Origin of the sequence: Actinomadura sp. KC216, from assembly GCF_004348535.1 — a bacterium.
Classification (GTDB): domain Bacteria; phylum Actinomycetota; class Actinomycetes; order Streptosporangiales; family Streptosporangiaceae; genus Spirillospora.
Genome location: NZ_SMJX01000004.1, coordinates 1 through 56,959, shown reverse-complemented (window position 1 = coordinate 56,959; position 56,959 = coordinate 1). Strand labels below are relative to the sequence as shown.

The window sequence follows — 56,959 nt, the reverse complement described above, 5'->3', positions numbered from 1 at the left end:
GCGGGCGCGGGGGCGTCGCTCGGCTGGGACGGGCCCGTGGCGTTCCAGTAGTTGGCGAACCGTTCGCAGACCCACTGCCGGTTCGGGGTGAAGCTCTTGTACTTGAACGGGCCGGTGCCGACCGGGTTGCGCGGGTCGAAGTCCACGGGGACGATCTTGAACGGGCTGGCGAGGGTGCTCTGGAAGGTGGCGGCGGGCCGCAGCAGCTTCAGCCGCAGCGTCCGGCCGTCGAGCTTCTTGATCTCGTTCAGGTCGACGAGCGGCTTGAACTTCCCGACGATCACCGACCCGGGCAGCGTGATGGCGCGCTTGAACGTGAAGATCACGTCGTCGGCGTCGAGGGTCTTGCCGTTGTGGAACTCGATGCCCTGCTTGATGCGGATCGTCCACTCGTCGCCCTTGGCGTTGGGCTCGATCAGCTCGGCCATCTGCAGGTGGTACTGCATCTCGTTGCTGTAGTCGGCGAGCTGGTCGTAGAGGACGCGGGCCATGAAGCTGACCGGGACGCTGTTGAGCAGCATCGGGTCCAGCGTGTCGGAGCCCTTGGCGCCGCCGGTCGCGACGGTGAGCCGGCCGCCGCGGCGGGGCTTGCCCGCGGCCTGCTTCTCCTGCTCGCCGCCGCAGGCCGCGAGCGCCGCGCCGCCGACGGTGGTCAGCCCGAGCGCGGCCGCCGTGCCCAGGAATCCGCGTCTGCTGAGACCTGATGGGGGTTGCGTGGTCATGTCCGGTCCTCCTGCGACCGTTGTTCCGCTGGGACGCCGCCCGCCGCCGCCTCGAGTTCGGGGGACCCGAATTCGGGGGTGGCCGCGATGAGCTGCTTGGTGAACGGGTCATCGGGGTGGTCGAGCACGTCGTCCACCTGTCCGGTCTCGACGAGCCGTCCGGCGCGCATGGCGATGACGCGGTCCGCGATGGTCCTGACCAGCGCGAGGTTGTGCGTCACGAACAGCAGCGCCAGGCCCTCCTCGTCCTGCAGCGTGCGCAGGAGCCGGACGATGGACGCCTGCACGGAGACGTCGAGGGCGGAGGTGATCTCGTCGCAGATCAGCACGTCGGGGCGGCACACCAGGGCCCGCGCGATCGCGACCCGCTGCCGTTCCCCGCCGGAGAGCTCGCCGGGGTAGGACGACGCCACGCTCGGCGACAGCGAGACGCGTTCCAGCGCCTCGGCGACCGTGGTCGCGGCCTTCGCCGACGGCATCGAGAACAGGACCTTCAGCGGCTCGCGGAGGGTCTCGCCGATCGAGCGGCGCGGGTTGAGCGAGTTGTAAGGGCTCTGGAAGATGTACTGCACGGCGCGCCGCTGCTCGAGCGGACGGTCCCGTGCCCGGGTCGCCATCGCGGCGTCCCGGAACGTGATGCCGCCGCTGTGCCGGCGGTGCAGGCCGATGATGCTGCGCGCCAGGGTCGTCTTGCCGCAGCCGGACTCGCCGACGAGGGCGAGGCATTCCCCGCTGGCCAGTTCCAGGGACACGTCGTGGAGGATCTGGCGGCGGCCGTGGAACGCGTCCAGGTGCGACACCCGCAGGAGCACGTCGTCCTGGCCGCCGGTGCGGGCGGCGGCCTGGCGAGGGGCCTCGCGGGACGGGCCGGACGCGAGGTGCTCGGCGCGGATGCAGAGGACGTCGTGCCCGCCGCCGACCTCGACCGGTTCCGGGACGGTCGTCGCGCACTCCGGCAGCGCCTCCGCGCATCGGGGGTGGAACATGCAGCCGGTCGGGCGCCGTCCCGGCGGCGGGGTGTCGCCGGGGATCGCGGCGAGTTCCCGCCGCTCCGAGACCACCGGCACGGCGGCGAGCAGCGCGCGGGTGTAGGGGTGCACCGGACGGTCGAATATCTGCGCGCTCGAACCGGCCTCGACGACCCGTCCGGCGTACATGACCATGATCCGGTGGGCCAGCTCGGCGACGACCGCCATGTCGTGGGTGACGTACAGCGCCGCAACCTGGTGCTCGGCGCACAGCTCGCGCACCGTCTGCAGGACGCGCGCCTGGGTCGTGACGTCGAGGCCGGTGGTGGGCTCGTCCAGCACGATCACGCGGGGACGGAGCAGGAAGGCGAGCGCGAGGGTGACTCGCTGCTGCTGCCCGCCCGAGAGCTGGTGGGGGAAGCGGTCGAGGAACGCGTCGTCGGAGTCGAGCCCGACCTCGCGCAGGGTCGTCCTGATCCGCTCGTCCCGCTCCTTGGCGGGCATGTCCGGGCGGTGGAACTCGAACAGCTCGGTCAGCTGGCGGCGGAGCCGGAGCGCCGGGTTCAGCGCCATCGACGGGTCCTGCGGCACGTACGCGACGGTGCTGCCGCGCAGCGCGGTGAGCTTGCCGGGGGCGAGGCTCGCGACGTCCTGGCCGTCGATCAGCATGCTGCCGCCGGCGATGCGCGCGCCGCGCCGGGCGTCGCCGAGCAGCGCCAGCCCGACCGTGGTCTTGCCCGACCCGGACTCGCCGACCAGGCCGAGCACCTCGCCCGCCGCGATCGTGAAGTCCACGCAGTCGACGACGTCGACGCCGCCGCGTCCGGCCAGGTCGATGCGCAGGCCCTTGACCGTCACCGCCGCCGTCATGACTTCACTTCCTGTGCCGGGACTTCCGGGGTCGGGACTTCCGGGGTCGGGACGTCCGGTGACGAGACGTCCTGGGACGAGACGCGGGCCACCGTCCAGGAGAAGCCCTCGGTGATCAGGTTGGTGCCGAAGGTGAACACCGCGATGCACAGCACCGGCAGCACCACGCCCCACGGCTGGAGCGCCAGGCCCTGGTAGTTCTCCTTGATCATCAGGCCCCAGTCGGCGGCGGGCGGTTGCAGGCCGACGCCGAGGAAGCTCATCGCGGTGACGATCCCGATCGACCAGGTGAGCCGGAGGCCGAACTCGACCATCAGCGGGGTCATCACGTTCGGCAGGATCTCCCGGCGCACGATCCGCAGGCGGGGCGCGCCGAGCGTCTCCGCCGACTCGACGAACTCGCTGGACACCACCTCCCTCGACGCGCCGTACGCCACCCTCGCGACCTGCGGCACCCACGCGACGGCCACGATCAGCGGCAACAGCGCCGTGCTGGCCCTCGCCATCGCCACCAGGAGCAGGATGAGGACGAGGGGCGGGAACGCGCGGAGGACGTCCATCGCGCGCATGAGGATCTCGTCCAGGACGCCGCCGCTGTAGGCGGCGGTCATGCCGATCGCGGCGCCGGCGGCGACTCCGGCGAGCGTCCCGGCGAACGCGATCCAGACGATGCTCCGCCCACCGGCGAGGACCCGGGACAGGACGTCCTCGCCGAGGTAGTCGGTGCCGAGCAGCGCGGTGGACGACGGGGCCGCGTAGGGCGCGCCGACGATGTCGTCGTGCGCGTGCGGCGCGAGGAACGGGCCGGCGAAGGTGACCAGGAGCACGAGCCCGGTCAGGACCAGCCCGACGCGGATGCGGGGTTCGCGCAGGCAGCGGCGCAGCAGTGCGGTGTTCATGCGCCCGCCGTCCGCAGCCGGGGTGTGACGTACACGGTCAGGACGTCTCCGAGGAGGTTGAAGAGCACGTAGCAGGCGGCGAACAGCAGGCAGATCAGCTGGATCACCGGGACGTCGCGGTTGTTCACCGCGTCCACCAGGGCGCTGCCGAGGCCCGGATAGTTGAACACCTGCTCGATGACGAGGATCCCGCCGGTCAGGTAGGCGAGCGCGAGGGCGGTTCCCTGGATCGCCGGGACGAGCGCGTTCGGCAGGACGTGGCGCCGCAGCACGACGCGTTCCGGGACGCCCTTGAGCCGCGCGGTCCGCACGTACTCCGACTCGTACGCGTCGATCACCGAGCCGCGGACGAGCCGGGCCAGATACGGCAGCACGCCCAGCACCAGAGCGACCACCGGGAGCACGAGCTGCTCGATGTTGCCGAACGGGCTCTCTCCCGGCGCGAGCAGCACCGTGCCCGGCAGCAGGTGGAACACCGACGTCGCGAACAGGATCACCAGCAGCAGCGCGATGATGAACTCGGGCAGCGCGGTGAGCCCGAGGGTGACCACGAGCATCGCGCGGTCGGCGAGGCGGTCGCGCCAGCGTCCGGTCAGCGCGCCGACCAGCACCGACAGCGGCACCACGATCGCCGCCGAGATCACCACCAGCACGGCGGAGTTCAGTACCCGGTCGCCGACCAGCGTGCTGACCTGCTCCTTGGTGACCAGCGACTGGCCGGGATCACCGCTGAGGATGCCGCCCAGCCAGGAGAAGTACTGCTGCACCACCGGCTTGTCGAGCCCGAGTTCGGCGCGGAGCGCGGCGACCCGGTCGGGTGTCGCCTCGCGGCCGAGCGCCGCGCGGGCCGCGTCGCCGGGCAGCACCTGCGTCGCGAAGAACACCAGGATCGACACCAGGAGCACGACCGCCGCGCCGAGCAGCAGCCGCCGCACGAGCCACAGCCAGCGGGCATGGGGGGAACGTTCGGCCAACGTCATCACCTCGCCGTCCCCGGCAGAATGCGGCGACGGTGTTGTTGATGTCAACAGGTGGGTTATGGAAAGAGCATCGTGTTTGGTGGCGACGCCGACGATACTGTTGACAACCACAACAGAACGCTCGCATACTCGGAGCGCTCCGGGACCGTCCGACGGGAGCGGTCCGACGGGGAACGCGGGAACTCGAATCGAAGAGCCGGGGCGGTGGGGCGTGGAGTCCGTTACTGACAGGGTCGTGCAGGGTGGTCCCAGGCTCTCCGTCGGGGCGCCGAACGATCCGGAACTGCTGGTGCCGTTCGCGCGGCGCGCGGAGGAGCTGGGGTTCGACGCGATCTGGACGCAGGACACCCTCAGCACCGCGAACTTCTCGCTCGACGGCCTGCACGTGCTGTCCTACCTGGCCGCGGTCACCGAGCGGCTCCGCCTCGGCATCGGCGTGCTGTACTCGGGGCGCCGAAACCCGGCCGTCCAAGCGCGGGAGCTGGCCACCATCGACCAGCTGTCCGGCGGGCGGCTCATCGTCGGGGTCGGCGTCGGCAACGCCTACCACCGGGAGACGCTCGCCGCGCTGGGGATCCCGACCGACCGGCCCGTCCGGCGGCTGGTCGAGGGCATCGGCGTGATGCGGGCGCTGTGGAGCGGCACCGAGGCCGGCTACGACGGTGAGCTGTACTCGTTCTCCGGCATCCGGGCGCAGCCGGACCCGGTGCAGCGTCCCGGCCCGCCGATCTGGATCGGGGCGCGCGCCGAGCCCGCCCTGCGGCGCGCCGTGCGCATCGCCGACGGCTGGACGGGCGCCGCGCCCGCCGCGATGGACGACTTCCTCCGGCAGCTCGAGTTCGTCAAGCGGGAGCTGGCCGACCAGGGACGCGACCCGGCCGGGTTCACCATCTCCAGGAGCCTCTACATCGCGGTCGAGGACACCGAGGAGAAGGCGCGGCAGAAGCTGATCCCCGCGTTCGACCGCGCGTTCGGCGGGAACCCGGTCTACGACGCCGCCGGGATGGCCGACCGGGTCGCCGTGTTCGGCCCGCCGGAGCACTGCGCCGAGCGGCTCGGCGAGCTGTTCGACGCGGGAGTGGACGAGCTGGTCCTCTACCCGATGTACGACCGGATGGACCAGCTTGAGGCGTTCGGCGAGCTGGTGCCCGCGCCGGCCGCCGCGCCGAACCATCCCTCATGACGGACGGGCCCACGCTGCTCGGTTACGTCGATCCGCTCAGCGTCGCGGCGGGCGACGAGGTCCGGCTGATGGTGAGCGCCACGTCCGACTACCAGGTGGAGCTGGTGCGGCTCGTGCACGGCGCGGACGATCCGCGCGGCCCGGGGGTGCGCGAGGAGCACGTCGGCCTACCGTCCGAGACGCGGGCGGGACGCGTCCAGCCACTGCGGTCCGGTTCGTACCTGCGCGCGCCCGCGCATCCGTCGCTCGACATCGACGCCTTCACCGTGACGGCGTGGATCACGCCGACGATGCCCGCCGGTGGGGAGCCGCGCGCCGTCATCGCCCGCCGCGACGCCGCCGGTCGCCGCGGCTGGGCGCTCGGCCTCACCGGCGACGACCGGCTCGCGGCATGGGCGGGCGGCGGCGCCGAGCCGGTCGCCGCCACCGCCACCGCGATCCCGCCCGGCCGCTGGACGTTCGTCGCCGCCTCCTTCGGCCCCCAGGAGGTCACCCTGGTCCAGGTCCCGGTGCCGGAGTGGCCGGTCGGTTCATGGCGGGCGTCGGCGGCGGCGCCCGGCGGGATCGGCGCCGCCGCGACCGGCATTCCCCTCCAGGTCGGCGCCTGGTCGGCGGACGGGACGGCCGCGGGCGCATGCTTCAACGGCCGCATCGACCGTCCGACGATCTTCGCCGGGACGGCGGACGGGGCCGCGCTCGCCACCGCCGCCCCCGAGCGGCTCGGCCTGCCGGTCCTGGCCCGCTGGCGCCCCGGCCAGGACGCGGGGGGCGTGACGGTGCCCGACGCCGGTCCGCACGGGCTGACCGCCGAGGCGGTGAACACGCCGGTCCGCGGCGTCCCCGGCGCCAACTGGACGGGCCGGGAGATCGACTTCCGGCTCGCCCCGGACGAGTACGACGCGATCCACGTCCACGACGACGACCTCACCGACGCGGGCTGGGAACCGCGGGTCACCCTGCGCCTGCCGGACGACCTGCGCAGCGGCGCCTACGCCTTCCGCCTGCGGGCCGGGGACGAGAGCCTGAGCGTCCCGTTCTTCGTCCGGCCGCCGCGCGGCACGACGACGTCGCGGGTGGCGGTGCTGCTCCCCACCTTCACCTACCTCGCCTACGCCAACTCGCACACGAACCTGGAGAAGCTCGGCCCGGACGGTCTCGACTACGCCACGACCGTGCAGCACCAGTGGTCCGCCATCCACAAGGTGTGCAGCCTGTACGACTTCCACCGCGACGGCAGCGGCTGCTACTACGCCTCGCGGCTGCGTCCGCTCACCACCCTGACGCCGGACTACATCAGTTCGTTCGGGCTGTGGAACCTCAGCGCCGACCTGTGCCTGCTCGACTGGCTCGAACACGAGGGCATCGGCTACGACGTGGTCTGCGACGACGATCTGCACGCGGAGGGCGTGGCCGCGCTGGCCGGGTACGACGTCGTCGTCACCGGCTCGCACCCGGAGTACTACACGGCGCAGATGCTCGACGCGCACGAGGCGTACCTGGCGGGCGGCGGGCGGGTGATGTACCTGGGCGGCAACGGCTTCTACTGGGTGACCGGGGTGTCGCCGCTGCAGCCGCACATCATCGAGATCCGCCGCGGCCACACCGGGACCAGGGGCTGGGAGGTCCCGCCCGGCGAGACCCATCTGAGCACGACCGGCGAGGCGGGCGGGCTGTGGCGGCACCGGGGCCGCGCGCCGCAGCGGCACGTCGGGGTCGGGTTCGCCGCGCAGGGCGGACGCGGCAAGGGCCGTCCCTACCGTCCCGCGCCACGCGCCTCCGGCGACGAGCGCGGCGCGTTCGCGCTCTCCGGGGTGGACGGCCTCATCGAGGCGGACGCGCTGGTCAGCGGTGGCGCCGCCGGGATGGAGGTCGACCGGGTGGACGCCGCTCTCGGCTCCCCGCCGCACACCGTCGTCCTGGCCACGGCCGACGGGTTCAGCGACGCCTACCAGCTCGCGGTCGAAGACGTGTTCCAGTCGAACTCGCGGCTGGGCGGGACCGTCGAGCCGCGCGTCCGCGCCGATCTGGCGTTCTTCGAGTACCCGAACGGCGGCGCGGTGTTCAGCACCGGCTCGATCGCCTGGTGCACGGCACTGGGCGTCGACGGATATGCCAACCCCGTCGCCAAGGTGACGGGCAACGTCCTGCACCGCTTCCTAGACCCAGCACCATTTGAACCGCGAGACACCAGCCGGGGAGAGCGATGACGAGCGATCGACCGAGCACGGCGCCGCCGGGAATCGACCCTGACCGGCTCGCCGCTCTGCTGGACGCCGAACGCGCCAGGTGGATCGAGGCGCGGCCACGGGCGGCGGCGCTGCGCGAGCGGGCGCGCCGGTCCCAGCTGCACGGCACCCCGCAGCACTGGATCAGCCAGTTCCCGCCTCCCGTACCTCTAGTGGTGGACCGGGCGGTGGGCGCGCGCCTGTACGACACCGACGGCCACGAGTACGCCGACTTCGGGTTGGCCGCGACGGCCGCGCTCTGGGGCCACGACCATCCCGCCGTCGTCGCGGCCATACGGGACCAGCTCGACAAGGGAAGCGTCACCCTCTGGTCGGGCGAGGACCACGTCGCCGTGACCGAAGAGCTGGCGCGCCGCTTCGGCCTGCCGTTCTGGCAGTTCACCGTGTCCGCGACGGACGCCAACCGGTTCGCCCTGCTGCTCGCCCGCGTCACCACCGGACGGCAGAAGATCCTCGTCTTCCACCGTGCGTACCACGGCTCGCTGGAGCAGGCCGGGGTCGTCCTGGCGGCGGACGGCGGCGTCGTACCGGAACCCGGCGTCGACCCCAACGGCGTGGACGTCCGCCAGACCACCAAGGTCGTGGAGTTCAACGACCTCGACGCCCTCGAACGCGCCCTCGCCCCGCGCGACGTCGCCGCCGTGCTCGCCGAACCGGTGATGACCAACGGCGGCGCGGTGATCCGGCCGGAGCCGGGTTTCCACGCCGCCCTGCGCGACCTCACCCGGCGCACCGGCACCCTGCTGATCATCGACGAGACGCAGACGATCCCGGCCGGTCCTGGCGGCTGCACCCGGGAGTTCGGCCTGGAGCCCGACCTGATCACGCTGGGCAAGTCGATCGCGGGCGGTATTCCAGCGGGCCTGTACGGGATGTCGGACGAGGTGGCCGCCGCGGCGGAGCGCTACACCGCGCACGGGGACGGCGGTCTCGGCAGCACGATGGCGGGCGGGCCGCTGGCCGTCCGCGCCATGCGCGCGGTGCTCACCGAGGTCATGACCGACAAGAACTACGCCCACATGAGCCGCCTGGCCGAACGCTACGAGCGCGACGTCGCGGCGATCATCGCCGAGCACGGCCTGCCATGGCACGTCGGACGGCTCGGCGGCCGCGTCTCCTACGCCTTTACCCCGTCCCCGCCGCGCAACGCCGGGCAGCTCTACCCGCGCGTCGGTCCCACGGCACGCACCGCGCTGTGGCTGTATCTGGCGAACCGGGGCGTCGTCCTCAACGCCATGAGCGGCGCGGCGCTGATGTCGCCGATGACGGCCGAGTCCGACGTGGAACTGCACGGCGCGCTGTTCGCCGATGCGATCGGCGCGCTCACGGGCCAGAAGGGCCCCTAGCAGTGGACGAAGGCCAACTCGAAAGATTCCGCACGGACATCAACCGTTCGAGAACCCCCGGCGCCTACGAACCGGGTCGCTGGTCGGTGGCCCCCGCGAACCGCGACACCGCGGTGACCGGCGTGATGCCCGAGCGGGTCCGGCTGCGCGACACGTCCATGCGGGCGATCGAGTCGCTGCCCGGCGTCACGGCCACCCGCGAGGCGAAGACCGCGTTCCTGCGGCTCCTCGCCCGCTCGGGTGTGCCGGAGATCGTCCTCGCCGCCCCGGCCCGGTCCGGGCACGAGGCCGTACGGGACGACCTCGCGCTGGTCAGGGAGGAACAACCGGGCTGCGTCGTGTACTGCCCGTTCGTGTCCGCGGCGGACGGCGTCGACCTCGCCCGCGACCTGGGGTTCGACGGCGTGCAGGTGGCCGTGCCCGCGTTCGGCCCGGCGGCGGCGATCTACGGGGGATCCGTCCCCGCGTCCCGGGCGGAGGTCGTCGGCCAGGCGTCCGAGATCGTCGCCCACGCCCGAACACAGGGCCTACGCGTCGCCGTCGCCGCCACAATGGTGTCCTACCTGACAGAAGAGGAACTCACCGAAACCGTAAAAGCCATGGCTGCCGCAGGCGCCGACGAAATCACCCTCTTCGACGGGCCAGGCGCACTCGGCCCGGAGGCATTCGGACACCTCGTCCATGCGGCCGCGTCAACCGCACCGGACCTGGAAATCGGTATCCACCCGCACAACACATTCGGCCTCGGCGTCGCCTGCGCCGTGAGCGCGGCACGCGCCGGAGCGACCGTCGTCGAATCATCGGTGAACGGCTATTGCGGCGGCCCGGGCAACGCCGACCTCGCCGCCACCGCAGCCGCCTTCGAGGCGCTCTACGGCGTGAACACGCGCATCAACCTCGCCACACTGACAGAACTGTCGCGGACGGCCGCGGAACTGACCGGCCGCGAACCGGCGACCAACCAGCCCATCACCGGCCCGGACGCGTTCTGCTGGGGCGGCGGCGACTGGGTCGTCCTCGAATCCGAAGTAGATCCGCTGATGCACAACTGCGTGGAGCCATCCCTGTTCGGCAACGAGCGCCGAATCCCGGTGACACCCCAGAGCGGCCCACGCGTCATCGCGGCCACCCTGCATCGCCTGGGCATCGAAGTAGACCCGCCCCTGCTCCCGTCCATCACGGAGAAATGCCACGCAGAACTAGCCCGGCTAGGACGCCTCCTCACCGACGACGAGATCCGCGCCATAGCGAGAACCGCCCTCACTCACTGACCGACAGCCAGCCGCCCGTCTCGCGATGCCGCCCGAGCCCGACCGCGTCGAACTCGTCGAAGTGCTCGCCCCTGCCGGCACCGAGCCGCCGCAGCGCCTGGGATATCGGACTCCCGGCCTCCGACCACCGCTCCCCCTCGTCCACCCGCACCGGACCAAGGACAATCCCTCCGCCATCCCAGACCTGCGCGACTTGGCTCCCCGTCCCGCCGAAATACTCGGCCTCGACATAGGCCACCGGCCCCGCCACCGAGCACTCCGCAAGCAGGCGCCCGAACCCCGCAGGCGCCTTCCAGAACCCATCAAGTTCGGCCGCTCCGACGACGGTGACCGCGTCGCAGAACGCGTCCGTCATCGGCAAGAGCGAAAGCCCCTGCCCGACAGAAACGATGCGCGCCTCGACCACGCCCGCAGCCACCCGCCGAAGCACAGGCTCCCCGGCGATCACCGCCTGCAAGCAATACATCCCGCCATCCTCCCGAACGCCACCCCGGGATGTCAGCGCAGATCGACGTCGACGTTGTATTCGGCGAGTAGTTGGAGGAGGGAGTCGAGCGTGACCGCTGGTGCTTTCCTGTGGCGGTCGTAACCGGCGACGAGGTGTCGACGAGCCGTTCCCGAGTCGTGCCAGACCAGCCGGAACGGAGGCCGGGGCCCCCCAGGTGCCGCTCAGGCAGTCGGCGAGAGCGTCGAGATTCCAGCCGAAATAGCCGCCGGGACCGTTGATCGCCTCACCGATGGCGCAGTAGAAGCCCTCGATGTCGGTGACGAAACGGCCGCCGAGGCCGAACACGCTTCCCGATGGTCGATCCGGGAGGTCGGAACGACGGTGCACCAATGCGACGCCGCACCACTCGTGCCGCTGCGATGCCGGTCGAGGGGCTCGTGGCCGGTCGTCACCCCTCGACCGTAGCGGCGGTCAGGTGTTGCGGACGAAGTCCGTGACCAGGCGGTTGAACTCGTCGGCGTGCTCGATCATCGCCCAGTGGCCGCAGCGGTTGAGGAGGACCAGGCGGCTGTCGGGGATGGTGGCGAGCAGATAGAGCGAGCTCTCGAACGGGACGACCCGGTCGTCGCGGCCATGGATCAGCAGCGTCGGGACCTTGATGTCCGGCAGCAGTTCGGGCTTGACCCAGATCGGGAGCGGTGCGCCCTTCGGCAGCCCGTCGACGTAGTTGCGCAGGTGTTCGGGACGGGCGAGCGCCGCGTCCGACCGGGCCTTGCACAGGTCCGGGGTGGCGAACCGGGCCTTGTCGAAGCACATGATCTCGACGAGGTGGCGCATGTTCTCGGGGCTCGGGTCCCGGTAGGTCTCGATGAGGATCTTCAGGCCCTCGGACGGGCCGTCGCCCGCGGCGAAGAGGGACGGCAGCCGCCCGACCGGCGGGCCCATGGTGACCAGGTGCGTGATCCGGTCCGGGTGCTCGGTGGCGAGTCGCATCGAGGTCTGCCCGCCCATCGAGTTGCCGACGAACGCGGCCTTCTCGATGCCGAGGGCGTCCAGGAACTGGATCGCGGCCTCGACGTGGTCGAGGCGGTCGACGGTGGTGGCGTCGGAGCCGCCCCAGCCGGGCATGTCCACCGCGTACACGTGGAAGTGCTCGGCGAGCGCCTCGATGTTGCCGGAGAAGTTGCTCCAGCCCGTCGCGCCGGGGCCGCTGCCGTGCAGCAGCACGACCGGGTGCCCCTCGCCCGCCTCGTAGTAGCGGAGCGTCCAGTCCTTGGTCTGGACGGTGCGCGCCGCGTCGGCCTGCGTCAGCGCCATCAGCCCTCCGCCCTTCCCGCCTGGGCGAGCAGTCCGGCGACGACCTCCGGCGGGCGGTGGCCCCAGCTGTGCAGGCGGTCCAGCGTCTTGACCTCCCACGTGTCGTCGTCCACGAGCAGGCCGCCCCAGCCGTACTCGACGCTGAAGCCCGACGGCGTCTGGACGTAGAAGCTGAACATGTGGTCGTTCGGGTGCATGCCGAGGGTCATCTCGAACGGCTGCCCGGCGTCCATGCAGCGGTCGTAGGCCGTGCCGACGTCGCGGACGTCGGTGACCTCGACCATGAAGTGGTGGGTCCGCTTCGGGTGCGGCATGTCCCCGAACGCGACGGAGTGGTGGCGCGGGTTGCAGCGCAGGAAGATCAGGTCGGCGACGACGCCCGGCGCGACCTCCTCGACGATGAGGTCGGAGATCCGGAAGCCGAGCAGCCCCTCGTAGAACTCCAGGTAGGTCTCGCGGGCGACGCCCTTGGAGAGCAGTACCTGGTGGCCCGCCCCTCCGGCGCCGGTGACGAACGCGCCCAGCAGGACGTCCGAGCGGAACGGGCTGTCGGCGTCCGCGAAGCCGGTGACGAGCTCGATGCGGTTGCCCATCGGGTCGGCGGTCACGAGGATGCGGTCGACCTTGCGGGACGCGGCGAGCGCGGCGTCGCCCTCGGCGGCCTCGGCTCCGGCGGACTTCAGCCGCCCGGCGATCTCGTCCAGCGCGGCGTCGCTCTCGACCTCGTAGCCGCTGGCCGCCAGGTCGTCGGCGGGTCCCTGCCGGACGAGCCAGCGGTACGCCTTCCCATCCGTCCGGAGCGCGATGCTGTCGGCGGTCTTGTCCGCGAGCTGCATGCCCATCAGGTCGACACCGAAGCGCTCCCAGTCGCTGAGGCTGCTCACCTCGTACACGACGTACGCCAGTTCCTTGACTCCACTCATCGGGCACTCCTCTCAACGGCCGGGGTGGCGGCCAAGCTTTGGGCGGGCACCGCGCCGACGGCGGACGCGGGCAGGTCGGGGGTGGCGAGGCCGGAGACGTCGGCGGCCGCGACGAACCGGTCGGGGCGCACCGCGATGGCGCGGACCCCGTACCGGGCCAGCCACGGGAGCAGGACCTCGTCAAGGTCGACCAGCTCGTCCGGTCCTTGCGTGTAGGCCGTCTTGGGCCGGATCGCGACGTAGCGGGCGCCGAGCTCGTCCCACTGCGCCTTCTCGGCGGGCGTGAGCAGGGCGGACGGGTCGACATCGGCGCCGAGCAGGACGAAGCCGTCGCCGAGCAGGTCGTCCAGGCGCGCCATCCGGCCCGCCGTGTCGCCTGTGATGGGTTGCGGGACCATGCGGCCGACGATGCTGGCGTCCCCGAGCGGGCCGCGGATCCAGCCCGCGTCGAGGACGGGCGGCGCGATCAGCGGCGGCTCGAACGGCGTGACCGTGCCCTCCGGGACCCGGTTCATCTCCTCGATCTCCGCCGGGGTGGCCTCCTGCTTGATGACCCGGCCGAGCTGGACGGCGAGCTCGGTGTAGAACCCGGCGTTGGGGCGGCGCTCGGCCTCGTAGGTGTCGAGCCAGCGCTCGTCGAGTTCGCCCTTGAGGACGCGGGCGAGCTTCCAGCCCAGGTTGTGGACGTCGCGCATCCCGGTCTGCATCCCGGCCCCGGCCCACGGCGGCATGAGGTGGGCGGCGTCCCCGGCGAGGAAGATCCGGCCCGCGCGCCAGGTGTCGGCCATCCGGGTGTGGTGGCGGTAGAAGGCCCACTGGTGGATCGAGACGTCGTCGGTGGTGACGCCCATGGCGTCGAGCAGCGGCCAGACGGCGTCCTCGGTCGCGAAGTCGGCCTCGGTCTCGTGCGGCTTGAGCGGGATCTCCCAGCGGTGGTTCCCGGCGGAGAGCGCGATGTCGACCACCGGACGCTGCCTGTCGGACCAGAACGTGAGCAGGTCGCGGTCGGGCCACCAGCGCTTGACGCGGCAGTCGATGACGATCCACTGCACGTCGATCGTGTCGCCGAGCAGCCGGCTGCCGATCATGGCACGGGTGGCGCTGCCGCCGCCGTCCGCGCCGATCACGTACCGGACGCGCGCCGTCCGCGTCTCCCCCGTCGCGAGGTCCGCCGCCGTCACCGTGACCCCGGTGGCGTCCTGCTCCAGCCCGGTCACCTCGACGCCGTAGCGGACGCCGATCAGCTCGCCGCACTCCTCGGCACAGGCGCGGAGCTCGGCCTCCATGACCGGCTGGTAGATGTTGTAGAAGCGGGGCCCGGGGCCCAGCGCCGACGGCGGATGCTCAACCCGCATGATCTCGGCGCCGTCGTAGGTCACCCAGCGCAGCGCCCGCTGCGGCTCGATCACCTTGGTGATCCGATCGTCGATGCCGAGGCTCTGGAAGATCCGCATCGTCCAGTCGTTGACGGTGACGGCGCGGGCGCGGGGATAGATGTCGGCGTCCCGCTCGAACGCGAGGGCCGACACGCCGTGCTTGGCGAGCGTGAGCGCGGCCGTCACGCCGGTGGGGCCGTAGCCGACGATCGCGACGTCGGCGTCGAAATGCTGGGTCATGTGCGCTCCGGAAGAACGAATCCGATCGCAGTATTGTACCGATCGGTCGGTACGATCGTGACCACCCTCACATGACCGTCCGAGCCGGGTCCAGGAAATTCCACACTGCAGAACCGCAGGTGGCAGGCGTAAAGGCGGGGACATCTATGCTTCAACCCGTGGAGGCAGAGAAGAGCGGGAACCGTCGTGGCCATCGGTCCCGGGAGGAGATCTTGGACGTCGCCTCCCGGATCATGGCGGAGCGCGGCTACGCCGCCACCTCGCTGGCGGTGCTGAGCCGGGAGAGCGGCCTGCCCAAGAGCGCGGTCTACCACCACTTCCAGTCGAAGGCCGGGCTGCTCACGGCGGTCATGGCACGCGGCGCCTACGACTTCTTCGCGGCGATGCGCGCGGCGCAGGCGGGCGGGCCGGACGCGGCCACCCCGCGCGAGCGGCTCACCTGGTACCTCCAGCGCACCGGCGAGGTCTTCCTCGCCCGCCCGGAGTTCCTGCGCCTGCACCTGCTCCTCGTCATGAGCGCCGAGGCCGCCGAGGCCGAGGTGGACGCCATGATCGAGCAGGTGCGCCGGGACGGCCGCGCGCACATGAACACGATGATCGCGGCGTCCTTCGCCCCCGAGGGCGCGGAGATCGCGCAGGCCGTCGCCGACGAGCTGGACTACTTCGGCATCGCCGGATTCGACGGCGCCTTCGTCGCGCTGCAGGCCGAGCCCGACCGCGGCCTCGCCGACCAGATGACGCTGCTCGCCGAGGCCATCGCCGCACTGGGCGAGGCCCGGGTCGCCAGGCTCCGCGCCGGCACCGACTCCCAGCCGGCCGGTTGATCGCACCGGGAACGGGGAATCTGGATCATCGTGTCCATCGCGCGTGATTTCTGGATGGTCCTCGAACCCCTCCACACGGTGACGTACTTCTCGCCCGAGTGCGTCGACGGGAACAAGGACGCCGGCCTCAAGGGCTACTGGATGGGGTACTTCGGCAGCCGGGGCGCCCCGCTCGGGCCCGTCCCCGCCGGTGTGATCGAGGCGTCCTTCTACGGTATCCATCCGGCCCGGGTGCGGCGGGCGGTGCCGGACGCCTGGACGTTCGCCTCCCCCGAGAGCATCCTGCGCATGCGCGCCGCGACAGCGGCGAAGGCGCTCCGCCGGATCGCACCGCAGATCGACGACGTGGCGGCCGAGGCGGTGCCCCTGCTGCGCCCGGCCATCGAGGCTGCGGACGGGGCCGGACGAGTCCTGTTCGCCGCCAACCGCGAGCTTCCCCTGCCGGACGACCCCGTCGCGGCACTCTGGCAGCTGGCGACGACGCTGCGGGAGCACCGCGGCGACGGGCACGTAGCCCTCCTGGCGGCGGAGGGCCTGAACGGGCTGGAGTCCAACGTCCTGGCCTCGGTCATGGGCAACGTCCCGAGGGCGATGGTGTTCAAGAGCCGCGGATGGACGCAGGAGGACTGGGACGAGGCGTCCGCCGCCCTCACCGCCCGCGGGCTCCTGAACGGGGAGGACGCCACCGAAACCGCCCGCGCCTTGCGAGCCGACATCGAACACCGGACGGACGCCCTGGCCACCCCGCCCTACAAGGCACTGAACGACCCGGACGGCCTCTACCGGCTGCTGGCCCCTCTCACCCACACCGTCACGGAGCGCGGCGACATGCCGTTCCCCAACCCGATCGGTATGCCGCGTCCGTCCGCCTAGGAAGCCCCAGGCACAAGTTCGGCGACCAGGGCCTCGACACGGCCCCGGATCTCGTCGCGGATGGGACGGACGGCGCCCACCCCCTGCCCGGCCGGGTCATCGAGCCGCCAGTCCAGGTAGCACTTCCCGGGGAAGACGGGGGCAGGCGTCGCCGCACCCCATCGTGATCACGACGTCGGAGGACCGGACCGCGTCGGTGGTCAGGACCTTGGGGATCTCGGCGGAGATGTCGATGCCCTCTTCGGCCATCGCCTGGACGACGGCGGGGTTGACCTGGCCGGCGGGCGCCGACCCGGCGGAGCGGACCTCGACCGCGTCCCCGGCGAGATGGGTCAGATAGGCGGCGGCCATCTGCGAGCGCCCGGCGTTGTGGACGCAGACGAACAGAACACTGGGCTTGCCGGTCATGGGTTTCCTCCGTGTTCGCAGAAGGAGAGGGCGAACGTCGCGTAGGCCGCGACCGCGGTGACGTCCTGCCGGTTCCTCGTCCACGATGTTCTGGCATGCGAAGGCGCGGCCGTCACCACTGTGAATACGGGCGGTCGCGGCGGCCGGTCAGCCCGAGAGCAGGTCCCGCATGCGGCCGATCTCGGCCATCTGCGTGGACTGGACGTCGCGCGCCAACTCCTGAACGGTGACGTCGGTCCCCCTGTCCAGGACGTCCTTCACCATGGTGAGCGCGCCCTGGTGATGGGTGATCATCAACGTCAGATAGAGCTTGTCGAACGCGGCGCCGTTCGCGTCCCGTAGCTGCCTGACCTGCTCCGGTGTCGCCATCCCCGGCATGCCGGTGTGCCCGCCGTGGTTCCGTCCGGACGCCTTCAGGACGGCCTCGGCGTTCTGTTCCAGCCACGACCGCATCGCCGATATCTCGACCTTCTGCGCCGTGTCGATGCGGGAGGCCAGCGACAGCACCCGCTTGTCGGACGCCCGGCCCGGCGCCAGCTTCGACATCTCCAGCGCCTGGGCGTGATGCGGCACCATCATCTGCACGAACTTGACCTCGGCCGCAGTGGGCGCGGCGACCGTGCGCGGGCCCGCGACCTGCGTCTTGTTGGGTTCGCCCGGACGCCCCGGAACCACCACCGTCCGCGACGGGGCCGCCTCGGGCTCACCGTCGTCACCGCCGCCGCATCCTGTCAGGACGCCGGCGGCCAGCGCCACCACCGCGCCCGCCACCGCGATCCGGTGCCTCATCGAACCTCCCGCACGTCCAGACCGGCACCCGGACGGTATCCGCAGAACAGGATTAAACAAAAGTGCCTTCTGTATCCAGGCAGGTCAAGACCTATACATTGAACCCAAAGCACCACATACTCCGGAGATCCGGGTCCATTGATGGACCCGCGCAGACAAAGGAGTCCAGGGTGACGCCAGCTCCCAAGCGAATCACAAGACGCAGAACCATCTTGGGGACCCTCACAGGCATCGTCCTGGTGATGTCCACCGTGCTCGTCCCGCCGGCGTCGGCGGGACGCGCCCCGGACGACGAGATCACCAAGAGCCCGAACATGCACCACCTGGCGAACATCCCCAAGCAGGGGCCGCTCGCCGCACCCAACGCGTACGGGTCGGACTGGGCCTTCAAGGGCCGCTACGCCTTCGGCGGCAACTACGAGGGCTTCACCGTCTACGACATCAGCAAGCCGTGGCGGCCGCAGGTCGTCACCGTCGTGCAGTGCCCGGGCTCGCAGAACGACGTGTCGATCGCCGGGGACCTGCTGTTCCTGTCGACCGACAGCTCGCGCAGCGACGACTCGTGCCAGTCAACCCCGCTGCCCGCGACCGAGAAGTCGGCGTGGGAGGGCATCAAGATCTTCGACATCAGCGACGTCCGCAACCCGCGGTACGTCAAGGCCGTCGAGACCAAGTGCGGCTCGCACACCAACACGCTCGTCCCGAGCAAGCGCAACGCCTACATCTACGTGTCCTCGTACTCGCCGAACGACACCTACCCGGACTGCAAGACCCCGCACGACCTGATCTCGATCGTGAAGGTCCCGCTGCGGAACCCGGAGGCGGCGCACGTCGCGGCCGAGCCGGTGCTGTTCCCGGACGGCGGCAACCCCGGCGACCCGCCGGACACGCAGTGGCCGAACCAGACCCGCGCCACCTCGGGCTGCCACGACCTGACGGCCTACCCCGACCGTGACCTGATGGCCGGTGCCTGCATGGGCGACGGCGTGCTGTTCGACATCTCCGACCCGCTGAAGCCGCGCACCATCACCAGCGTGCGCGACGACGACAACTTCGCGTTCTGGCACTCGGCGACGTTCAACAACAGCGCCACGAAGATCGTGTTCACCGACGAGCTGGGCGGCGGCTCCGCGGCCACCTGCAACGCGGAGATCGGGCCGGAGAAGGGCGCCAACGCCATCTACGACATCGTCGGGAAGGGCAAGCACCGCAAGCTGAAGTTCCGCAGCTACTACAAGATCCCGCGGCACAACACCGCCAACGAGAACTGCGTAGCCCACAACGGCTCGCTGATCCCGGTGAAGGGCAAGGACATCATGGTGCAGTCCTGGTACCAGGGCGGCATCTCGGTCATGGACTTCACCGACTCCAGCAACCCGAAGGAGATCGCCTGGCTGGACCGTCCCCAGTGGGCGGACAATCTCCAGTACCTGGCCGGAACGTGGTCGGCGTACTACTACAACGGCTACATCTACTCCAACGAGATCCAGCGAGGCCTGGACGTCATCGACCTCCGGGACTACCGAACCGACAAGGCCAAGCGCGTCAGGCTGGACGTCCTAAACGCCCAGTCCCAGCCGAACTACTTCGACTGACCTGACACAACTCTGACGGGCCCCCGGCCCCGCCGACCTCGGCGGGGCCGGGGGCCCGTCCCTTTCGGGGCGCGCCGCCATCAGGTCCCCTCCTCATGACGCCAGCACACCGCGCTGAGCCCACTACGGCCGCATTCGCGCCCACACCCATTTGCCCCCGGCCGGGTCGCGCGTGGCACCGCACCATGGGTCTCTCGCTCACCCAGTGCGGGCAGATCATGGGAGTGACCCGGGGGAGTGTTTCCAATATCGAAGCGGGTCGCCGACGCCTCCAGGACGACCACGCGCAGGCGCTCGACCGGTATTACGGGACAGGCCTGCTATTTCAGCTCTTGCTCTGGTTTGCCCGAATGGCACACGACCCCAACTGGGGAAAGCAACTCGTCAAGTACGAGCAGGAGGCGAACCTGATCAAGACGTACCACGGCCAGGTCATCCCACTCGCCCTCCAGACCGACGAGTACACCTGGGCGTACGTCCAGTCCGGCACTCCCAAGGACTTCGAGGCGGAGATGGCCGAGCGCGCCGCGAGGAAGAAGTCGTTCTTCGCGAGGGGAACCGACGTCGAGATGTGGGCCTTCCTCGATGAGAGCGTCCTGGCGCGTGAGGCCGGCAGCCCGGAGGTGCAGAAGGCGCAGCTGGAGCATCTGCTCGCCATGGCCGACCTACCGCAGGTCAGCCTCCGCATCGTCCCCTTCAAGTCGGGCGCTCACCTGGGCGTTGACGGATCACTCCAGGTCCTTAGCCTGGAGGGCCGCGACATCGCATATTCGGGCGCCCAGAACGGTGGCCGCTTGATCGAGACTCCTGGCGAGGTCCGGGAATTGTCGGTTAAGTTCGATCGCATCGGCGCGAAGGCGGCTTCCTTGGACGCCTCCCGCGAGATCATCAAGCGGTACTTGGAGAGCTACGAATGATCGTTCAGTGGCGTAAGAGCACCCACAGCGGCGGGGCGGACGACCAACACTGCGTTGAGCTGGGACAGCTTACGCCAGGCATCGGAGTCCGAGACTCGAAGAACCCGGGCGGTGGCCACCTCACCCTGACCGTTGCACAGTTGGCCAGCCTCGTGGAGCAGATCAAGCAGCACACCGCCCGCTGACCGTCCCCCAAGGCACCGCCCACCCACCGGGGCCGGAGGAGCCGACTCATCCTGCCGAAGCTTGCTCCCTCTCCTGCCGAGCCGTCAGCCATGCCCGTGCGAACGCGGCCGACTCCCCTAGGAAGTCCTCAAGCCCAGCCTCGTCGGCGACTGACCTAGGAAGTAGGTCCTCCAAGACCGCCAGCTCGCCCGCTGCGACGATCTCGGGGGCGGGGTCTGGCTCCTCATCGACGGAGGCATCGCCAAGGGCGGCCCGGATTAGGTTCTCGGTCACCCGGGGGTCGATTCCCCGCTCACCTCCGTTGCGGGAAGTCCTCAGGTCAGCGACGTACCGAACAATCTGCGGGTACGTGAAAGTCGGTGGAAGTTCTCGCCGCACCACGACCGCGAACGCCGCGTAGACCATCAGTGCGAAGGCGTCGCCCTCACGCTCAGGATCCTTGAGCGCCTTCGGCCACTCGGGGTCGCCCAGCAAGAACAGGCGCAGCGCCTCAACATGCTCGTCCCTCACCACGACGCTTGAATAATCGTTCACGAGAGCATTTCCTCCACGTACTCCCGAGCCCTGGCCAGAAACGCATCGAGTTCGGCAGGGGTGAGCCGGGCGTCGGCGGTGAGCCCGGCGAGCAGCACGATCTTGTGGCCGTTCGACACCTCACCACTGATGTCGTCGCGCCCATCGGGAGGCAGTTTCTCCAGAGCGATCTTGATCAGTGTTTCGGCCACCGTCGGGTCGATCGCCCTGGGCAGGTCCTCTCCACGCTCCCTGACGGACGCGACGAACTCGATGATCTCATCATCATCGGCGGGCTTCCCATCCTTGACGAAGCGTCGCCGCACGGCCTCCAAGAAGGCGGCGGTGATCAAGGCGACGTAGCCGACGTTGGCCGCCTTCGGATCCAACTGGCTCAACAGCCGACGGTGCTCGTCAACGTCTCCGGCAAGCTGGGCGCGCAAGGCGGCTACCTGGTCGTCAGTCACGATCATCGTTTCTCCTCTTTATTGCTTCGGCACCTTTGCGGAGGCCGTGAAATAGGCCGATCCCGAACATGACCGTTGCCACCGCACCGGTGATCACATCTGGATAGTCGACCGTATTGGTCGCGGGATGAAATTCGTCCCTGTTGAACCCGGTACTGGTCGAGCGGTCACTCGGTGGCGGATTGTCCTTGAATGCGTCCTGTGCGTTCTGGCTGAACTTGCTTGCGTTCTTGAGTGCCTCTTCAAGGTCATCATTCAATCCTCGAAAGAGTCTCTTCTCACGCGAATCCCGCTCGGGCTCGGGTTCTCGCCAATCCTGGTTCTCGTTGACGGGGGCGAGAGGTTCGCCGCGTTCGGCGGTGAGTTCTCCGGCGCTGGCGGGGTCGAGGTCGGCGCGGGTCGGGAGTCCGGCGAATGGGTCGGTCTCGGTCTCCTCGGATGCCGGGGACGCGGGCTGGTTCTCAGAGTTCCTACCACGGCCGTTGCCGGGGCCGTCTGCGATTTCGTCGGGTCTTTCCGCATCCTCGGGGGACGGCCGAGGGTCGTCGTGGTCGGTGGCCTGCCGTCCGCTGTCCGGGGCCCGCTCGGCGCCAGGTGCGGTGCCCTCGGCGGGCTCGCGGCCGGGCTCGGACGGCGCCTCGGTCTCGGGTCGTTGTTCGGTGCGCGGTTCGCCGGGCTCGGCGGTGCCCGGTATGGGCTCGTCGCCGTCTTCGGTGGCGTGGTCGCGGTCGGGGAGTAGGGGCTCGGAGTCGTCCGTCCTGTCGTCGTTTTCGGGGCGCGATTCCTGGGCGGGTGTGTCCTGTTCGCCGGTCTGGGCTTCTTGCCCGTCCGGGCGGTCGGGGGCGTCGGTCTCGGAGGTCCCGGTGTCCGGTGTGCTCTGTGGTTCGGCCGCGCGTGCCCACGATTCTGCCCGTGGTCCCCGTCCCGGCGCGGGCTGTTCGGCTTCCGGTTCGGCCGGGGCTCGCGCGTCCTCGGTGCGCGGCTCGTCTGTGTCCGCCTGTTGTGTTTCCCGTGCACGTGTCCATGAGTCGGCGCGTGGTGTGCCTGGCGTTTCGCGGTCGGGGGCGGCCTCTGGCTCCGGGGTCTCCGCGCTGGGCTTGTCGTCGGTTGTTTCGTCCGAGTCCTGTGGGGCGGTCTCGGTGGGGGTGCTGGCGGCGGTCCAGCTCTCCTGCCTCGACGGGCGGCCCGGGGTGCCGGGGCGGTCCGGAGGTGGCTGCGGGGTTTCGCTGGACGGCTGCGGCTGGTCGGTGGTCTCGGTCCCGCTGGTGTGGTCGACGCCCACCAATCAGCCCTTCCGCCGGACGGCGCCGGGTCGACAGGCCCGGCCATGGGCGGACGCCACCCGGGACGCGCGGGGCCAACGTCAGGTAACGCCGCGCGTCAATGAAACCGTGCTCGTCCGGGAATTGCACCTCTCCCTGACAATGCACAGGAAGTGATCACACGAATCCGCGACGGTGTGGCTGGTGGGCCTTGGTTTCGTGTCCTGGGGGTGAGGGTGCCGACGAAGCTTTTGCGAGAAGGCGAATATCCCCTGAATCCGCTAGGCGGGGGCGTCAGGAGGCAGCTTGGGTTTCGGTCGTGACGATGTGCTGGAACAGGGGGCTCTCGATGATGCGGTGGTCGTGGCTCGGGATCACTTCGCAGTCGAGGCCGGCGACGAACTCGAAGGTCTCGTAGCAGTCGAAGAGGTTGGTGTGGATGGTCGGCGCGACGCTCTTTCGCCAGTCCTCCGGGTTCCAGTTCTCGTAGACGCCCATCGCGTCGCCCGCGAGCAGGTAGCGGCCGGAGTCGGATTCGATGAGGACGCCTTGGGAACCGGGAGTGTGCCCCGGCAGCGGGACGACGGTGACGCCCGGGCAGATCTGCTGTTCGCGGGATATCGCCTCGATGCGGTCCCAGGCCGACATCCACGGCGCCTGGAGGCCCGGCAGTTTCTCGTACGCGCGCTCGTGCAGCGGCAGCGGGTTCATCGCGTATTCGAGTTCGCGCCGGTGCACCAGGATCTGCGCGTTCTGGAACAGGTTGTTGTTCGAGCAGTGGTCCCAGTGCAGGTGCGTGTTGACGACGTAGTCGACGTCATCGGGGTCGACGCCGCATTCGCGCAGGGCCGTCTCGGGCAGTTCCTCCGGGGTGCGGACAAAGGCGTACGGGTGGTGCCGCCGGACGTATTCGGGGTCCAGCGTCCCGGTGTCGACGACGATGCGCGTGCCGCCGGCCTCGATCACGAACATGAACATGTGGATGTCGATGGTCGCGTTGCTGGCCGAGCCGTAGACGGCGGCGGCCAGCGGGACGTCCTTCGACCGTCCGACGCGAATCGGGGTGACGGTGATGCTCATCGGTCCTCCATGAGCACGTCGATTCCCAGGTCGTGGGCTACCTGGCGCAGGTCGGTGATGGTCCGTTCGGGGAGGAGCAGGCCCTCTCGCGCGTTCCGCGCTTCGGCGAGGGTTTCGAGTTCGCCGGGGTAGCGCACTTCTTCCGCATCCTGCCGGGACCCGGATTTGAGTTCCGCGACCAGGGCCTGCATGCGCTCCTCGAATTCCTGCACGGGAGTGAACGAGGCAATGTTAAGGGCCAGATACAGGTGCCCGGACCGGCCCGGCAGCTCGGATTGGTAGGGCCCGCTGACGCCCGAGCCGAAACCGCTTCCGCTCAGGACGCCGGAGAGGACGTCCATCATCACCGAGATGCCGTATCCCTTGTGGGCGGCCATGGGCAGGACGGTGCCGAGGAGGGCCTGTTCGGGGTGCCGGGTCGGGGTTCCGTCTGCGCTGACGGCCCAGCCGTCCGGGATCTCCTCGCCTCTGTTGCGGGCCAGGTATATCTTCCCTCGGGCTACGGCGGTGTTGGCGATGTCCAGCACCATCTGGCGGTCACCGTCCACGGGGGCCGCTATCGACCACGGGTTGCTGCCGACGAGTTTGCCGCGTCCGTCCCAGGGGGCCATGGCGGGGCTCGAATTCGTCGTCAGGATGCCGATGCAACCGCGTGGCGGCGCCATTCTGGTGAAGTACGCGGCGGTCCCGAAATGGTTCGAGTTCCGCACGGAGACGGCGCCGATGCCGTGTTTCAGCGCCCGGTCGATGGCCTCTTCGGCGGCGCGGGCCGTGATCACCTGGCCGACGCCGTCGTGCCCGTCGAGGGTCGCGACGGCGCCGTGGTCGGTGACCAGCTCGGTTTTCGTCTCGCCGGACATGACGCCCGACCGGATGCGGTCGACGTACCAGCCCACGCGCAGCACGCCGTGCGACTGGTGTCCCCACAGGTCGGCCTGGACGAGGCTGTCCGCGACCAGCCGGGCATCGTCCGGGGGGACGCCGCACGCGGTGAATATGCGGGTGGCGGCGTCCCGGAGGTCGTCGGGGGAGATTCGGACGGTCGACATCGGACGGGCCCCTACCTCGATCCGCCGGCGGGCTCCATCAGGATCAGGCGCTCCTCCGTCATGTCCCGGATGGCGTAGCGGGGGCCTTCGGTGCCGTAGCCGCTGTCCTTGACGCCGCCGTACGGCATCAGGTCCGCGCGCGTGCTCGACGTCGAGTTGATCACGACGCCGCCCATCCGGAGGGTCTTGGCGGCGGTGAGGGCGGTGTCGAGGTCCCGGGTGAAGATGCCCGCCTGGAGGCCGTACGGGGTGTCGTTCACCTTGTCGATCACGGCGTCGAGGTCGTCGAAGGGGACGACGGAGACGACGGGCGCGAACGCCTCCTCGCAGAGCAGCCGCGCGTCGGGCGCCACGTCGACCAGGATCGTCGGGGACATCATCGGGCCCGTCCGGTCGCCGCCGGTCACGATCCGGGCGCCCTGGTCGACGGCGGCGTGCACCCATTCCTCGGCGCGCTTCGCCGCCGCCTCGCTGATCATCGGACCGATGTCGGTCGACGGGTCCTCCGGGTCTCCCAGGACGAGCTTCGATGCGGCGGCGGACAGTTCGCCCAGGAATTCGTCCAGGACGTCCGTGTGGATGTAGAGGCGCTGTACGGACGTGCATACCTGGCCCGACTTGCGGAACGCGCCCCGCGCGCATTGCTGGGCTGCCGAGAGGACATCGGCGTCCCGGCACACGATGGTCGCGGACACGTTGCCGCACTCCATCGTCGCGCGGCGCATGCCGAGGCGTGCGGAGATGGCCTTTCCGGCGGCGGTGCTGCCGGTGAAGGTGATGAAGTCGACGCGCTCGTCGTCCACGAGGGCCTGCCCGACCGGGTCGCCCGGGCCGAGCACCAGGCCGATCAGGCCCGGCGGCAGGCCCGCGTCCAGCAGCATCCGGCAGAGCGCGGCGGCGGCGATCGGTGTGAACGGGGACGGCTTGACGATCACCGCGTTCCCGGCCGCGAGCGCCGGTCCGACCTTGTGGGCGACGGTGTTCAGCGGCGAGTTGAACGGCGTGATCGCGCCGACCACGCCGACCGGCGTGCGGATCGTGAACGCGAGGCGGTGCGCGAACCCGGGCGCGGCCTGGATCGGGACGACCTCGCCGTCGATCCGCTTCGCCTCCTCGGCGGACGTCAGCATCGTCTGCACGGCGCGGTCGGTGTCGCCCAGGCAGTCCTTCACGCTGAACCCGGACTCGCGGGCCACGTCCAGGGCGAGCTGCTCGCGGTTCGCCGCGATCTGGTCGGCGACCGCGCGGAGGATCTCGTAGCGCTGCAGGGGGTTGAGGGGGGTGCGGCTCGCGGCGCGGGCGACGGTCACGGCGTTGGTCACCATGGCGGGCGTCGCGTCGTACGACGTCGCCAGGGGTGCGCCGGTGAACTTGTGGTGCACCGTGCGTTCGTGGTCGCTGCGCAGCCATTCCCCGTTGATCAGGTTCTCGACCGCGGGTAGGTCCGTCATGCCTGCTGTCCTCTCGTCTCGTAGGCGCGTCCCGCCCTGAGCACGCGGGCGTCCTGGTGGCGGGGACCCACCAGCTGGAGCCCGGCCGGGAGCCCGGCGGAACGCGTGCGGCCGCACGGCACGCTCAGCGCCGGTTGCCTGGTCATGTTGAAGGGGTAGGTGTAGGGCGTCCACGACGCCCAGACCTGCGACTGCTCGGGGGCCGGGCCGTTCTGCCCCGCCGGGAACGCGACGCATGGGACGGTCGGCGTCGCCAGTAGGTCGTATTTGTCGTGGAACCGCGCCATTTGGAGGCCGAGATTTGCGCAGACGGCCATCGCGTCCAGGTATTCGACGGCGGTGATTCCGCGGCCCTTCTCCGCGTACTCGAGGAGCGCCGGGTCTACCCGGGTCAGGTCGTCCGGGCCGTAGGGCTTGAGCGTGCGGGCCACTCCGGCGCACCAGAGTGTTTGAAACGCCTCTACGGGATCGTCGAAGATCGGCTCGATCTCTGTGACGTGTGCGCCCAGGTCGGCCAGGGCGTCGATCGCGTCGGCGACCAGCGACGCCACTTCCGGGTCGTTGCGTCCGTAGCCGAGGTCGGGCGAGTAGCCGATGGTCAGGCCCTTGACGCCTTCTTCGATGCCGTCTGTGAACGAGCCGTCCCGGGCGGGCAGCGCGGCCCAGTCTCGGGGGTCGGGGCGGCCGATCACGTCGAGCATGATGGCGGCGTCTAGGACCGTCCGGGTGATCGGGCCGCGGTGGGAGAGAAGGCCGTTGCTGCCCGGCGGGTACGTCGCGATCAGGTCGCCGGTCGGCTTGAAGCCGACCGTCCCGGTGAAGGCCGCCGGCACCCGGACGGACCCGCCGCCGTCCGTGCCGACCGACCACGTGCCCATCCCGGCCGCGACCGCCGCCGCCGAGCCGCCGCTGGAACCGCCGGGCGTCAGCGCCGGGTCCAGCGGGTTCCTGGTGATCCCGAACCGGTCCGAGTCCGTGACGCCCTTCCAGCCGAACTCCGGTGTCGTGGTCTTGCCGATCAGGACCGCGCCCGCCTCGCGGAGCCTGGCCACGCTCGGCGAGTCCTCCGGCCATGGGCCTGCCTCGTCCGCCAGCCAGGTTCCGCGGAGCGTCGGCCAGCCGCGGGTCCGTTCGAGGTCCTTGACCGACGTGGGGACGCCGTCGGCCCGGCCGCGCTGCGTCCCGGCCGACCAGCGGGCCTCCGATTCGGCCGCCGACCGGAGCGCGGCGTCGGCGTCGACCAGGACGAACGCGTTCAGCTCGGCGTCGCGCTCCTCGATCGCGGCCAGCGCGGCGCGGGTCGCCTCCACCGGCGACACGTCGCGCCGCGCGTACGCCCCGGCCAGCTCCGCGGCCGTCATTCCGGCGAGATCCGACACGGCGGCCTCTACGCCGCCGGCTCGAAGTCCGACGCGTCGAATTCGAACTCGGTGAGCGCGGCGACCTCGTCGACCGTGAACCCCGGCGCCACGTATTCGAGTTTGAACACCTCGCCGACGCGGCGCAGCACGCACAGGTCGGTGACGACGATGTTGACGCAGTTCAGCCCGGTCAGCGGGTACTCGCAGGAATTGACGAGCTTCGGGTTGCCCTTGGAGTCGCAGTGCATCATCAGCACCATCACGTTGACGTCGCCCGCGACCAGATCCATGGCGCCGCCGATGCCGCCGCCGACCATGTTCGGGGTGCTCCAGTTGGCGAGGTTGGCGTCGGCGTCCACCTGGAACGCGCCGAGCGCGACGAAGTCGACCTTGCCGCCGCGCACCATCTCGAACGACGTCACGCTCTCGAAGAACGACGCGCCCTTCTCCAGGTGCACGTACTGGCCGCCCGCGTTGTATATCTCGGGGTCGTAGTCTTCGCGGGACGCGATCGTCCCGTAGCCGAGCACGCCGTTCTCCGAATGCAGGACGATGTCGCGCCCCGAAATGTAATCGGAGATGAGCGTCGGGATTCCGAGGCCCAGGTTCATGTAGCTGCCGTTCGGCACGAGCCCGGCCGCGACCTCCGCCATCTGCTTGCGGGTCAGCGCCTGCTTGCCGTTGTAGGTGCGGGCGCTGTCGGCGCCGCGCCCCTCCCGCACCACCGGGAAGTCGTGCGGGACGTCGACCGTCTTGCGGACGACCCTGCTCACGAAGATGCCCGGGAGCCCGATGCGCTCGGGGTCCAGCTCGCCCTCGACGATCTCGTCCACTTCGGCGATCGTGATTTCGGCGCCCTTGGCGAAGGCGGGCATGAAATTGCGTCCGACGCCGTCGAACTCCAGGTTGCCGAAGCGGTCGGCGCGGGCGGCGCGGATCAGCGCGTAGTCGACCTTCAGCCCCATTTCCAGGACGTGCTCGACACCGTTGATCACACGGGTTTCCTTGCCTTCCGCGACCGCGGTGCCGACGGCGGTGCGGGTGAAGAACGCGCCGATCCCGGCGCCCCCGGCGCGGAGCCGCTCGACGAGCGTGCCCTGCGGCACCAGCTCGACCTCGATCTCGCCCGCGGCGATCTGCTTCTCGGCCGCCGACGTCGCCTCCCCCGCCCGCGCCGAGAACGACACGATCAGGCGGTTGACCTGCCGGTTCTCCACGAGGGTGATCGAACGGTAGGGGCCCTCGCCGAGCGAGTTGGCGACCAGGCAGAGCTGCCGGGCGCCCTGCTCCCGGAGGGCGACGGTGAGGCTCGTCGGGAAGCTGTGGGTCTTGCCGAAACCCGCGATCGACACGCTCGCGCCGTCCGGGACGTCGGCGACGGCCGCCAGCGGAGACTCGTACACCTTGTTGATGGTCATGCCTGTCCCTTTTCCTCTGCGCTCTGCACCGGACGGAAGCGGGGCAGCGCGCTGCCGTTTCCGGTGTCCTCGAACACCACTTCCACCGCGTCCCCGATGGCGACCTTCTCGACGTCGCAGTCGACGATGTTGGTCATCACCCGGGGCCCTTCCTCAAGCTCCACATAGGCGAGGACGTACGGCGTGACGCCCTTCCACGCGCCCCCGGCCCGGTGGACGACGCTGTAGGAGTAGACGGAGCCGCGCCCGCTGAACTCCTCCCACCGCGTGTTCGAGCCGTGGCAGAACGGGCAGATCGGCCGCGGGTACCAGATCGCCGACCCGCAGTCGTCGCAGCGGCGGCCGAGGAACGTGCCCTCGGTGGTCGCCTTCCAGAACTCCGCGGTGTCCGGGTTGATCACCGGCGGCGTCGCGGGCAGCACCGGGCTCCGTACCTCGCTCATTCGCCGTCCCTCCCAAGGATCATCGTGGCGCTGCGCATCCGGGTGCCCAGGTCGCCGCCGTTGCCGTGCACCAGGGCGATCTCGCAGTCGGGGATCTGCACGCCCTGGTTCGCCTCGCCCCGCAGCTGCCGCACCGCCTCGATGGTCTTGGTGATCCCGCCGCGGTGGCCCGGATGGTTGTTGCTCAGCCCGCCGCCGTCGGTGTTGAACGGGAGCTTGCCGTGGGGGGCGACGAGCGTCCCGTCCATGACGAAGCGTCCGCCCTCGCCCTTCGCGCAGAAGCCGAGGTCCTCCAGGATCTCCAGGACGGTGATCGTGAAGCTGTCGTAGATCGACACGTAGTCGACGTCCTGCGGCGTAACTCCGGCTTGCTCGAACGCCCGCGGCCCGGACCACACCGCGCTCGTGTAGGTGAGGTCGACCTTGCCGCCGTTGGTCAGTTTCGCCGCCTCGCCCTGCCCCATGATCTTCACCGCCTGCCGGTCCAGGCCGCGGGCGACCTCGCGGCTGACGACGACCACGGCGCCGCCGCCGTCCGTGACCACGCAGCAGTCGGCGCGGTGCAGCGGGTCGGCGACCATCGGCGAGTTGACGACGTCCTCGACCGTCAGCACCTTCTGCAGGAAGGCGTTCGGGTTGTGGGACGCGTGCTTCGACGCCGCCACCTTGATCTCGGCCAGTTGCTCGCTCGTCGTGCCGAACTCGTACATGTGGCGGCGGGCGGCGAGCGCGTAGGTGCTCACCAGGCCGGCGCCGGTGTAGATCGCGGTCTCGAAGTCGTCCTCCGGGCGGGCCGGGCCGCCGCCGCCCGGCTGGATGCCCGTCCGCGGCTTGCCCGCCAGCGTGATCAGCGCGACGCTGCACTTCCCGGCCGCGATCGCCGCCGCCGCGTGCGACACGTGGTAGATCGGCGAGGCGCCGCCGCTCTCCGTCGAGTCCATGTAGGTGAGGTTGCGCAGGCCCAGGTACTCGGCCATCGTGACCCAGCCGCCGCCGTACCCGGGCGCGTCGTGGCCGCAGAAGTAGCCGTCTACGTCGTCGAGGGTCAGTCCCGCGTCTGCGAGGGCCCCGATGGCTACCTCTGCGTGGATCTGTGCCAGCGATTTGTCCGGCAGCTCGCGGCCTGGATGCTCATAGGCACCGATGATCACTGCGGCATCGTTGGCGTTCATAGGGATCCTCCCGGACGCGGGGACGGCAACTCGGCGGGGCGCGGGGCGGGCACGTCCCCGGCGTCCCCTGGGCCTGGCAAGAGGCCGTTTCGTATCTCTGTGTCGTGCTGGCCGAGGCTCGGGGCCGGGCGGGGCTGCGGCGGCTCGTAGCCGAACAGCCGCAGCGGGAAGCCCTTCTGCCTGCGTGGTTCGTCGAGGAAGACCCGGCGGCGCCGGAAATGCGGATCTTCGGCGCGTTCGCGGGCGGACTGGACCGGCGCGGACGGTACCCCGGCCCGGGTCAGCTCGCGGACGCACGCGTCCTTCCGGCGCCGCCGGGTCCAGGCACTGATCGCGGCGTCGACCTCGCGGTGGTTCTCCTCCCACCAGCGGGCCGGTTCGCCCGCCATCCGGTCGGCGCCGATGAGGGCCGCGAGCGCGGCGCGTTCGGCGTCCGTCCGGCAGGCGATGGCGATCCACTGGTCGTCGCCGTCGCACCGGTACACGTCGTGCGGGGTGCTGCCGGGACGCCGGTTGCCGGACGGCTCCGGAACGGTCCCGGTGTCGAGATGCTCGATGATGCGGTCGGCGAGCGTCCAGCTCACGAGCTCGCGCTGCGACACATCGAGGTACGTTCCGCGCAGGTCCTGGACCGCGCAGTACGCGATCAGACCGGCACCGAAGAGGGAGACGATCTGGTCGGGGTAGTTGATGTCGGCCGACGACCACATCGGGCGCTCCCCCGCGTACCCGGTGACCGACGCGAGGCCGGACAGCAGGTCGAGGCTGGAGCCGTAGGACCGGGTGCCCGACTCGGGGCCCGACTGCCCCTGGCTGGACAGCGACAGGTAGATCAGCCGCGGGTTGACCTCGATCAGCGTCGGGAAGTCGATGCCGAGGCGGCGCGTGACGCCGACGGTGAAGTTCTCGATCAGCGCGTCGGAGCGCGCGACGAGCCGCCGCATCTCCGCCCGCCCGGCCTCGGTCTTCAGGTCGAGCGTGACGCCCAGCTTGCCGGCGTTGTTCGACTCGAAGAGCGGCGACTCCTCCATGACCTCGGCGTCGCCCGCGCCGGGCACCGGCCACACGCGGAACGCGTCCGGCCGCTCCCTCGCCTCGATCTTGATGACCGTGGCGCCGTAGTCGGCGAGGAGCCGTCCGGTGGCGGCCCCCGCCGTGATGGTGCCGAGGTCGAGGACGACGAACCCTTCGAGCGGGGCCCTGCCCCGGCCGTCCGCCGTGTGCGGGACGGGTTGTGGCGGGACGGGTCGGAGCGGGGTGGGCTCGGCGGCTTCGTCGTCGTCGCCGGTCAGGGACGGTGGGGGGCCGAAGCGCCACGGGAGGCCGACCAGCGGGGCCAGCGTCGCGCCGTCGCCGTCCGAGATGAACGACCTGGCCTGGTACTGGGGGTCGGCGGCCAGGTCGGCCAGGTCGGCGCCGTAGCCGAACGGCAGGCCGAGGCGCTGCGCGGCGTGGTAGATCTCCCGCTTGGTGCGCTGCGCGGCCCACCGCTCGACGGCCGGCCACCAGGAGTCGACCAGCTCGAAGCGCGCCTTGTCGCCGCGCAGCCTGGGGTCTTCGAGCGCGGGGTCGCCGACGAGCTTCACGACGCTGTCCCACTGCTCCGGCTGGAAGATGAACCCGATCCAGCCGTCCGCGGCCTCGACCGTCCGCCAGCGGCCGATGCTCGTGCCCGTCCGGACGGGGATCTGGCCGGTCTCGGTGTAGACGATGTCGCTCTTCCAGTCGATGTACGCGGCAACGTCGCAGAGCGCGACGTCCACGACATCGCCGCCCGGGCGGCGGAGCGCGAGCATGGCTCCGTAGAAGGCCACGAACGCGGCGGCGTGCGCCACCTGCTCGCCGCCGAGGCTCAGCGGGCGCCGGTCCGGCTCGCCGACCATCGCGGCCAGGCCCCCGTAGCACTCGGCGAGCAGGCTGTCGCCGTAGGCGTCAGAGCGCGGGTCGCCGGCGCCGTAGGGCGTGATCGCGACGACGACCAGCCGCGGATGGGCGGCGCGCAGGCCGGCCGGGGTGAGCCCGGTCTCCGCCGACCTGCGCGGGCCGACGTCGGTGATCAGGACGTCGGCCGCCGCGAGCAGCTCCGTCAGGCGGTCGCGGCCCTCCGGGGTGGACGGATCGAGCCGAACGCTCCGCTTGTCGGCGTTCAGCGCGGCGAAGGTGTAGCTCAGGCCGCCGGCGTCGACCGGCTCGCGGGTGCGGAGCGGGTCGCCGCCCGGCGGTTCGCATTTGGTCACGGTGTGGCCGAGGCCGGCGAGCAGCCGCCCGCAGACCTGGGCGGCCACGCCCTCGGCGAGCTCGACCACCCGGAGAACCCTGCCGGTTCGCGTGGCTCCCCCGGCGGCGGCGTCTGGACGGTTCATCGCGCGCCGTCGCCGGTCCGGCCGACCGCCATCCGGTGCGTCGCATGGCGGTCGTCGAGCACGTCCGAGCGTGCCGTGATCTGGTGCCGGACGTCCTCACCGTACTCGAGGGCCTTCGTCCAGTCCGAGATGTACATGGGGATCTCGTGGAGGGCGCGCTTCGCCCACGTCAGCGTCACCGCGTTGTGCCGGGCGACGCGCCGCGCGAGGTCGAGCGCGGCGGACTGGAGCTCGGCGGCCGGGACGGCGGCGTTCACCAGGCCCCATTCCGCCGCCGTCGCGCCGGTGATCCGGTCGGCGGTCAACACCATCCAGGCCGCGCGCTTCGCCCCGAGCCTGAGCTGCGTGGACGGGCCCGCGAGCCCGGGATACAGGCCGAAGCCGACCTCGGGCATCCCGATCGGCGCGTCGTCGGCGGCGACGGCGAGATCGCTCGAGTTGATGAGGGTGAGCCCGCCGCCGAGCGCGTACCCGTTGACGGCGGCGATGACGATCGCCGAGTGCTGCCGGATGCGCTCCTGGACGGTGAGCCAGCTCGTGCGCCGCCCCGCGCCGCGGCGGTCGGCGTCGATGTCCTCCTCGGCGGACTCCTTGAGGTCGACGCCCGCGCAGAAGGCCGGCCCGGCTCCGGTGAGGATGATCACCTTGGCCTCGCCGTCGCAGCGGTCCAGGACGTCCAGCAGTGCCGCGCGCGCGGCCCGGCTCATCGCGTTGCGTTTCTCGGGACGGTTCAGCGTGATGCGCGCGACGCCGTCGGACAGGTCCTCGTACCGGACGAGGTCGTGGTCAGCGATCGAATCCATGGGAGTTCAACCTCACTTCCCTGCGGCAACGCCGGTGCTGAACTGTGGAATGACCCGCCCGCCGGGACTCGGCCGGAACACCGCGTGAACCGGCTGGTCGAGGCGCAGTTCTTCGGTCGGTTCGTCGGCCAGTACGCTGATCACGAGCGGACCCTCGGCCAGCCGCACATAAACAAGCCGGTAAGGGACCTCATCGGCGAACGCGGCGAAATATTTCTGGTGCATCGTGCACCACGACCAGATGGTTCCGGCTCCGCTGACGGCCTCCCAGGTGGCCGAGCTGGAAAGGCACTCGGGGCACACGGGGGCGTCCGGGAAGCGGTGCCGCCCGCAGTCCGCGCATTTCTGGAGGCGGAGCTCGCCGGCTTCGCAGCCGTCCCAGAACGGCTTGTTGCGCGGGGTGATGTCCGGCAAGAGTTTCGCGTAGGCCGCGACGTCCATCGGCTTGCCCCCTTCTAGTCGGCCACGAAGATGTGCGATGTCACGATGGGCGAGACGCACATGTACTGCACGGTCCTGCAGTTCTCGACCTGCCGGTCACCGGCTTCGCCGCGCAGTTGCCGTACCGCTTCCACATGGAACGCGAAGCCCTGCATGTAGCTCTCGCTCGTATGGCCGCCCGAGGTGTTCATCGGGCGTTTCCCGCCGAGCTCGATCCATCCGTCGCGGATCCATTCCCAGGACCCGCCGCGAGGCGCGTGACCGAAACCCTCCAGCGTGAAGAGAATGGTCGGGAGGAAGTTGTCGTACACCTGCATGCAGTCGATCTGGTCCGGGCCGATTCCCGTCTCCCGGTAGAGCCGGTCGGCCACGGCCGCGCTCGTCTCGAAGTAGAAGTCGGGGCTGATGTAGCTGCGGCTCAGCTCGGCGCGGCCGGCCGTGCCCGCCACCAGGACGGGTTTCTTCCGCATGTCGCGGGCCCGGTCGGCGGACGTCACGATGAACACAACGGCGCCGTCGTTGATGATGCAGTAGTCCAGCTTGCGCAGCGGCTCGGCGATGTACCGCGACGAGAGGTACTCGTCGCGGTCGATCTCCTTCTGGAACACCGCGATCGGGTTGCGGGCGCCGTTCGCGCGATTGTTGATGGCGAGCGGGGCCAGCGCGTCGTCCGGTGCCCCGTACATGGCGCGGTACCGCTGGTACATCATCGACACGTAGGCGCCCGTGGACGTCATTCCGTACATGGCGTCGTAGGCGCCCGCCGGATCGGCGTCCCCGCCGCCGTATTTCGTGCCCGCCGTCCTGCCGTTCGTCGCGTACACGCAGGCGACCATGTCCGCCATTCCCGAGCGGACGAGGGCGCATGCCTCCTGCAGGGCGACGCCGGCCATCCGTCCGGTGCCTTCCAGGTCGTGGACGAACCCCGGCCCGGTGACCCCGGCCGTCTCTCCGAACTGGCCGTACTTGATGTTGATGCAGAGGAGTCCGTCGATGTCCTGTTGAGTGGCGCCGCAGTCGTCCAGGGCGTCCCTGAACGCCTCTGCGGCGAGTTGGTACACATCGTTGGGCTGGCTCTTGTCCGCGTAAAGCCGCCGGAAGTCCGACGAACCGACGCCGACGATTGCCACATCCTTCATGGCCATGGCGATATCACCCTCGTACTCGTGCCGACGTGGCCCTGGGCGGCCACCGGAGTTGTGCTTTTACTTCGGGTGCTTCTTCTCGAGGATTTCCACAGCTTCAAGGGCCGCCTTCGCGGCCGCCCGGACATGGCGGTGCGCCGCCTCGGCCGCGCGCTCGGGCGAGCGGGCGGCGATCGCCTCGGCGAGTTCGAGGTATTCCCGCGCGGACGCCTCATGCCGGCCGGGAATGGTCACCGAAAGGCTGCGCAGCGCGTGGATGCGCGTGTGCAGGGGCTCCAGCATCGACTTCAGCAGCGAGTTGCGGGCGCCCGCGAGGAGCAGTTCGTCGAACTCGTATATGGCCTGGAGCCGCTTGTCGCCGGAGTCGCGCGGCTGGACCTTCTCCACGAGCGCGGCGACCTCCTCGTCGGTCGCGCGCAGGACGAACAGCTCCGCCGCGGCGGGCTCCAGCGCGTCGCGGACCTCGTAGATCTCCCGTACCTCGTCGCTGCCGAGCCTCGCCACGCGGACGCCGCGGCTCGGCGACGGCTCCACGAGCCCCAGGGTCTGCAGGTGCCGCATGGCCTCCCGCACGGACGTCCGGCTCACGCCGGTCAGTTCGACGAGTTCGCGCTCGGTGAGCTGACGACCGGGCGGGAGCAGGCCCGCGGCGATCGCGTCGCGAATACGCCGCACGACCATCTCCGGGACGGATTCGGCGGGGCGGTCGATCGTCAGGTCGAGCTTCGGGTCGGTCACGGCAGTCCTTCACTTTTGTCTGACGTACTACAGATTACGTCTGCCAGTATATGTCGGTCAATGTGGGTCAGGTCACGGGGCAAGGCACCCTCATGGCACCACCGCGACACGCTCATGGCGCCGCCGCGACACGGGTCGGCGCGAGATCGTGCAGCGGCGAGCCCGCCAGCGTGGGGCCGCTCGTCTGCAGATGGCACGCGACCTCCCCGCCGCCCTCGACCGCGGTGTGCTCGGGCATCCGCTGCCTGCAGACGTCCATGACGAACCTGCACCGCGTCTGGAACGGGCACCCCACCGGCGGCTTCGCCGGGTCCGGGAGATCCCCCTCCAGGACGATCCGCTCCGACTCCCGGCGCGGGTCGGGGATCGCCGACAGCAGCGCCTGGGTGTACGGATGCGCCGGCGCGCCGTAGACCCGCTCCGCCGGGCCGGTCTCCACGATCCGGCCGAGGTACATGACCCCGACCCGGTGCGAGATGTGCCGGACGATCGCCAGGTCGTGCGCGATGAAAAGGTACGTCAGCTTGAACTCCGACCGCAGCCTCTCCAGCAGGTTGATGACCTGGTTCTGGGTGGAGACGTCCAGCGCGGACACGGCCTCGTCGCAGACGACGAACCGCGGGTTCAGCGCGATCGCCCGCGCGATCGCGAGCCGCTGCCGCTGCCCGCCCGAGAACTCGTACGGGTACCGGTCGGCGTAGCTCGCGCGGAGCCCGACCATCTCGATCAGCTCGTGCACCCGGCTGCGCGCCGCCTTCGCCGACAGCTTCTCGTGGACGACGAGCGGCTCGGCGATGCTCGCCGCCACCGTGGACGACGGGTCCAGCGACGAGTACGGGTCCTGGAACACCATCTGCATGCTGCGCCGCGCCTTGCGCAGGGCACTGCCGCGCAGGGACGTGACGTCATGCCCGGCCACCCTGATGGACCCGCTCACCGTCGGCACCAGCTTCAGCAGCGCCCGCCCGGTCGTCGACTTCCCCGACCCCGACTCGCCGACCAGCCCGAACGTCTCGCCCTGGTCGATGTGGAAGGTGACGTCGTTGACCGCGCGCACCTGCCGCGCCGCCGCCAGCGTCCGCTTCTTCCGGAACACGACGCTGACGTCGCGGACGTCCACAAGCGGCCCGCCCGCGGACGCGGAACCCGGCTCGGACGCCGTCACCGGCTCGGACTCGACCCCCGGCTCAGAGGTCGTCCCCGGCGCGTCCGCACTGACCTTCTTGATGCTCATGGGGAACCCACCAAACGCAACTGCTCGGTTCGGCAGCAGCGGGCGCTGCGGCCTGCCTCGACGATCCGGAGCGCGGGCGGCGCGGCCACGCATTCGTCGCTCGTGTACCCGCACCTGGGGCTGAACCTGCAGCCCTCCGGCATCCGCCACGGCTCGGGGGTGCGGCCGGGGATCGTCGGCAGCTCCTTCCCGCGAACCCCGAGATGCGGCATGGCGCTCAGCAGCCCCGCCGTGTACGGATGCTTCGGCGCGTTGTAGAGGTCGAGCGCGTCCGCGGTCTCCACCACCTCGCCCGCGTACATCACGACGACCCGGTCGGCCAGCTCGACGACGAGCCCGAGGTCGTGGGTGATGAAGAGGATGCCGCAGCCGGTCTCGTCGCGGAGCCGCGAGAGCAGCGCGACGATCTGCGCCTGGACGGTCACGTCGAGGGCGGTGGCGGGCTCGTCCGCGATGAGCAGCTTCGGCTCGCAGGCCAGCGCCATCGCGATCATGGCCCGCTGCCGCATCCCGCCGGAGAACTCGTGCGGGTAGTCCTTGACGCGGCTGCCCGCGTCCGGGATCCCGACGAGGTCGAGCATCTCCGCCGCGCGGGCGAACGCGGCGCGCCGCGAGCCGCCCTTGTGCCGCCGGTACACCTCGGCGATCTGGTCGCCGATGGTGAACGCCGGGTTCAGGCTCGTCATCGGCTCCTGGAAGATCATCGAAATCTCGTTGCCGCGGATGTCGCGCAGCGCCCGCGCGGGCATGCCGATCAGGTCGCGGCCCTGGTAGAGGATCCGGCCGGACGGGGTGCGCGCGTACCCGTCCGGGAGCAGCCGCAGCACCGACAGGCTCGTGACGCTCTTGCCCGACCCCGACTCGCCGACCAGGCCCACGATCTCGCCTGGCCCGACGTCGAAGGACACGCCCGCGACGACGTTCGTCCACCCGCGATCGGTCAGGAAGTCGACGTGCAGATCCTCGATCTGCAACAGCCGGTCGCCTTCGCTCTTCCCCATGCTCATGCCCTGCCTTTCTGGGGAACGCCCCCCAGGCCCCCGAGGGGGAAGGCCCGAAGATCCTCGCTTCGCTCCGGTCATCAGGCCTTCCTCGTCTCGCGGCCGAAGGCGTCGCGGAGGCCGTCGCCGACAAGGTTGAAGCACAGCGTCGCGATCGCGATCGCGATCCCGGGATAGACGGCGAGCGACGGCTGGCTGCGCATCTCCTGGAACGCCTGCCCGAGCATGCTGCCCCAGCTCGCCGTCGGCGGCAGCGCGCCGAGGCCCAGCAGGCTGACGGTCACCTCGGCCAGCAGCGCGGACGCGAGCAGGAACGACAGCTGCACGAGCGTCGCCGGCAGGATGTTCGGCAGGACCCGCCTCCGCAGGATCATCAGGCTCGGCGTCCCGATGCTGGTCGACGCCTCGATGTAGACCTCGCGCCGGACCTCGATCGTGCTGCCGCGGACCACGCGGTACATGCGCGGCGCGTACACGATGCCCAGGGACACCATCGCGGTGGTGAGCCCCGGCCCGACCGCCGCGATGATCGCGATGGTCAGGACGATCGCGGGGAACGACATGAGCACGTCCGCGGCCCGGTCCAGGAACCAGTCGACGATCCCGCCGAAGTAGCCGCCGATGAGCCCGAGCGGCAGGCCGATGAGCGTCGCGATCAGGACGGCGAGCCCGGCCGCCGCGAGCGACACGCGCCCGCCGTACATGAGGCGGCTCAGCGTGTCGCGTCCCAGCGCGTCGGTGCCGAGCCAGTGTTCCCCGGTCGGCCCGGACAGCCGGTCGCTGATGTTGACCTCCGCCTGCCCGTAGGGGGCGATGAGCGGGGCCGCCGCGGTCACGACGATGATCAGGAGCAGCAGCCCGGCGCCGATGACGGCCGACTTGTTGGCGCGGAACCGGCGCAGGGTGGCGCGCCCGCGGGAGACGTGCCCGACGAGGTCGGCGCCGTCCTCGACCGGCACGGTGGCCGGTGCGGTGGCCGATTCGGTGGCCGTCTTGCGGAGGTCGACGCTGTCACTTTGGGTCATGACACTTTGACCTTCGGATTGAAGTAGCCGTACGACAGGTCGACCGCGAGGTTGACCAGCATGATCAGCACGGCGGTGATCAGCAGGATGCCCTGCACCATCGGGAAGTCCCGGGAGAACACCGAGAAGTACGCGAGCTTCCCGACCCCGGGCAGCGCGAACAGCTGCTCGATGACGACGGTCGCCCCGATCAGCCGGTTCGCCTCGACGCCGAACGCCGTGACCACGGGAACGGCGGCGTTCTTCATCACGTGCTTGACCGCCACCCGCCGCGGATGAAGGCCCTTGGCCTTGGCCGTCCGGATGTAGTCCTCCTGCATCACCGAGGTCACGGCCGCGCGGGTCTGCCGGGCGACGACCGCGGTCGGGACGGTCGCGAGCGAGACGGCCGGGAGCAGCAGATGGCTGAACCAGTCCAGCGGGCTCTCGGCGAACGGCACGTAGCCGACGGCCGGAAGCGCCCGCATCTGGATCGCGAAGACCAGCACGAGCATCATGCCGACCCAGAAGTACGGCAGCGCCATGAACGCGCTGGCGGTGACGGTCGAGAGCCGGTCGATCCAGCTGCCGGGGCGCAGGCCCGCGGCCAGGCCGAGCGCCAGCCCCGCCGCGGCCGCGATGAGCAGCGTCATGACGACCAGCGACAGCGTCACCGGGAACCCGGCGGCGACCGCCGACCAGACGCTCTGGTCGTCGACGAACGAGTTGCCGAGGTCGCCGTGCAGGACGTCCGTCAGCCAGTTCCAGTACTGGATCAGGAACGGCTCGTCCAGGCCGAGCTCCTCGCGGATCGCCTGGATCCGCTCGGGCGTCGGGTTGCTCCCGGCCAGCGCCACCTCCGGACCGCCCGGCACCAGCGCGATCAGGCTGTAGATCAGGAAGCTGACGATGACCAGCAACGGGATCATCGCCAGGAGTCGCACGCACAGCAACCGCAGCACGCCGATCCTCCGTTCTGGTTCGAGCGGGTCCCAGCCGGCCCCGTGCTCCGGCTGGAACCCGCTCCGCCTAGGGGCGAGTGGTGGTCACTTCTTGACCGCGACACCGCGGAACTGGCGGGACCCGTCCACGTAGACCTCGACGCCCATGACCTTGTTGTTCATCGCGAGCGGCGTGTTGAGGTGGCACAGCGTGATCGGCTGGGCCGCGTCGTCGTGGGCCGCCTTGAAGAGCTGCTGGTAGATGCTCTTGGCGGCGTTCCGGTCCTTGGCGCCCTTGGCCTTGGTGGCGAGGTCGGTGATCGCCGGGTTCGAGTACGCGCCCGGGTTGCTGAACCCGTCGGGCAGGTAGTACGAGGCGATCTGGATGCTCGGGTCGGCGTCCGCCTTCTGCTGCACCATGATCGCGTCGACGTTCTTGTTGACCGAGAAGCCCTCCATCAGCTTGGGCAGCTCGACGGGACGGATCGTCATCTTGACGCCGACCTCCTGGAGGTTCGCCTGGATGAGCTCCGCGACCCGCTGGTAGGCGTCGAGGTTGTCGGTCTCCAGCGTGAACGAAAGGTTCGTCACGCCCGCCTTGGCGAGCAGTTCCTTCGCCTTTCCGGGGTCGTGCGGGTAGGCGTCGGGACCGAGCGACGGGTCGGACGCGTAGTAGTTGTTCGGGAACATCTGCACGCCGGGCTGGCAGAACCCGCCCTGCAGCTCATTGATCGCGTTCCGGTCGATCGCGTAGTTCAGCGCCTGGCGCACTTCCTTCTTGTCGAAGGGAGCCTTTCCGGTGTTCACGGCGATGGTGAAGCTCGCCAGGCTCGGCTTCTGGCAGACGGCGAGTTTCGCGTCCTTGGCCGGCTGGTACATGCTGGACCGCAGGAATGTGGCGTCCGCCGTTCCGGTGATGGTGGCGTTCAGCCGCGCATTGTCGTTGCTGGAGATCAGGAACACCATTTTGGCGACGTTGACGGCCTTCGGGTCCCAGTATCCGGGGACCGGCGTGTACTCGACCTTGGTGTTGGGCTCGTAGGCGGTCACCTTGAAGGCGCCGGACCCGCCGGTGGGCTTGCTCGCCTGGCCCGGGTCGTCGAACACCTTCGGGCTCATCATCATCCCCGCCGAGCTGGAGAGGATGCCGATGAGCGGGGCGGCGCCGCTCTTGGTGTTCACCTTCACCGTGGACGCGTCGACGACGTCGACCCCCGTGACGTCGCTCAGCGCCTGCTTGTTGAAGCTCTTCCCGCTCCGGTGCCGGTCGATGTTCGCCTTGACGGACGCGGCGTCGAACGCGGTGCCGTCGTGGTATTTCCAGTTGTCGATGAGATTCAGCGTCAGGCTCTTGCCGCCGTCGGTGATCTCCCATTTCTTCGCCAGCATCGGCGTCGGCTCGCCGTTGGCGTCGATGCGGACGAGCGTGTCGTAGACCGGATACAGATACATCCAGCTGTTGCTGGTGGTGATCTTGTCCGGGTCGAAGCTCGTGTTGGCGACGCTGTACATCCAGGTGAACGTCGCGCTCCTGTCGATCGCCGCCTCGTCGAAGGGCGGGCACGCGACATTCTGCTTCGGTTTGGCCGCACCCCCGCCGCCACCGCCGCCGCCGTTCGGATCATCGTTGTCGGCGCTGCACGCGCTCGCGATCATCAGGAATGTTGCGGCAGCCGCAACGAAGAGCTGTTTCCGCATCTGGGGGTCCTCCGAACCAGAATGTGGTGTTGGTGAAACGGGGCTTGGTCCTCGCCCTCCGGTGAATCAGCTGGGGTGGACGTCCGGGGGCCCGATCGCTCGCAGGGTTCCTGCGTTCGGAGGTGACGGGCCCGGAATCGGTGGTCGCAGGGTTCCTGCGCGGGGCTGCCTGGGGGTAGGTCCGTACTGCCAGTTCGTACTTTGTCTGATGAATGAGAACATACGTATGCTTGCCAGTCAAGGACGTCCATCCTTCGTCCGGTAACCTTGATCGGCCCGGTCTGTCGGGTATCGGTCCGGTCTGTCGGGTGATGGGGGATCGCACGGTGGACGTGAACGTGAGCGCTGAGACCAGCGAGAGTCCCGCGCACGCCGATGAGAGCCCCGCGCACGCGGGCAGGCGCACGCGCATCCGGTCCAGGAGGCCCAAGGCACCGGCCCCCGCTCCGGCGTCCGCGTTCGTCATCGGGACCCTGTTCTCGGGATCCACGCTGATCGGGCGCGCCATGACCACCCGGATCGGGGGCGCCCACTACGTCGGCGAGCTGAACAACCTCACGCAGTTCCCCGGCCTCAGCCACAAGACCGCGGCGCGCAACTGCGGGCCCTGCTCCGTGCTCGGCAAGGAATGCCCCCACTTCACCGCGAAGCTCCGCGACCGCGTCACCTACGACGACATCCTCGGCATGCACCGGCGGCTCGCCCGGTCGCTGAACGCCTCGGTGGTCATCGACGGGAGCAAGTACGTCACGTGGCTGCGGCTCGCCATCGCGCAGCAGCAGGCCGACCCGGCGGACCGCACCCGGCTGAACGTGATCGTCACGGCGCGGAACCCGATCGCGTACGCGATCAGCCACCGGAACCGGACGGGCCAGGCGCTGTGGCAGGGCGCGAGCGTCTGGCGGGACACCTACGTCGACGCCGTCCGCACCGCCAACACCTACGGCCTGCCGCAGCTGGTGATGCGCTACGAGGACTACATGGCCGACACCGAACGGTCGCTGGAGCGCCTGAGCGGCTTCCTGCATCTGCCGCTGAACGCCGCGCCGGACGCCTCCGTCCTCCATGACACCGGCGGCAACTGGAGCTCCTTCGTCCCCTACGTGGGCAAGGCGCAGGTCGAGAAGCACATGGAACGCTTCGACGGCGAGGTGCGCGCGGAGGCGGAGCAGTTCGTGCGGGCCGCGCGGGCGTACTGGAACGACGAGAAGCCCAAGGAGGACACCCGCTGGCATCGCAGCCTCGACACCGCCGACGCCAACGCCCTCCTGAGCACCCCCGGGCTGACCGACGTGGCCGGCCTCCTCGGCTACAACCTCGTCGACCTCGTCCAGGCGGCCGTCCGCCCGAAGGCGTGATCTTCACGGCCCGCGGGCCCGGCCGCCGGGCCTTTCGGCCGGACGACCGGGCCCGCGGCCTGGTCTGTCGATCTCCGATTCTCAGCCGACCGGTTCGAGGGCCAGGTCGTCGGCCGTGCGGTGCTCGACGGGGCCGGGGGTCTCGGGCTCGTCCGCCGGGGTGACGTGCTTGGGCAGCAGGAACGCGATGCCGACCATCACGACGGCGAGCGCGGCGGTGACGATGAACGCCAGCCGCATCCCGTCGAGCTGGGCGACGGCCTGGGCGGCGCCGTCCGCGATCCGGGACCCGGCCCGGCCGGACATCACGGTCACCACCAGCGCGGTGCCGAGGGCCGCCGCGACCTGCTGGAGCGTGGCCAGCATCGAGCTGCCGTGCGAGTACAGGTGGGCCGGCAGCGCGCCGAGGCCGAGGGTGAACACCGGGGTGAACGCCACCGCCAGCGAGATCATGAGCAGCGCGTGCAGGCCGAGCACCTGCCAGAACGGCATCGCCGTCGAGATCTGGGTGAGGCCCGCCAGCGCCAGCACGATGCCGGCCGACCCGGGGATGATCAGCTTGCGGCCGCCGAAGCGGTCGAAGAGGCGTCCGACGGCCGGGCCGATCAGGCCCATCGCCAGCCCGCCGGGCATCACCAGCAGCCCGGTCTCCAGCGGGGTGAGGCCGCGCAGGTTCTGCAGGTAGATCGGGAGCAGGATCATCGAGCCCATCATCGCCATGAACCCCAGGGACATGAGGAGCAGCGAGAGCGCGTAGGTGGAGTGGCGGAGGATGCGCAGGTCCAGCAGGGGGACGTCGCGGCGCTGCAGGCGGAGCTGCCGGACGGCGAACACCGCGATCGTGACCAGTCCGAACAGCACGATCGACGCGGGGACCAGCTTCTCGCCCTCGGCGAGCCTGCTCAGCCCGTACACCAGCGAGCCGAACCCGAGGGCGGCGGCGCCGACGCTGAACCAGTCGATGGTGCTGAGCTGCGGCTCCCCGACGTTCTCCAGCTGCGCGAGCCCGCGCCAGGCGATCAGCGCCGCGATCGGCAGCACCGCGGCGAACAGCAGCCGCCACGAGCCGAGCTCCAGGATCAAACCGGACACCGCCGGGCCCATCGCCGGGGCGACCGAGATCGCCATCGTCACGGTGCCCATCACCCGGCCGCGGTCGCGCTCGGGGACCACGGTCATCAAGGTCGTCATCAGCAGCGGCATCATCACCGCCGTGCCGGACGCCTGGACGATCCGCGCCAGCAGCAGCACCTCGAAGACCGGCGCGACCGCGGCGAGCGCGGTCCCGGCGAGGAAGACGCCCATCGCGGTGGCGTAGGCGCTGCGGGTGGTCACCCGCTGCAGGAACCAGCCGGTCACCGGGATCACCGCCGCCATCGTCAGCATGAACGCCGTCGACAGCCACTGCGCCGCCTGCTCGGTGATGTTCATGTCCGCCATCAGCCGCGGGATCGCGTTGATCATGATGGTCTCGTTGAGGATGACCACGAACGTCGCGAGCACCAGCAGGCGGATCACGGCGGGGGTGCGGCGGCGCTCGGAGGTCGCCGCAAGCGCGTCGGTCTTAGCAGCGGGGGGTTCCGGTGTAGTCGTCATGCCGGGATAGACCGGCGCCGCCGCGAGAACTCATCGATCTACCAGAAACTTTCTTCGCGGTCTTCGGGAGGGGCTAGGCAGGGCGGCCGGTGAGGTCCGCCCAGGCGGCGGTGAGGCGGGCGGCGACCTCGGTGAGGACGTCGGCGGGGAAGGTGAACGGCAGCCGCAGGTAGCCGTCGTGCGCGCCGGTCGGGTCCATGGTCGCGCCCGGGACGACCTCGACGCCGTACCGCAGCGCCACCTGCGCGAACGCGCGGGCGTCGCGTCCGGGCAGCTCGATCCAGAGGGCGGATCCGCCGGCGGGCGGCTGGAAGCGCCACTCGGGCAGGTGCTCGGCCAGGAGGGCGGTGAGGTGGTCGAGGCGGTCGCGCAGGACGACGCCGCGCGCCGCCGCGATCTCCGGGAGGCGGGGCAGCAGCCGGGCGGCGAGCGCCTGGTCGAGGACGGGGCTGCCGAGGTCGGCCAGGGCCTTGTGGCGGGCGAGCCGCTCGATCGTCCCGGCCGGGGCGCGGACCCAGCCGGTGCGCAGCCCGCCCCACACCGACTTGGCGAGCGAGTCCGCGGACAGGACCTCGGCGCCCCGCGGCGCGTACGCGGCGATCGGCGGCGGCCGGGACGCGCCGCCGATGTCGTACGCGTTGTCCTCCAGGACCGGCACGCGGTGCTCGGCGGCGATCTCCGCGACCCGGCGGCGGCGTCCCTCCGACATGAGGGCGCCGGTCGGGTTGTGGACGGTCGGCATGACGTACAGCAGGTCGGGACGGTGCTCGGCGAACGTCCGGGCGAGTTCGTCGACGCGGATGCCGTCGTCGTCGATCGGCACCCCGACCAGCCGCGCGCCCGCCGCGCGGAACACGTCGAAACAACCGGGCCAGCCGGGGGCCTCCACGACGACGACCGACCGCCGCCGCAGGTACATCTGCGCGGCCAGCGCCAGCGCCTGGGTGACCCCGGTCGTGACCAGCACGTTCTCGGACGCGGTCGGCAGCCCGGCGGCGGTGAGGCGGGCGGCCACGGCCTGCCGCAGCGCGGGCAGCCCGCTGGGGTGATAGCCGGTGTCCCGCATCAGGGCGGGGAGGTCCTCGGCGAGGAGCGCCGCGAGTTCCGTGCCGAGTTCGGGCACCGCGCCCTCCATGGCGTGCCGCAACGAGATCACGCCGGCAGGGCCGTCGATCAACCGTTGGATGATCGACGCCGCCCGTCCGCCGGGGACGCGGCCGTCCGCGCCCGGGCGGGACGAGCCCGGCTGCCGCACCACCCGGGTGCCGCTGCCGCGCCGGCTGTCGGCGATCCCGAGCCCGCGCAGCTCGTCGTACGCGGTCACCACCGTCGCCCGGCTGACGACCAGCGCCTTCGCCAGGGCGCGCTCGGACGGCAGCCGCTCGCCGGGTTCGAGCGACCCGTCGTGCACCGCCCGCTGGAGGGCGGCGGCGAGCTTCCGGTACAGCGGCCCGGGCCCGCTCATCCAGTCGCCCAGGATCTCCGCCAGCTCGGCCGGTTCGCGCGGCCGGCCGGAGGGGTCGGGAAAGCGGTCCACCTGCGGCCCGATTGGCCCGGGTTCGCCCGCGTTCATGGCGTCAGGCTAGCCGTAACGCCGCAGCGGGCGGCCGATCCAGGGAGCGAAACAGCCATGAACACCCTCCTCGCCTTCGCCGCGGCGTCCATCGCGCTCATCGTGATCCCCGGCCCGAACGGGATCTACATCATGACCCGCAGCGCGGCCCAGGGATACCGCGCGGGCCTTGTCTCCGCCCTGGGCGTCGAGACAGGGACGCTGGCGCACATCGCGTTCGCGGTGCTCGGCGTCTCGGCGCTCATCGCGGCCTCGCCCGTCGCGTTCAACGTCCTGAAGTTCGCGGGCGTCGGCTACCTGCTCTACCTCGCCGCGCGCACCGTCCTGCGGCGTTCGGAACTGGACCTCGGTGGCGGGGCCGACCCGCTCCCGCTGCGCCGGGTGTTCCGGGACGGCGTGGTGGTCAACGTCCTCAACCCGAAGGTCGCGCTGTTCTTCCTGGCGTTCCTGCCGCAGTTCGTCACCGCCGACGCCGGGACGGCGGGCGCGCGGGCGCAGATGATGGTGCTCGGCGCGGTGTTCTTCGCGCTGGCGCTCGTCCTGGACGCGGGCTACGCCGTCGCGGGTGGCGCGGCCCGGCGCTGGCTGGGACGCCGCTCCGGCTCGACGCACCGCTACGGCTACGCCATCGGCGGCATCTACCTGACCCTGGCCGCCTACGCGGTCGCCGCCTGACCGTCCTCGTCGCCGTCCTCCGCCGACCCGGGCGGGGTCTCGTCGAAGATCAGCCAGGTGCGGGTCGAGCGGACGCCCTCGACCGTATGGATGCGGGACAGGACGATGTCGCGCAGCGAGGCGTTGTCCGGGGTCCGGACCAGCATGATCAGGTCGACGTCGCCACCGACGAAGGCCAGGTGCTCGATGCCGGGGACCACCTGGAGCTGGGCCGACACCTTCCGCCAGGAGTTCTGCTCGATGTTGACCAGGACGTAGGCCGCGGTGCCGAGCCCGGCGCGAACCGGGTTCACCCGGGCGGTGAATCCCGTGATGACCTCGTCGGAGATCAGGCGTTCCACGCGCGTGTAGGCGTTGGAGCGGGAGACGTTGACGCGCTCGGCGAGGGCGCGCATGGACAGGCGGCCGTCGGCGACCAGTTCGCGGAGGATCGCGCGGTCGAGGTCGTCCAGGGTGGCGGGGGCCCCTCCGGCGGCGGGCGTTCGTCCGGTCAGACCGGGCGGGAGTGGCGCCCCGGAAGACATCTGGTCCATCAAACCTCCCGTGTCGGGGCCAAGTGTCCTGACTTCTGACGGGGTATTGAGACTTCTGTTCCCATCGGTTCATATTTTTAGCATCGATGGAGTTGCGGAGGTGGGGTCGATGACGGGTCGGGCGGAGGCGCTGCTTCCCTCGGCGGAGCCCGTGCGGTTCCTGACCGACAGCGGCGCGGCGGCGCGGAAGCGGACGAACTACCCGGTGCCCGGCACGGAGCTGCTGCGCCGGGCCTATCGGGCGATGGTCGTCGGGCGGCGGTTCGACGCGCAGGCGACCGCGCTGACCAAGCAGGGGCGGCTGGCCGTCTACCCGTCCAGCCACGGGCAGGAGGCGTGCCAGGTCGGGGCCGCGCTCGTCCTGGACGACGGCGACTGGCTCTTCCCCACCTACCGGGAATCGGTCGCGCTGGTGACGCGCGGCATCGACCCCGTCGAGGTGCTGTCCCTGCTCAGGGGCGACTCGCACTGCGGCTACGACCCCCGGCGCCATCACACGGCGCCGCAGTGCACGCCGCTCGCGACGCAGGCCGTCCACGCGGCGGGCCTCGCCTACGCGGAGCGCCGCAAGGGGACGGGGCGGGTCGCGCTCGTCTGCGTCGGCGACGGAGCGACGAGCGAGGGCGATTTCCACGAGGCGCTCAACTTCGCCGCCGTGTTCAAGGCGCCGCTTGTGGTGCTCGTCCAGAACAACCAGTACGCCATCTCGGTGCCGCTGGAGCGCCAGACCGCCGCGCCCGCCCTCGCCTACAAGGGAATCGGCTACGGGGTGCGCTCCGAGCGGGTGGACGGGAACGACCCGCTCGCCGTCCTGGCCGTTCTGTCGGCGGCCGTCGAACACGCCCGGGCGGGCAAGGGGCCATTCCTCGTCGAGGCGCACACGTACCGGATCGAGCCGCACACGAACGCCGACGACGCGTCCCGCTACCGGACGGAGGCGGAGGCGGAGGAATGGCGGCAACGCGATCCGATCCCGCGGCTGGAGAGTTATCTGCGGCGGCGCGGTCACCTCACCGACGAGGACGTGACGGCCTTCTCCGCCGACGCCGACAAGCTCGCCGAAGACCTCCGGACGCGCATGAACGCCGACCCCGACCTCGTCCCGCTGGGCCTGTTCGACCACGTCTACGGCACCCCGACCCCGCAGCTCGACGAGCAGCGCGCGCTGCTCAGCGCCGAACTCCACCCCGAGGGGGCGCCGTCATGATCACGATGGCCAAGGCCCTCAACACGGCTCTGCAGGACGCCCTCGACGGCGACGAGCGGGTCCTGGTGTTCGGCGAGGACGTCGGCACGCTCGGCGGCGTCTTCCGCATCACCGACGGCCTCGCCGCGAAATTCGGCGACGACCGCTGCTTCGACACCCCGCTCGCCGAATCGGGCATCGTCGGGTTCGCCGTCGGAATGGCGATGGGCGGCTTCCGTCCCGTCGTGGAGATGCAGTTCGACGCGTTCGCCTACCCCGCCTTCGAGCAGATCGCCTCGCACGTCGCCAAGATGCGCAACCGCACCCGCGGGCGCGTCGAGCTGCCGCTGGTCATCCGCATCCCGTACGCGGGCGGGATCGGCGGCGTCGAGCACCATTGCGATTCCAGCGAGGCGTATTACGCGCACACGCCGGGTTTGAAGGTCGTCACACCCGCGACGGTCGAGGACGCCTACTCGCTGCTGCTGGAGGCGATCGACGACCCCGACCCGGTCGTGTTCATGGAGCCGAAGAAGCTGTACTGGTCGAAGTCGGACATCGAGCGCCTGGAGCGGACGGAGCCGTTCGGCCGCGCCGCCGTCCGGCGGTCCGGCGCCGACGCGACGGTCGTCGCCTACGGGCCCGGCGTCCCGGTCGCGCTGGAGGCCGCCGAGGCGGCATCGGCCGAGGGCTGGGACCTTGAGGTCATCGACCTGCGCACGATCGTCCCGTTCGACGACGCCACCGTCGCCGCGTCCGTCCGGTGGACGGGCCGCTGCGTCGTGGTCGCCGAGGCCGCCGGTTTCGCGGGCGTCGGCGCGGAGATCGCGGCCCGCGTGCAGGAGCGCTGCTTCCACAGCCTGCTCGCGCCGGTGCTGCGGGTGACCGGGTTCGACATCCCGTACCCGCCGCCGATGCTGGAGCAGCACCACCTGCCGGACGTCGACCGGATCCTCGACGCCCTGGACCGCCTCCAGCGCGACGACCAGCCGGACACGCGGTACCTGAATGTGGGCGGTGCGGCATGAGCGAAGCGAACCGGGGGGTGCGGGGGGTCGCCCCCTCACAGGAAGCAGGCATGAGCGGGACGGTCTTTCGGCTTCCCGACCTGGGTGAAGGGCTCACCGAGGCCGAGGTCCTGGAATGGAAGGTGTCGGTCGGCGACGTCGTGACGGTCGACCAGGTCGTCGTCGAGGTGGAGACCGCGAAGGCGGCGGTCGACGTGCCCGTCCCGATGGCCGGAACGGTCGCGGAGCTGCACGCGGAGGCGGGCTCCGTCGTGACCGTGGGCGCGCCCCTCATCTCGGTGACCGCTGCCGGATCGGCGCCCCACACAGGGTCGGCGTCCCACACCGGGTCGGGGCCCGACACCGGGTCGGAGCCCCACAACGGTGCGGCCGAGCGGTACCGGGAGGAGGAACGGGCCGGGTCGGGCAACGTCCTGGTCGGCTACGGAACGGCGGCCACCACGACGCGCCGTTCCCGGCGGCTGGCGGCACCGTCGAGCGGCGAGACGCCCCGGGTCATCTCCCCGGTCGTGCGCCGCCTGGCGAAAGACCACGGCATCGACGTGGCGGCGCTGACCCCGAGCGGCCCGGGCGGCGTCGTCCTGCGGAAGGACGTCGAGGACGCGATCGCCGCCGCGGCGCGTCCCGAGGAGCCGGAAGCGGGCGAGGTGCGCGTCCCGCTGAAGGGCGTCCGCCGGACGATGGCGGACAGGGTGTCCCGCAGCCGCCGCGAGATCCCCGACGCGACCACCTGGGTCGACGCCGACGCGACCCGCCTGGTCAAGCTCAAGAAGAAGATCCAGCGGGCCGACCCCGGCGCGCGCGTCGGGATGCTGGCCCTGTTCGCGCGGATCTGCGTGGCCGGGCTCAGGCGCTTCCCCGAACTGAACGCGTATGTGGACGACGAGCGGCAGGAGATCGTCCGGCTGCCGGGGGTGAACCTCGGGTTCGCGGCGCAGACCGACCGGGGCCTGGTGGTGCCGGTCGTCCGCGACGCGCAGCGGCTGACCCTGGCCGAGCTGGGCGCGGAGCTCGCGCGGCTGACGGGCGAGGCGCGCGAGGGCCGACTGTCCCCGGACGACCTCACCGGCGGCACGTTCACGCTCAACAACTACGGCGTGTTCGGCGTGGACGGCTCCACCCCCATCATCAACCACCCCGAGGCGGCGATGCTGGGCGTCGGCCGCGTCACGGAAAAGCCCTGGGTGTGGAAGGGAAAGGTCCGGCCCCGGCAGGTGACGCAACTGTCGTTCACCTTCGACCACCGGGTCTGCGACGGCGCGGTGGCGGGCGGTTTCCTCCGTTTCGTCGCCGACTGCACGGAGCACCCCGAAACGTTGCTCACCAACCTCTAGCCGGACACCGGATGCCGGATGCCGGATACGGATACAAGGGGGAGGCCGCGCGTGTAACGGTGTAGGTGCGCACAAGGCAGAGGGAGCCGTGATGGAGAAGAAGACGGTCATCACCGTGTCGGCGGCCGCTCTCCTGGCAGTGATGGGCGCCGTCGGCTGGAAGCTCGGTAGCGCGGACGACCCGGCCAAGCCGAGCGACGGCGTGTACGTTCACTCGACCCAGGACCCCGGAGAGGTCTCCGAGTATTGGACGCCGGAACGCCAGCGGCAGGCCACGGGAGGTTGAGCCGCGGCAGAAGGGGCTCTGAGGGTCGGTCTATTCGGGCGGTCGGGTGCGGAGGCCGTCGAAGGCGACCTTGCACAGCGCGTCGGCGATCTCGTCCGCGCCCGCCCCGCCGCGCCGCGGCCGGTACCACTCGATCAGCGAGTTGACGAGCCCGAACAGCAGCCGGGCCGTGATCGCCGGGTCGATGTCGGGGCGGATGTCGCCGTCCGCCTCCGCCTGCGCGACCAGCCCGGACACCAGATGGTCGAACTCCCGGCGGCGGGCCAGCGCCCGCTTCTCCACCGCGGTGTTGCCGCGCACCCGTAGCAGCAGGGTGACGAACGGCTGCTCCGCGACGAGGACGGCGACGCTCGCCCGGACGAGGTGCTCCAGCCGGTCGATCGCGCGTCCCTCCACGGCCCCGGCCTGGTCGGCGGCGGCGAACAGCCCGTCGAGCGCGCGGTCGACGGCGAGCTGGAGAAGCTCGTCCTTGCCCGCCACGTGGTAGTAGATCGCGGACTTGCTGATGCCGAGGCGCTTGGACAGCTCGTCCATGCTGGTGCCGTCGTAGCCGCGCTCGTTGAACACCTTGACGGCGACGCGCAGCAGGGACTCCTTGTCGTACCCGGGCCGCCCCCGCCGCCTCGCCTTCGCCTGCCCGTCGGGCGGCGGGTTGCGCCCGTCACGCCTGTCCCCCTCGTCACGGCCGTTGCGCCCGTCCCGCTCGTTGCCCACGCCGGTCATTATCGCAGCGCCGACGCCTTCTGGACGGGCCCGGTCAGGCGTAATATCCTGACTGAACGGACGGTCGGTAATTCAGGTCGGCCGACGACGCGGAGGAGAGGCCCGATGGCTCCACTCGCCAGCTACGTGTCCGGCGCCTGGCAGGTCCCGGTGGACGGGGGCGTCCCGCTCGCCGACGCGGTGACCGGCGCGGAGATCGGGCGGATCTCGTCGTCCGGCATCGACATGGGCGCGGCCCTGGAGCACGGGCGCCGGGTGGGCGGCCCGGCCCTGCGGGAGCTGACCTTCCACCAGCGTGCCGTGCTGCTGAAACGGCTCGGCCTTGAGCTGCGCGAGCACCGCGACGAGCTGTGCGCGCTGTCCGCCCGCACCGGCGCGACCCTCGCCGACTCGAAGATCGACGTGGACGGCGGCATCGGCGTGCTGCTGTCGTACGCGAGCAAGGCCAAGCGCGAGCTGCCGAACGACACCGTCCTGGTCGACGGGGACGTCGAGCCGCTGAGCAAGGGCGGGACGTTCGCCGGACGGCACATCTGCACCCCGCTGCACGGCGTCGCGGTGCAGATCAACGCGTTCAACTTCCCCATGTGGGGCCCGCTGGAGAAGCTCGCGCCCGCGTTCCTGGCGGGGATGCCGACCCTGGTCAAGCCGGCGAGCCAGACCGCGTACCTGACCGCCCGCCTCGTCGAGCTGATCATCGAGTCGGGCATCCTGCCGGAGGGGACGCTCCAGCTCGTCTGCGGAAGCGCCGGCGACCTGTTCGAGCATCTCACCGAGCAGGACCTGGTCGCCTTCACCGGCTCCGCTGCGACCGCCCGCAAGCTGCGCACCCACCCGGTCATCGTCGGGCGCTCCGTCCGCTTCAACGCGGAAGCGGACTCGCTCAACTGCTCCGTCCTCGGCCCGGACGCGGCCCCCGGCACGCCGGAATTCGACCTCTTCGTGAAGCAGCTCGTCACCGAGATGACGGTGAAGGCGGGCCAGAAATGCACGGCGATCCGCCGCGCTCTGGTGCCCGCCGCCCAGCTCGACGCTGTCGCCGAGGCGGCGACCGAACGGCTGGCACGCGTGAAGATCGGGAACCCGTCCAGCCCGGACGTCCGGATGGGCGCGCTCGCCGGGCTTGAGCAGCGCGAAGAGGTCCGCCGCCGCCTGAAGACGCTGCTCGACGCGGGCAGCATCGTCTTCGGCGACCCGGAGCGCGTCGAGGTCGTGGACGCCGACGCCGAGCGCGGCGCGTTCATGTCGCCCGTCCTGCTGCGCGCCGACGACCCCGGACGCGCCGAGCCGCACGAGGTCGAAGCGTTCGGGCCGGTCAGCGCGCTGCTCCCCTACGACGGCACCGCCGAGCAGGCGGTCGCGCTGGCCGCCCGGGGGCAGGGCAGCCTCGTCGGCTCGGTCGTCACCGCCGACCCCGCCTTCGCCCGGCGGGTGGTGCTGGGCGCGGCACCGTGGCACGGGCGGCTGCTCGTCCTGAACCAGGAGGACGCCGCCGAGTCCACCGGGCACGGCTCACCGCTGCCGCCGCTCGTCCACGGCGGTCCGGGGCGCGCGGGCGGCGGCGAGGAGATGGGCGGAATGCGCGGCGTCATGCACCACATGCAGCGCACCGCCGTCCAAGCCGGGCCGTCCATGCTGTCCGCCATCACGGGCCGCTGGACGTCAGGCGCGTCCACCCGGCTCGATGACGTGCATCCGTTCCGCAAGCACCTCGAAGAGCTCCGCGTGGGCGACACGGTCGTCGCGGGTCCGCGCACTGTCACGCTCGCCGACATCGAGCATTTCGCGGAATTCACCGGCGACACCTTCTACGCGCACATGGACGAGGAAGCGGCGAAGGCGAATCCGTTCTTCGGCGGACGGGTCGCGCACGGCTACCTCGTGCTCTCCTTCGCCGCCGGTCTTTTCGTTGACCCGGAGCCCGGCCCCGTCCTGGCGAATTACGGGCTGGAGAACCTGCGTTTCCTGGCGCCGACCTTCCCCGGCGACGAACTGACCGTGAGGCTCACCGCGAAGCAGCTCACCCCGCGCGAGGACGCCGCCTACGGCGAGGTCCGCTGGGACACCGAGGTCACCCGGCAGGACGGCGCCGTCGTCGCGAAGTACGACGTCCTGACCCTGGTCGCCAAGCGGCCGGAGGGTCCGGAGGAGGTGTGACATGACACAAGAGCAGTTCGAGCAGACGATCGACCGCGACCAGCGCATCGAGCCGCGCGACTGGATGCCCGACGCGTACCGGGCGACGATGATCCGGCAGATCGCCCAGCACGCCCACTCCGAGATCATCGGAATGCAGCCGGAAGGCGAGTGGATCACCCGCGCGCCGTCGCTGCGCCGCAAGGCGATCCTGCTGGCCAAGGTGCAGGACGAGGCGGGCCACGGGCTCTACCTCTACTCGGCGGCCGAAACGCTCGGCGCCGATCGTCCCGACCTCACCGCCAAACTGATCTCCGGCAGGCAGAAGTACTCGTCCATCTTCAACTACCCCACGCTTTCTTTTGCGGACGTCGGGGTGATTGGCTGGCTGGTGGACGGCGCCGCGATCTGCAACCAGGTCCCGCTGTGCCGCAGTTCCTACGGGCCCTATGCCCGCGCGATGATCCGGATCTGCAAGGAGGAGTCGTTCCATCAGCGGCAGGGCTACGAGCTGCTGATGACGCTGATGCGCGGCACGGACGCGCAACGCCAGATGGTGCAGGACGCGGTGAACCGCTGGTGGTGGCCGTCCCTGATGATGTTCGGCCCGCCGGACGCCGACTCGACGCACACCGCGCAGTCCATGGCGTGGAAGATCAAACGGCACACCAACGACGAGCTCCGGCAGCGGTTCGTGGACATGACCGTCCCGCAGGCGGAGGCGCTCGGCGTCACGCTCCCCGACCCCGACCTGCGCTGGAATGACGAGCGCGGCCACCACGACTTCGGTGAGATCGACTGGTCGGAGCTCAAGCGCGTGATCAGCGGCGACGGCCCCTGCAACGCCGAACGCATCGAGGTACGGCGCGCGGCCCACGAGGACGGCGCCTGGGTCCGCAAGGCCGCCGCCGCACACGCCGCGAAGGCGCACGCCGCGAAGGCCGCCGCCGCGAAGGCCGCCGCCGCGAAGGCCGCCGCCGCGAAGGCAGAAGCCGGGAAGGCAGAAGCCGCGAAGAGGGCCGCACACGCTGCGGAGAGGGAGGCGTGATGGAAAAGGATTGGCCGCTGTACGAGGTGTTCGTCCGGGGTAAGCGCGGCCTGAACCACGTCCATGTCGGTTCGCTGCGCGCCCCCGACGACACGATGGCCTTGCGCAATGCTCGCGACCTCTACACGAGACGCAACGAGGGCGTGAGCATCTGGGTGGTGAAAGCGCGGGACATCACCGCGTCCAGCCCGGACGAGAAGGACCCGTTCTTCGCCCCCAGCGGCGACAAGGTCTACCGGCATCCGACGTTCTACGACATTCCTGAGAACGTCCCGCACATGTGAGGCCGCCATGGCGTTCGACAACGCGCTCGGCGCGATAGCCGAAGAGAACGACGAGACCCGCTGGGCGTTCGGCACCGGTTTCCACGATCCGCTCGCCGGTATCGACACGTCCGTCCCGGAGGGCATTGACCGGCGGGCTCTGGCCGCCTACTGCCTGATGCTCGGCGACGACGCACTGATCATGTCGCACCGCTTGCAGGAATGGTGCACCCACGCCCCCGAGCTGGAAGAGGAAGTCGCCCTAGCGAACATCGCACTGGACCTCCTGGGCCAGGCCCGCCTTCTGCTCTCCCGGGCCGGAACCGCCGAGAACGAGGGCCGCACCGAGGACGACCTGGCCTATTTCCGCGACGCGGAGGAATTCCGCAACGTCGTCCTGGCCGAACTCCCGAACGGCGACTTCGCCCATTCCACCGTCCGCCTCCTCCTCTTCGCGACCTGGCGCCTCGCGGTGCTCCACCGCCTCACCACGTCCCGCGACCCGGTGCTCGCCGCGATCGCCGCCAAGAGCGTCAAGGAGGTCGCCTACCACCGCGACCACGCCGCCCTCTGGACGATCCGCCTAGGCGACGGAACGCCGCTCTCCCATGAGCGCACTCAGAATGCCCTGAACACGCTCTGGCCGCACACAGACGAACTGTTCAGCACCCACCAAGTTGAGCGCGAGCTGGCCGCCGCAGGCGTGGCCGTCGACCCTTCCGGTGTCCGCGAGGAGTTCGAGACCGTCCTGGACGAGGTCCTCACGAAGTCCACCCTGCAACGCCCAGCCCCCGTCGCGGCCGCACCCGCGCCCCTAACCGGCCGGGACGGTGAGCATTCCGCATCCCTCTCCGACCTGCTGGCCGAGCTGCAAAGCGTGGCCCGCGCCCACCCGGGGGCGACATGGTGACGGCCCGCACGATCGCCGAAACGGTCACCGACCCCGAGCTGCCGATGCTCACCCTCGCCGAGCTCGGCGTCCTCCGCGACGTCCGCGAGGCGTCCGGCCGCGTCGAGGTGACGATCACCCCGACCTACACCGGATGCCCCGCCCTGGACGCGATGCGCGACGACCTCCGCGCTCGCCTGACCGAGGCCGGGTACACCGACGTCCAGATCCGCACCACCCTCGACCCGCCCTGGACGACCGACTGGATCACCGAGCCGGGCCGCCGCAAGCTGCAGGCCGCCGGAATATCACCCCCGGACACCGCGCCTCATCGCGCGCCCGGCCCCATCCCCCTGACCCTGGGCC

53 protein-coding genes and 1 pseudogene (1 of these 54 cut by a window edge) are annotated in these 56,959 nt (G+C 70.6%); 20 read left to right on the top strand and 34 right to left on the bottom strand.

What is annotated here, in order from left to right; translation table 11 throughout:
* The 4 genes in view from E1264_RS01330 to E1264_RS01315 are tightly spaced (each overlapping or abutting the next) and all read right to left on the bottom strand, a layout consistent with a single transcriptional unit that may run on beyond the window.
* Positions 1-722, bottom strand: the 5' portion of a protein-coding gene (locus E1264_RS01330; protein WP_132168682.1) for an ABC transporter substrate-binding protein. 907 nt of this gene lie to the left of the window's left edge; only the first 722 of its 1,629 coding nucleotides appear in the window; it begins with the start codon at positions 720-722; the stop codon falls past the left edge of the window.
* Positions 719-2,560: an ABC transporter ATP-binding protein gene (locus E1264_RS01325; RefSeq protein ID WP_132168680.1), complete on the bottom strand. Its 1,842-nt coding sequence runs from the start codon at positions 2,558-2,560 to the stop codon at positions 719-721. The genes E1264_RS01330 and E1264_RS01325 overlap by 4 nt, the downstream gene beginning before the upstream one ends.
* Positions 2,557-3,459, bottom strand: coding sequence for an ABC transporter permease (locus E1264_RS01320; RefSeq protein WP_132168678.1), 903 nt, complete (start codon positions 3,457-3,459; stop codon positions 2,557-2,559). Before E1264_RS01320 ends, E1264_RS01325 begins: the two co-directional genes overlap by 4 nt.
* A complete protein-coding gene (locus E1264_RS01315; protein WP_243710690.1) occupies positions 3,456-4,433 on the bottom strand; it encodes an ABC transporter permease in 978 nt (325 codons plus the stop codon). The genes E1264_RS01320 and E1264_RS01315 overlap by 4 nt, the downstream gene beginning before the upstream one ends.
* Positions 4,434-4,674: 241 nt before the next feature.
* Between E1264_RS01315 and E1264_RS01310 the strand changes: the two genes are divergently transcribed.
* The 4 genes from E1264_RS01310 (at position 4,675) to E1264_RS01295 (ending at position 10,485) form a co-directional block, all read left to right on the top strand.
* A complete protein-coding gene (locus tag E1264_RS01310) occupies positions 4,675-5,622 on the top strand; it encodes an LLM class flavin-dependent oxidoreductase (RefSeq protein ID WP_165963902.1) in 948 nt (315 codons plus the stop codon).
* Entirely contained in the window at positions 5,619-7,829 is a 2,211-nt protein-coding gene (locus tag E1264_RS01305) for a N,N-dimethylformamidase beta subunit family domain-containing protein (RefSeq protein ID WP_132168672.1), read from the top strand. The genes E1264_RS01310 and E1264_RS01305 overlap by 4 nt, the downstream gene beginning before the upstream one ends.
* Entirely contained in the window at positions 7,826-9,214 is a 1,389-nt protein-coding gene (locus E1264_RS01300) for a transaminase (RefSeq protein WP_132168670.1), read from the top strand. The genes E1264_RS01305 and E1264_RS01300 overlap by 4 nt, the downstream gene beginning before the upstream one ends.
* Positions 9,215-9,300: 86 nt before the next feature.
* Positions 9,301-10,485: a hypothetical protein gene (locus E1264_RS01295; RefSeq protein WP_132168668.1), complete on the top strand. Its 1,185-nt coding sequence runs from the start codon at positions 9,301-9,303 to the stop codon at positions 10,483-10,485.
* Here the strand turns inward: E1264_RS01295 and E1264_RS45020 are convergent.
* From E1264_RS45020 to E1264_RS01270, 4 genes are all read right to left on the bottom strand, one after another.
* The gene (locus E1264_RS45020; RefSeq protein WP_243710689.1) at positions 10,475-11,278 is read right to left on the bottom strand and encodes a barstar family protein; all 804 of its coding nucleotides are present in this window, start codon (positions 11,276-11,278) and stop codon (positions 10,475-10,477) included. The genes E1264_RS01295 and E1264_RS45020 overlap by 11 nt on opposite strands.
* Before the next feature lie 126 nt (positions 11,279-11,404).
* Positions 11,405-12,250, bottom strand: coding sequence for an alpha/beta hydrolase (locus tag E1264_RS01280; RefSeq protein ID WP_132168664.1), 846 nt, complete (start codon positions 12,248-12,250; stop codon positions 11,405-11,407).
* The gene (locus E1264_RS01275) at positions 12,250-13,173 is read right to left on the bottom strand and encodes a VOC family protein (RefSeq protein WP_132168662.1); all 924 of its coding nucleotides are present in this window, start codon (positions 13,171-13,173) and stop codon (positions 12,250-12,252) included. Before E1264_RS01275 ends, E1264_RS01280 begins: the two co-directional genes overlap by 1 nt.
* Positions 13,170-14,789, bottom strand: coding sequence for a bifunctional 3-(3-hydroxy-phenyl)propionate/3-hydroxycinnamic acid hydroxylase (locus tag E1264_RS01270; protein ID WP_132168660.1), 1,620 nt, complete (start codon positions 14,787-14,789; stop codon positions 13,170-13,172). The genes E1264_RS01275 and E1264_RS01270 overlap by 4 nt, the downstream gene beginning before the upstream one ends.
* Before the next feature lie 158 nt (positions 14,790-14,947).
* Here E1264_RS01270 and E1264_RS01265 point away from each other — a divergent pair, with 158 nt between their 5' ends.
* Positions 14,948-15,613, top strand: a complete 666-nt coding sequence (locus tag E1264_RS01265) for a TetR/AcrR family transcriptional regulator (protein WP_207935651.1) — start codon at positions 14,948-14,950, stop codon at positions 15,611-15,613.
* A 30-nt stretch (positions 15,614-15,643) separates the two neighbouring features.
* Positions 15,644-16,486: a hypothetical protein gene (locus E1264_RS01260; RefSeq protein ID WP_243710688.1), complete on the top strand. Its 843-nt coding sequence runs from the start codon at positions 15,644-15,646 to the stop codon at positions 16,484-16,486.
* On the opposite strand, the pseudogene E1264_RS01255 reads toward E1264_RS01260, so the two are convergent.
* Both E1264_RS01255 and E1264_RS01250 read right to left on the bottom strand, forming a co-directional pair.
* A pseudogene (locus E1264_RS01255) lies at positions 16,483-16,894 on the bottom strand (arsenate reductase ArsC). The gene E1264_RS01260 and the pseudogene E1264_RS01255 sit on opposite strands and share 4 nt — an antisense overlap.
* Positions 16,895-17,041: 147 nt before the next feature.
* A complete protein-coding gene (locus tag E1264_RS01250) occupies positions 17,042-17,683 on the bottom strand; it encodes a DUF305 domain-containing protein (protein WP_132168654.1) in 642 nt (213 codons plus the stop codon).
* Positions 17,684-17,925: 242 nt separating this feature from the next.
* Here E1264_RS01250 and E1264_RS01245 point away from each other — a divergent pair, with 242 nt between their 5' ends.
* From E1264_RS01245 to E1264_RS01235, 3 genes are all read left to right on the top strand, one after another.
* Positions 17,926-19,278 carry a hypothetical protein gene (locus tag E1264_RS01245; protein ID WP_132168714.1) on the top strand — a complete coding sequence of 451 codons (1,353 nt, stop codon included), beginning with the start codon at positions 17,926-17,928 and terminating at the stop codon, positions 19,276-19,278.
* A 185-nt stretch (positions 19,279-19,463) separates the two neighbouring features.
* Complete coding sequence (locus E1264_RS01240) at positions 19,464-20,195, top strand: Scr1 family TA system antitoxin-like transcriptional regulator (RefSeq protein ID WP_165963901.1); 732 nt, start codon at positions 19,464-19,466, stop codon at positions 20,193-20,195.
* Positions 20,192-20,380, top strand: a complete 189-nt coding sequence (locus tag E1264_RS01235; protein ID WP_132168650.1) for a DUF397 domain-containing protein — start codon at positions 20,192-20,194, stop codon at positions 20,378-20,380. Before E1264_RS01240 ends, E1264_RS01235 begins: the two co-directional genes overlap by 4 nt.
* Before the next feature lie 46 nt (positions 20,381-20,426).
* Here the strand turns inward: E1264_RS01235 and E1264_RS01230 are convergent, their stop codons facing one another.
* The 20 genes from E1264_RS01230 to E1264_RS01135 form a co-directional block, all read right to left on the bottom strand.
* Entirely contained in the window at positions 20,427-20,915 is a 489-nt protein-coding gene (locus E1264_RS01230; protein ID WP_132168648.1) for a hypothetical protein, read from the bottom strand.
* Positions 20,912-21,367, bottom strand: a complete 456-nt coding sequence (locus tag E1264_RS01225) for a hypothetical protein (RefSeq protein ID WP_132168646.1) — start codon at positions 21,365-21,367, stop codon at positions 20,912-20,914. The genes E1264_RS01230 and E1264_RS01225 overlap by 4 nt, the downstream gene beginning before the upstream one ends.
* The gene (locus tag E1264_RS01220; protein WP_132168644.1) at positions 21,354-22,643 is read right to left on the bottom strand and encodes a hypothetical protein; all 1,290 of its coding nucleotides are present in this window, start codon (positions 22,641-22,643) and stop codon (positions 21,354-21,356) included. Before E1264_RS01220 ends, E1264_RS01225 begins: the two co-directional genes overlap by 14 nt.
* 274 nt (positions 22,644-22,917) lie before the next feature.
* On the bottom strand, positions 22,918-23,703 hold the full coding sequence (locus E1264_RS01215) for an N-acyl homoserine lactonase family protein (protein ID WP_132168642.1): 786 nt from the start codon (positions 23,701-23,703) through the stop codon (positions 22,918-22,920).
* The gene (locus E1264_RS01210; protein ID WP_132168640.1) at positions 23,700-24,752 is read right to left on the bottom strand and encodes an Ldh family oxidoreductase; all 1,053 of its coding nucleotides are present in this window, start codon (positions 24,750-24,752) and stop codon (positions 23,700-23,702) included. The genes E1264_RS01215 and E1264_RS01210 overlap by 4 nt, the downstream gene beginning before the upstream one ends.
* 11 nt (positions 24,753-24,763) lie before the next feature.
* Positions 24,764-26,203, bottom strand: a complete 1,440-nt coding sequence (locus tag E1264_RS01205; protein WP_132168638.1) for an aldehyde dehydrogenase family protein — start codon at positions 26,201-26,203, stop codon at positions 24,764-24,766.
* A complete protein-coding gene (locus E1264_RS01200; protein WP_132168636.1) occupies positions 26,200-27,582 on the bottom strand; it encodes an amidase in 1,383 nt (460 codons plus the stop codon). The genes E1264_RS01205 and E1264_RS01200 overlap by 4 nt, the downstream gene beginning before the upstream one ends.
* A gap of 8 nt (positions 27,583-27,590) precedes the next feature.
* A complete protein-coding gene (locus tag E1264_RS01195) occupies positions 27,591-28,982 on the bottom strand; it encodes a 3-oxoacid CoA-transferase subunit A (protein ID WP_207935649.1) in 1,392 nt (463 codons plus the stop codon).
* The gene (locus E1264_RS01190) at positions 28,979-29,425 is read right to left on the bottom strand and encodes a Zn-ribbon domain-containing OB-fold protein (protein ID WP_132168634.1); all 447 of its coding nucleotides are present in this window, start codon (positions 29,423-29,425) and stop codon (positions 28,979-28,981) included. Before E1264_RS01190 ends, E1264_RS01195 begins: the two co-directional genes overlap by 4 nt.
* Positions 29,422-30,597, bottom strand: a complete 1,176-nt coding sequence (locus E1264_RS01185; protein WP_132168632.1) for a thiolase domain-containing protein — start codon at positions 30,595-30,597, stop codon at positions 29,422-29,424. The genes E1264_RS01190 and E1264_RS01185 overlap by 4 nt, the downstream gene beginning before the upstream one ends.
* Positions 30,594-32,903, bottom strand: coding sequence for a CoA transferase (locus E1264_RS01180; RefSeq protein ID WP_165963900.1), 2,310 nt, complete (start codon positions 32,901-32,903; stop codon positions 30,594-30,596). The genes E1264_RS01185 and E1264_RS01180 overlap by 4 nt, the downstream gene beginning before the upstream one ends.
* A 53-nt stretch (positions 32,904-32,956) precedes the next feature.
* Positions 32,957-33,763, bottom strand: coding sequence for an enoyl-CoA hydratase/isomerase family protein (locus E1264_RS01175; protein ID WP_132168628.1), 807 nt, complete (start codon positions 33,761-33,763; stop codon positions 32,957-32,959).
* Between the two features lie 12 nt (positions 33,764-33,775).
* Positions 33,776-34,204, bottom strand: coding sequence for an OB-fold domain-containing protein (locus E1264_RS01170; protein ID WP_132168626.1), 429 nt, complete (start codon positions 34,202-34,204; stop codon positions 33,776-33,778).
* Between the two features lie 14 nt (positions 34,205-34,218).
* On the bottom strand, positions 34,219-35,343 hold the full coding sequence (locus tag E1264_RS01165; protein ID WP_132168624.1) for a thiolase family protein: 1,125 nt from the start codon (positions 35,341-35,343) through the stop codon (positions 34,219-34,221).
* A 66-nt stretch (positions 35,344-35,409) separates the two neighbouring features.
* Complete coding sequence (locus E1264_RS01160) at positions 35,410-36,087, bottom strand: GntR family transcriptional regulator (RefSeq protein ID WP_132168622.1); 678 nt, start codon at positions 36,085-36,087, stop codon at positions 35,410-35,412.
* A 112-nt stretch (positions 36,088-36,199) separates the two neighbouring features.
* Positions 36,200-37,321, bottom strand: coding sequence for an ABC transporter ATP-binding protein (locus E1264_RS01155; RefSeq protein WP_132168620.1), 1,122 nt, complete (start codon positions 37,319-37,321; stop codon positions 36,200-36,202).
* Entirely contained in the window at positions 37,318-38,328 is a 1,011-nt protein-coding gene (locus tag E1264_RS01150; protein WP_207935648.1) for an ABC transporter ATP-binding protein, read from the bottom strand. Before E1264_RS01150 ends, E1264_RS01155 begins: the two co-directional genes overlap by 4 nt.
* Before the next feature lie 74 nt (positions 38,329-38,402).
* On the bottom strand, positions 38,403-39,347 hold the full coding sequence (locus E1264_RS01145) for an ABC transporter permease (RefSeq protein ID WP_132168618.1): 945 nt from the start codon (positions 39,345-39,347) through the stop codon (positions 38,403-38,405).
* A complete protein-coding gene (locus tag E1264_RS01140; protein WP_132168616.1) occupies positions 39,344-40,288 on the bottom strand; it encodes an ABC transporter permease in 945 nt (314 codons plus the stop codon). The genes E1264_RS01145 and E1264_RS01140 overlap by 4 nt, the downstream gene beginning before the upstream one ends.
* An 84-nt stretch (positions 40,289-40,372) precedes the next feature.
* Positions 40,373-41,965 (bottom strand): ABC transporter substrate-binding protein, encoded by a 1,593-nt coding sequence (locus E1264_RS01135; protein WP_132168614.1) that lies wholly within the window; start codon positions 41,963-41,965, stop codon positions 40,373-40,375.
* Positions 41,966-42,303: 338 nt separating this feature from the next.
* Here E1264_RS01135 and E1264_RS01130 point away from each other — a divergent pair, with 338 nt between their 5' ends.
* Positions 42,304-43,323: a hypothetical protein gene (locus tag E1264_RS01130; protein WP_132168612.1), complete on the top strand. Its 1,020-nt coding sequence runs from the start codon at positions 42,304-42,306 to the stop codon at positions 43,321-43,323.
* Between the two features lie 81 nt (positions 43,324-43,404).
* Here the strand turns inward: E1264_RS01130 and E1264_RS01125 are convergent, their stop codons facing one another.
* Both E1264_RS01125 and E1264_RS01120 read right to left on the bottom strand, forming a co-directional pair.
* Positions 43,405-44,919, bottom strand: coding sequence for an MDR family MFS transporter (locus tag E1264_RS01125; RefSeq protein ID WP_132168610.1), 1,515 nt, complete (start codon positions 44,917-44,919; stop codon positions 43,405-43,407).
* Between the two features lie 73 nt (positions 44,920-44,992).
* Entirely contained in the window at positions 44,993-46,492 is a 1,500-nt protein-coding gene (locus E1264_RS01120; protein WP_132168608.1) for a PLP-dependent aminotransferase family protein, read from the bottom strand.
* Positions 46,493-46,549: 57 nt separating this feature from the next.
* Here E1264_RS01120 and E1264_RS01115 point away from each other — a divergent pair, with 57 nt between their 5' ends.
* Positions 46,550-47,167, top strand: coding sequence for a LysE family translocator (locus tag E1264_RS01115; RefSeq protein WP_132168606.1), 618 nt, complete (start codon positions 46,550-46,552; stop codon positions 47,165-47,167).
* On the opposite strand, the gene E1264_RS01110 is transcribed toward E1264_RS01115, so the two are convergent.
* The gene (locus E1264_RS01110; protein ID WP_243710686.1) at positions 47,149-47,700 is read right to left on the bottom strand and encodes an Lrp/AsnC family transcriptional regulator; all 552 of its coding nucleotides are present in this window, start codon (positions 47,698-47,700) and stop codon (positions 47,149-47,151) included. The two genes, E1264_RS01115 and E1264_RS01110, sit on opposite strands and share 19 nt — an antisense overlap.
* A gap of 109 nt (positions 47,701-47,809) precedes the next feature.
* On the opposite strand from E1264_RS01110, the gene pdhA reads away from it, so the two are divergent.
* From pdhA to E1264_RS01090, 4 genes are all read left to right on the top strand, one after another.
* Positions 47,810-48,907, top strand: a complete 1,098-nt coding sequence (gene pdhA / locus E1264_RS01105) for a pyruvate dehydrogenase (acetyl-transferring) E1 component subunit alpha (protein WP_132168604.1) — start codon at positions 47,810-47,812, stop codon at positions 48,905-48,907.
* A complete protein-coding gene (locus tag E1264_RS01100) occupies positions 48,904-49,914 on the top strand; it encodes an alpha-ketoacid dehydrogenase subunit beta (RefSeq protein ID WP_132168602.1) in 1,011 nt (336 codons plus the stop codon). The genes pdhA and E1264_RS01100 overlap by 4 nt, the downstream gene beginning before the upstream one ends.
* 50 nt (positions 49,915-49,964) lie before the next feature.
* On the top strand, positions 49,965-51,248 hold the full coding sequence (locus E1264_RS01095) for a dihydrolipoamide acetyltransferase family protein (protein WP_132168600.1): 1,284 nt from the start codon (positions 49,965-49,967) through the stop codon (positions 51,246-51,248).
* A gap of 91 nt (positions 51,249-51,339) precedes the next feature.
* Positions 51,340-51,534: a hypothetical protein gene (locus tag E1264_RS01090; RefSeq protein ID WP_132168598.1), complete on the top strand. Its 195-nt coding sequence runs from the start codon at positions 51,340-51,342 to the stop codon at positions 51,532-51,534.
* A 30-nt stretch (positions 51,535-51,564) separates the two neighbouring features.
* Here the strand turns inward: E1264_RS01090 and E1264_RS01085 are convergent, their stop codons facing one another.
* On the bottom strand, positions 51,565-52,122 hold the full coding sequence (locus E1264_RS01085; protein ID WP_243710692.1) for a TetR/AcrR family transcriptional regulator: 558 nt from the start codon (positions 52,120-52,122) through the stop codon (positions 51,565-51,567).
* A 240-nt stretch (positions 52,123-52,362) separates the two neighbouring features.
* Between E1264_RS01085 and paaZ the strand changes: the two genes are divergently transcribed.
* The 5 genes from paaZ to paaD all read left to right on the top strand — a co-directional run.
* Complete coding sequence (gene paaZ, locus E1264_RS01080) at positions 52,363-54,414, top strand: phenylacetic acid degradation bifunctional protein PaaZ (RefSeq protein ID WP_132168594.1); 2,052 nt, start codon at positions 52,363-52,365, stop codon at positions 54,412-54,414.
* Position 54,415: 1 nt separating this feature from the next.
* Positions 54,416-55,441 (top strand): 1,2-phenylacetyl-CoA epoxidase subunit PaaA, encoded by a 1,026-nt coding sequence (gene paaA, locus E1264_RS01075; RefSeq protein WP_132168592.1) that lies wholly within the window; start codon positions 54,416-54,418, stop codon positions 55,439-55,441.
* A complete protein-coding gene (gene paaB / locus E1264_RS01070) occupies positions 55,441-55,725 on the top strand; it encodes a 1,2-phenylacetyl-CoA epoxidase subunit PaaB (RefSeq protein ID WP_132168590.1) in 285 nt (94 codons plus the stop codon). Before paaA ends, paaB begins: the two co-directional genes overlap by 1 nt.
* A 7-nt stretch (positions 55,726-55,732) precedes the next feature.
* On the top strand, positions 55,733-56,614 hold the full coding sequence (paaC, locus tag E1264_RS01065) for a 1,2-phenylacetyl-CoA epoxidase subunit PaaC (protein ID WP_132168588.1): 882 nt from the start codon (positions 55,733-55,735) through the stop codon (positions 56,612-56,614).
* On the top strand, positions 56,608-56,959 hold a 352-nt coding region (gene paaD, locus E1264_RS01060; RefSeq protein WP_132168586.1), incomplete at its 3' end, for a 1,2-phenylacetyl-CoA epoxidase subunit PaaD. The genes paaC and paaD, both read left to right, overlap by 7 nt.

Coding starts and splice junctions, on each gene's coding strand:
- E1264_RS01325 (WP_132168680.1), bottom strand. CDS start 2,560: ATGACGGCGGCGGTGACGGTCAAGGGCCTGCGCATCGACCTGGCCGGA.
- E1264_RS01320 (WP_132168678.1), bottom strand. CDS start 3,459: ATGAACACCGCACTGCTGCGCCGCTGCCTGCGCGAACCCCGCATCCGC.
- E1264_RS01305 (WP_132168672.1), top strand. CDS start 5,619: ATGACGGACGGGCCCACGCTGCTCGGTTACGTCGATCCGCTCAGCGTC.
- E1264_RS01300 (WP_132168670.1), top strand. CDS start 7,826: ATGACGAGCGATCGACCGAGCACGGCGCCGCCGGGAATCGACCCTGAC.
- E1264_RS01280 (WP_132168664.1), bottom strand. CDS start 12,250: ATGGCGCTGACGCAGGCCGACGCGGCGCGCACCGTCCAGACCAAGGAC.
- E1264_RS01275 (WP_132168662.1), bottom strand. CDS start 13,173: ATGAGTGGAGTCAAGGAACTGGCGTACGTCGTGTACGAGGTGAGCAGC.
- E1264_RS01270 (WP_132168660.1), bottom strand. CDS start 14,789: ATGACCCAGCATTTCGACGCCGACGTCGCGATCGTCGGCTACGGCCCC.
- E1264_RS01250 (WP_132168654.1), bottom strand. CDS start 17,683: ATGAGGCACCGGATCGCGGTGGCGGGCGCGGTGGTGGCGCTGGCCGCC.
- E1264_RS01245 (WP_132168714.1), top strand. CDS start 17,926: ATGTCCACCGTGCTCGTCCCGCCGGCGTCGGCGGGACGCGCCCCGGAC.
- E1264_RS01240 (WP_165963901.1), top strand. CDS start 19,464: ATGGGTCTCTCGCTCACCCAGTGCGGGCAGATCATGGGAGTGACCCGG.
- E1264_RS01235 (WP_132168650.1), top strand. CDS start 20,192: ATGATCGTTCAGTGGCGTAAGAGCACCCACAGCGGCGGGGCGGACGAC.
- E1264_RS01225 (WP_132168646.1), bottom strand. CDS start 21,367: ATGATCGTGACTGACGACCAGGTAGCCGCCTTGCGCGCCCAGCTTGCC.
- E1264_RS01215 (WP_132168642.1), bottom strand. CDS start 23,703: ATGAGCATCACCGTCACCCCGATTCGCGTCGGACGGTCGAAGGACGTC.
- E1264_RS01210 (WP_132168640.1), bottom strand. CDS start 24,752: ATGTCGACCGTCCGAATCTCCCCCGACGACCTCCGGGACGCCGCCACC.
- E1264_RS01205 (WP_132168638.1), bottom strand. CDS start 26,203: ATGACGGACCTACCCGCGGTCGAGAACCTGATCAACGGGGAATGGCTG.
- E1264_RS01195 (WP_207935649.1), bottom strand. CDS start 28,982: ATGACCATCAACAAGGTGTACGAGTCTCCGCTGGCGGCCGTCGCCGAC.
- E1264_RS01190 (WP_132168634.1), bottom strand. CDS start 29,425: ATGAGCGAGGTACGGAGCCCGGTGCTGCCCGCGACGCCGCCGGTGATC.
- E1264_RS01185 (WP_132168632.1), bottom strand. CDS start 30,597: ATGAACGCCAACGATGCCGCAGTGATCATCGGTGCCTATGAGCATCCA.
- E1264_RS01175 (WP_132168628.1), bottom strand. CDS start 33,763: ATGGATTCGATCGCTGACCACGACCTCGTCCGGTACGAGGACCTGTCC.
- E1264_RS01170 (WP_132168626.1), bottom strand. CDS start 34,204: ATGGACGTCGCGGCCTACGCGAAACTCTTGCCGGACATCACCCCGCGC.
- E1264_RS01165 (WP_132168624.1), bottom strand. CDS start 35,343: ATGAAGGATGTGGCAATCGTCGGCGTCGGTTCGTCGGACTTCCGGCGG.
- E1264_RS01155 (WP_132168620.1), bottom strand. CDS start 37,321: ATGAGCATCAAGAAGGTCAGTGCGGACGCGCCGGGGACGACCTCTGAG.
- E1264_RS01150 (WP_207935648.1), bottom strand. CDS start 38,328: ATGAGCATGGGGAAGAGCGAAGGCGACCGGCTGTTGCAGATCGAGGAT.
- E1264_RS01145 (WP_132168618.1), bottom strand. CDS start 39,347: ATGACCCAAAGTGACAGCGTCGACCTCCGCAAGACGGCCACCGAATCG.
- E1264_RS01135 (WP_132168614.1), bottom strand. CDS start 41,965: ATGCGGAAACAGCTCTTCGTTGCGGCTGCCGCAACATTCCTGATGATC.
- E1264_RS01125 (WP_132168610.1), bottom strand. CDS start 44,919: ATGACGACTACACCGGAACCCCCCGCTGCTAAGACCGACGCGCTTGCG.
- E1264_RS01120 (WP_132168608.1), bottom strand. CDS start 46,492: ATGAACGCGGGCGAACCCGGGCCAATCGGGCCGCAGGTGGACCGCTTT.
- E1264_RS01115 (WP_132168606.1), top strand. CDS start 46,550: ATGAACACCCTCCTCGCCTTCGCCGCGGCGTCCATCGCGCTCATCGTG.
- E1264_RS01110 (WP_243710686.1), bottom strand. CDS start 47,700: ATGGACCAGATGTCTTCCGGGGCGCCACTCCCGCCCGGTCTGACCGGA.
- pdhA (WP_132168604.1), top strand. CDS start 47,810: ATGACGGGTCGGGCGGAGGCGCTGCTTCCCTCGGCGGAGCCCGTGCGG.
- E1264_RS01100 (WP_132168602.1), top strand. CDS start 48,904: ATGATCACGATGGCCAAGGCCCTCAACACGGCTCTGCAGGACGCCCTC.
- E1264_RS01095 (WP_132168600.1), top strand. CDS start 49,965: ATGAGCGGGACGGTCTTTCGGCTTCCCGACCTGGGTGAAGGGCTCACC.
- E1264_RS01090 (WP_132168598.1), top strand. CDS start 51,340: ATGGAGAAGAAGACGGTCATCACCGTGTCGGCGGCCGCTCTCCTGGCA.
- paaZ (WP_132168594.1), top strand. CDS start 52,363: ATGGCTCCACTCGCCAGCTACGTGTCCGGCGCCTGGCAGGTCCCGGTG.
- paaA (WP_132168592.1), top strand. CDS start 54,416: ATGACACAAGAGCAGTTCGAGCAGACGATCGACCGCGACCAGCGCATC.
- paaB (WP_132168590.1), top strand. CDS start 55,441: ATGGAAAAGGATTGGCCGCTGTACGAGGTGTTCGTCCGGGGTAAGCGC.
- paaC (WP_132168588.1), top strand. CDS start 55,733: ATGGCGTTCGACAACGCGCTCGGCGCGATAGCCGAAGAGAACGACGAG.